Annotated in this window: 44 protein-coding genes, 7 tRNA genes, 2 pseudogenes and 1 riboswitch (1 of these 54 running past the window's edge); of the genes and pseudogenes, 15 read left to right on the top strand and 38 right to left on the bottom strand. The window is 67.3% G+C overall.

The window, feature by feature from the left end; all coding sequences use genetic code 11:
- Positions 1-460, bottom strand: partial view of a polysaccharide lyase family 8 super-sandwich domain-containing protein gene (locus tag LQ564_RS19020; protein WP_231059684.1) — the 5' end (the start) only. 2,477 nt of this gene lie to the left of the window's left edge; 460 of the gene's 2,937 nt are visible here — the first part of the coding sequence; its start codon is at positions 458-460; its stop codon lies beyond the left edge, outside the window.
- 138 nt (positions 461-598) lie between these two features.
- Between LQ564_RS19020 and LQ564_RS19015 the strand changes: the two genes are divergently transcribed.
- The 7 genes from LQ564_RS19015 to LQ564_RS18985 all read left to right on the top strand — a co-directional run bounded on the left by LQ564_RS19015 (position 599) and on the right by LQ564_RS18985 (position 7,995).
- Positions 599-1,183 carry a TetR/AcrR family transcriptional regulator gene (locus LQ564_RS19015; protein WP_231059683.1) on the top strand — a complete coding sequence of 195 codons (585 nt, stop codon included), beginning with the start codon at positions 599-601 and terminating at the stop codon, positions 1,181-1,183.
- 82 nt (positions 1,184-1,265) lie between these two features.
- Positions 1,266-1,829 carry a DUF308 domain-containing protein gene (locus LQ564_RS19010; protein WP_231059682.1) on the top strand — a complete coding sequence of 188 codons (564 nt, stop codon included), beginning with the start codon at positions 1,266-1,268 and terminating at the stop codon, positions 1,827-1,829.
- A 240-nt stretch (positions 1,830-2,069) separates the two neighbouring features.
- Positions 2,070-3,209: a TonB-dependent receptor gene (locus LQ564_RS19005; RefSeq protein ID WP_231059681.1), complete on the top strand. Its 1,140-nt coding sequence runs from the start codon at positions 2,070-2,072 to the stop codon at positions 3,207-3,209.
- A 4-nt stretch (positions 3,210-3,213) separates the two neighbouring features.
- A complete protein-coding gene (locus LQ564_RS19000; RefSeq protein WP_231059680.1) occupies positions 3,214-4,797 on the top strand; it encodes an ABC transporter substrate-binding protein in 1,584 nt (527 codons plus the stop codon).
- Positions 4,788-5,759 (top strand): ABC transporter permease, encoded by a 972-nt coding sequence (locus LQ564_RS18995; RefSeq protein ID WP_231059679.1) that lies wholly within the window; start codon positions 4,788-4,790, stop codon positions 5,757-5,759. The genes LQ564_RS19000 and LQ564_RS18995 overlap by 10 nt, the downstream gene beginning before the upstream one ends.
- Positions 5,756-6,595: an ABC transporter permease gene (locus LQ564_RS18990; protein WP_231059678.1), complete on the top strand. Its 840-nt coding sequence runs from the start codon at positions 5,756-5,758 to the stop codon at positions 6,593-6,595. Before LQ564_RS18995 ends, LQ564_RS18990 begins: the two co-directional genes overlap by 4 nt.
- Entirely contained in the window at positions 6,592-7,995 is a 1,404-nt protein-coding gene (locus LQ564_RS18985) for an ABC transporter ATP-binding protein (protein ID WP_231059677.1), read from the top strand. The genes LQ564_RS18990 and LQ564_RS18985 overlap by 4 nt, the downstream gene beginning before the upstream one ends.
- A gap of 1 nt (position 7,996) precedes the next feature.
- Here the strand turns inward: LQ564_RS18985 and LQ564_RS18980 are convergent, their stop codons facing one another.
- The 9 genes from LQ564_RS18980 to LQ564_RS18940 all read right to left on the bottom strand — a co-directional run bounded on the left by LQ564_RS18980 (position 7,997) and on the right by LQ564_RS18940 (position 22,615).
- A complete protein-coding gene (locus LQ564_RS18980) occupies positions 7,997-9,949 on the bottom strand; it encodes a ferritin-like domain-containing protein (protein ID WP_231059676.1) in 1,953 nt (650 codons plus the stop codon).
- A 118-nt stretch (positions 9,950-10,067) separates the two neighbouring features.
- Positions 10,068-10,679: a DUF2306 domain-containing protein gene (locus LQ564_RS18975; protein WP_231059675.1), complete on the bottom strand. Its 612-nt coding sequence runs from the start codon at positions 10,677-10,679 to the stop codon at positions 10,068-10,070.
- 131 nt (positions 10,680-10,810) lie between these two features.
- Entirely contained in the window at positions 10,811-11,077 is a 267-nt protein-coding gene (locus tag LQ564_RS18970; RefSeq protein WP_231059674.1) for a hypothetical protein, read from the bottom strand.
- A gap of 179 nt (positions 11,078-11,256) precedes the next feature.
- On the bottom strand, positions 11,257-12,723 hold the full coding sequence (locus tag LQ564_RS18965) for a hypothetical protein (RefSeq protein ID WP_231059673.1): 1,467 nt from the start codon (positions 12,721-12,723) through the stop codon (positions 11,257-11,259).
- A gap of 7 nt (positions 12,724-12,730) precedes the next feature.
- Entirely contained in the window at positions 12,731-14,869 is a 2,139-nt protein-coding gene (locus LQ564_RS18960; protein ID WP_231059672.1) for a TonB-dependent receptor, read from the bottom strand.
- A 142-nt stretch (positions 14,870-15,011) separates the two neighbouring features.
- Positions 15,012-15,229: riboswitch (cobalamin riboswitch) on the bottom strand.
- A 509-nt stretch (positions 15,230-15,738) separates the two neighbouring features.
- Positions 15,739-16,755, bottom strand: coding sequence for a LacI family DNA-binding transcriptional regulator (locus tag LQ564_RS18955; protein ID WP_231059671.1), 1,017 nt, complete (start codon positions 16,753-16,755; stop codon positions 15,739-15,741).
- A gap of 29 nt (positions 16,756-16,784) precedes the next feature.
- Positions 16,785-18,230 (bottom strand): glycoside hydrolase family 30 protein, encoded by a 1,446-nt coding sequence (locus tag LQ564_RS18950; RefSeq protein ID WP_231059670.1) that lies wholly within the window; start codon positions 18,228-18,230, stop codon positions 16,785-16,787.
- Between the two features lie 10 nt (positions 18,231-18,240).
- Entirely contained in the window at positions 18,241-20,967 is a 2,727-nt protein-coding gene (locus LQ564_RS18945; RefSeq protein ID WP_231059669.1) for a TonB-dependent receptor, read from the bottom strand.
- A gap of 214 nt (positions 20,968-21,181) precedes the next feature.
- Positions 21,182-22,615: a glycoside hydrolase family 30 protein gene (locus LQ564_RS18940; RefSeq protein WP_231059668.1), complete on the bottom strand. Its 1,434-nt coding sequence runs from the start codon at positions 22,613-22,615 to the stop codon at positions 21,182-21,184.
- Positions 22,616-22,731: 116 nt separating this feature from the next.
- Here LQ564_RS18940 and LQ564_RS18935 point away from each other — a divergent pair, with 116 nt between their 5' ends.
- The gene (locus tag LQ564_RS18935) at positions 22,732-23,370 is read left to right on the top strand and encodes a VTT domain-containing protein (RefSeq protein ID WP_231059667.1); all 639 of its coding nucleotides are present in this window, start codon (positions 22,732-22,734) and stop codon (positions 23,368-23,370) included.
- Between the two features lie 25 nt (positions 23,371-23,395).
- Here LQ564_RS18935 and LQ564_RS18930 read toward each other — a convergent pair whose 3' ends face one another.
- Positions 23,396-24,319 (bottom strand): SMP-30/gluconolactonase/LRE family protein, encoded by a 924-nt coding sequence (locus LQ564_RS18930; protein ID WP_231059666.1) that lies wholly within the window; start codon positions 24,317-24,319, stop codon positions 23,396-23,398.
- A gap of 72 nt (positions 24,320-24,391) precedes the next feature.
- On the opposite strand from LQ564_RS18930, the gene LQ564_RS18925 reads away from it, so the two are divergent.
- The 4 genes and pseudogenes from LQ564_RS18925 to LQ564_RS18910 all read left to right on the top strand — a co-directional run bounded on the left by LQ564_RS18925 (position 24,392) and on the right by LQ564_RS18910 (position 31,169).
- A complete protein-coding gene (locus LQ564_RS18925; RefSeq protein ID WP_231059665.1) occupies positions 24,392-28,855 on the top strand; it encodes a PDDEXK-like endonuclease domain-containing protein in 4,464 nt (1,487 codons plus the stop codon).
- A gap of 138 nt (positions 28,856-28,993) precedes the next feature.
- Positions 28,994-29,098 (top strand): annotated as a pseudogene (locus tag LQ564_RS26080) (helix-turn-helix domain-containing protein); the annotation flags it as partial.
- Between the two features lie 79 nt (positions 29,099-29,177).
- A complete protein-coding gene (locus tag LQ564_RS18915) occupies positions 29,178-29,864 on the top strand; it encodes a hypothetical protein (protein WP_231059664.1) in 687 nt (228 codons plus the stop codon).
- 186 nt (positions 29,865-30,050) lie between these two features.
- Positions 30,051-31,169 carry a metallophosphoesterase gene (locus tag LQ564_RS18910; protein ID WP_231059663.1) on the top strand — a complete coding sequence of 373 codons (1,119 nt, stop codon included), beginning with the start codon at positions 30,051-30,053 and terminating at the stop codon, positions 31,167-31,169.
- Positions 31,170-31,360: 191 nt separating this feature from the next.
- Here LQ564_RS18910 and LQ564_RS18905 read toward each other — a convergent pair whose 3' ends face one another.
- Entirely contained in the window at positions 31,361-32,245 is an 885-nt protein-coding gene (locus tag LQ564_RS18905; RefSeq protein WP_371873519.1) for a LysR family transcriptional regulator, read from the bottom strand.
- A 139-nt stretch (positions 32,246-32,384) separates the two neighbouring features.
- Between LQ564_RS18905 and LQ564_RS18895 the strand changes: the two are divergent.
- A pseudogene (locus tag LQ564_RS18895) lies at positions 32,385-33,134 on the top strand (SDR family NAD(P)-dependent oxidoreductase).
- 39 nt (positions 33,135-33,173) lie between these two features.
- Here the strand turns inward: LQ564_RS18895 and LQ564_RS18890 are convergent.
- Both LQ564_RS18890 and LQ564_RS18885 read right to left on the bottom strand, forming a co-directional pair.
- Positions 33,174-35,159 (bottom strand): BCCT family transporter, encoded by a 1,986-nt coding sequence (locus LQ564_RS18890; RefSeq protein ID WP_231059660.1) that lies wholly within the window; start codon positions 35,157-35,159, stop codon positions 33,174-33,176.
- Positions 35,160-35,198: 39 nt separating this feature from the next.
- Positions 35,199-36,440, bottom strand: a complete 1,242-nt coding sequence (locus tag LQ564_RS18885) for a hypothetical protein (protein ID WP_231059659.1) — start codon at positions 36,438-36,440, stop codon at positions 35,199-35,201.
- Positions 36,441-36,731: 291 nt separating this feature from the next.
- Between LQ564_RS18885 and LQ564_RS18880 the strand changes: the two genes are divergently transcribed.
- Complete coding sequence (locus tag LQ564_RS18880) at positions 36,732-38,015, top strand: DUF2254 domain-containing protein (protein WP_231059658.1); 1,284 nt, start codon at positions 36,732-36,734, stop codon at positions 38,013-38,015.
- The gene (locus LQ564_RS18875) at positions 38,008-39,246 is read left to right on the top strand and encodes a cation:proton antiporter (protein ID WP_231059657.1); all 1,239 of its coding nucleotides are present in this window, start codon (positions 38,008-38,010) and stop codon (positions 39,244-39,246) included. The genes LQ564_RS18880 and LQ564_RS18875 overlap by 8 nt, the downstream gene beginning before the upstream one ends.
- Before the next feature lie 3 nt (positions 39,247-39,249).
- Here the strand turns inward: LQ564_RS18875 and LQ564_RS18870 are convergent, their stop codons facing one another.
- From LQ564_RS18870 to LQ564_RS18755, 24 genes are all read right to left on the bottom strand, one after another.
- Positions 39,250-39,765, bottom strand: a complete 516-nt coding sequence (locus LQ564_RS18870) for a DUF421 domain-containing protein (protein WP_231059656.1) — start codon at positions 39,763-39,765, stop codon at positions 39,250-39,252.
- Between the two features lie 35 nt (positions 39,766-39,800).
- The gene (locus LQ564_RS18865) at positions 39,801-40,235 is read right to left on the bottom strand and encodes a DUF305 domain-containing protein (protein ID WP_231059655.1); all 435 of its coding nucleotides are present in this window, start codon (positions 40,233-40,235) and stop codon (positions 39,801-39,803) included.
- Positions 40,236-40,781: 546 nt separating this feature from the next.
- Positions 40,782-40,855: transfer RNA gene (locus LQ564_RS18860), tRNA-Cys, on the bottom strand.
- 158 nt (positions 40,856-41,013) lie between these two features.
- The gene (locus LQ564_RS18855) at positions 41,014-41,625 is read right to left on the bottom strand and encodes a TadE/TadG family type IV pilus assembly protein (protein WP_231059654.1); all 612 of its coding nucleotides are present in this window, start codon (positions 41,623-41,625) and stop codon (positions 41,014-41,016) included.
- Positions 41,612-42,091, bottom strand: coding sequence for a TadE/TadG family type IV pilus assembly protein (locus tag LQ564_RS18850; protein WP_231059653.1), 480 nt, complete (start codon positions 42,089-42,091; stop codon positions 41,612-41,614). Before LQ564_RS18850 ends, LQ564_RS18855 begins: the two co-directional genes overlap by 14 nt.
- Complete coding sequence (locus tag LQ564_RS18845; protein WP_231059652.1) at positions 42,088-43,560, bottom strand: TadE/TadG family type IV pilus assembly protein; 1,473 nt, start codon at positions 43,558-43,560, stop codon at positions 42,088-42,090. Before LQ564_RS18845 ends, LQ564_RS18850 begins: the two co-directional genes overlap by 4 nt.
- A gap of 855 nt (positions 43,561-44,415) precedes the next feature.
- Positions 44,416-44,489: transfer RNA gene (locus LQ564_RS18840), tRNA-Cys, on the bottom strand.
- A gap of 157 nt (positions 44,490-44,646) precedes the next feature.
- Positions 44,647-44,720, bottom strand: a tRNA-Cys gene (locus LQ564_RS18835).
- A gap of 73 nt (positions 44,721-44,793) precedes the next feature.
- Positions 44,794-44,869: transfer RNA gene (locus tag LQ564_RS18830), tRNA-Gly, on the bottom strand.
- Positions 44,870-44,898: 29 nt separating this feature from the next.
- Positions 44,899-44,974: transfer RNA gene (locus tag LQ564_RS18825), tRNA-Gly, on the bottom strand.
- A gap of 55 nt (positions 44,975-45,029) precedes the next feature.
- A tRNA-Gly gene (locus tag LQ564_RS18820) sits at positions 45,030-45,105 on the bottom strand.
- 83 nt (positions 45,106-45,188) lie between these two features.
- A tRNA-Gly gene (locus LQ564_RS18815) sits at positions 45,189-45,264 on the bottom strand.
- An 89-nt stretch (positions 45,265-45,353) separates the two neighbouring features.
- The gene (gene pgsA / locus LQ564_RS18810; RefSeq protein ID WP_231059651.1) at positions 45,354-45,932 is read right to left on the bottom strand and encodes a CDP-diacylglycerol--glycerol-3-phosphate 3-phosphatidyltransferase; all 579 of its coding nucleotides are present in this window, start codon (positions 45,930-45,932) and stop codon (positions 45,354-45,356) included.
- 306 nt (positions 45,933-46,238) lie between these two features.
- Positions 46,239-48,131 carry an excinuclease ABC subunit UvrC gene (gene uvrC / locus LQ564_RS18805; RefSeq protein ID WP_231059650.1) on the bottom strand — a complete coding sequence of 631 codons (1,893 nt, stop codon included), beginning with the start codon at positions 48,129-48,131 and terminating at the stop codon, positions 46,239-46,241.
- A gap of 163 nt (positions 48,132-48,294) precedes the next feature.
- The gene (acpS, locus tag LQ564_RS18800; protein ID WP_231059649.1) at positions 48,295-48,696 is read right to left on the bottom strand and encodes a holo-ACP synthase; all 402 of its coding nucleotides are present in this window, start codon (positions 48,694-48,696) and stop codon (positions 48,295-48,297) included.
- Positions 48,693-49,466, bottom strand: a complete 774-nt coding sequence (locus tag LQ564_RS18795; protein WP_231059648.1) for a pyridoxine 5'-phosphate synthase — start codon at positions 49,464-49,466, stop codon at positions 48,693-48,695. Before LQ564_RS18795 ends, acpS begins: the two co-directional genes overlap by 4 nt.
- A 10-nt stretch (positions 49,467-49,476) precedes the next feature.
- A complete protein-coding gene (gene recO, locus LQ564_RS18790; RefSeq protein WP_231059647.1) occupies positions 49,477-50,280 on the bottom strand; it encodes a DNA repair protein RecO in 804 nt (267 codons plus the stop codon).
- A gap of 25 nt (positions 50,281-50,305) precedes the next feature.
- On the bottom strand, positions 50,306-51,202 hold the full coding sequence (gene era, locus LQ564_RS18785; RefSeq protein ID WP_231059646.1) for a GTPase Era: 897 nt from the start codon (positions 51,200-51,202) through the stop codon (positions 50,306-50,308).
- A complete protein-coding gene (gene rnc, locus LQ564_RS18780; RefSeq protein ID WP_231059645.1) occupies positions 51,199-51,993 on the bottom strand; it encodes a ribonuclease III in 795 nt (264 codons plus the stop codon). The genes era and rnc overlap by 4 nt, the downstream gene beginning before the upstream one ends.
- Positions 51,994-52,057: 64 nt before the next feature.
- Positions 52,058-52,462, bottom strand: coding sequence for a DUF4845 domain-containing protein (locus LQ564_RS18775; protein WP_231059644.1), 405 nt, complete (start codon positions 52,460-52,462; stop codon positions 52,058-52,060).
- Positions 52,463-52,477: 15 nt separating this feature from the next.
- Positions 52,478-53,392 carry a signal peptidase I gene (gene lepB, locus LQ564_RS18770; RefSeq protein WP_231059643.1) on the bottom strand — a complete coding sequence of 305 codons (915 nt, stop codon included), beginning with the start codon at positions 53,390-53,392 and terminating at the stop codon, positions 52,478-52,480.
- A complete protein-coding gene (gene lepA, locus LQ564_RS18765; protein ID WP_231059642.1) occupies positions 53,392-55,185 on the bottom strand; it encodes a translation elongation factor 4 in 1,794 nt (597 codons plus the stop codon). The genes lepB and lepA overlap by 1 nt, the downstream gene beginning before the upstream one ends.
- A gap of 291 nt (positions 55,186-55,476) precedes the next feature.
- Complete coding sequence (locus LQ564_RS18760) at positions 55,477-55,746, bottom strand: glutaredoxin family protein (protein ID WP_231059641.1); 270 nt, start codon at positions 55,744-55,746, stop codon at positions 55,477-55,479.
- Positions 55,746-57,212: a DegQ family serine endoprotease gene (locus LQ564_RS18755; RefSeq protein WP_231059640.1), complete on the bottom strand. Its 1,467-nt coding sequence runs from the start codon at positions 57,210-57,212 to the stop codon at positions 55,746-55,748. Before LQ564_RS18755 ends, LQ564_RS18760 begins: the two co-directional genes overlap by 1 nt.
- Positions 57,213-57,671: the final 459 nt, after the last annotated feature.

The raw sequence follows: 57,671 nt of genomic DNA, 5'->3' as shown, positions 1-57,671 counted from the left end.
GGGGCACGCCGATCTGCCAATCCCACCAGTTGTCGAATTCGTTCGCCACGGCCGCGTTGTAGTGGTGCGCCAGCATCCAGTCGATGCCGGCCAGGACCTCGGCCAGCAGCTCGGGATTGCCCTGCATGCCGGCATTGCCGCTGTAGTAGGCGCCGGCCAGCGTCGCGAGGCGGGTGAAGCTGGTGGTCAGCGTGGCGGAGGCGGCGAAGCTGGATGCGTCCGGCCATAGCGCCGTGCGGCCAGGGTCGCGGTCCAGGGTGTTCCACAGGCGCTGCGCGCTCGCCTGGCTGGCGGCCACCAGCGCCGCCACGTCCGGATCGGCGGCATTCGCGGCGCCACCCCGCAGCGCCCATTTCGCGCGCATGTCGTCGTAGTCGTCGGCGCGCGCCGCGCCACCCACCCATGCCGCGTTCAACAGGCCGGCCGCCAGCAGGCCGCGCATGATCGTCTTGTAGTGCATGCTTTCTCCTCGAAGTGATGGTGGGCGCGAGGACCATCCGCGCAAGGACATGGTAACGTTAACTCTTGTAGCTTCATAGCGAAATGTACTGACTTGGCATGGCTTGACTACAAACCTACCAGTAGGTAGGATAGGCGCATGAAAAAGACCACATCGACCGCCGATGACATCCTGGCCTGTGCGCGCTCGCTCGTCATCGCTGGCGGCTACAACGGCTTCAGCTACGCCGACATCGCCGACACGGTCGGCATCCGCAAGCCCAGCATCCACCACCACTTCCCCAGCAAGGAACAGCTGGTGACGACCCTGGTGAGCCGCTATCGGGAAGAGGCCGAAGCTGGTATCGCCGGCATCGAACAGGCGCTGCCCGCGCCGCTCGAGCAGCTGCGCGCCTACATCGGCTACTGGAAAGCCTGCATCGGCGACGCCAGCGCGCCGTTCTGCGTGTGCGCCCTGCTGGCCAACGAGCTGCCGGTGTTGCCGGACGCGGTCGCGCAGGAGATCCGCGCCTACTTCCGCTTCCTCTCCGGCTGGCTGACTTCGGTGTTCGAACGCGGCGCGGCGCAGGGAAGCATCGTGCTGGCCTCAATGCCGCGCGTCGAGGCGGAGACTTTCATGGCGACCGTGCACGGCGCCATGCTGTCGGCGCGCGCCTATGGCGACACGGCCGTCTTCGCCACCATCATGGATCCGCAACTGGCGCGCCTCACGGCTGGCGCCTGATACCTCCGGGGCCGCCGCGCCCCTTTTTTTTTGAACCACACTACCTACCAACTGATAGGTAGCCACATCAAGGAGCAACAGCATGAACCCAGCAGCCGCCACCACCTCGCAGGAACACTGGCTCACGCAGTATTACTACGCCCGCGCGGCATTCTCGATCGCCTGGATCGGCGTGGCGCTCGGCCCGGGCGCAGGCTTGCCGCCGCTCGCCGCCGCCCTCCTCATCTTGTACCCGGCCTGGGACGCCCTCGCCAACCTGGTCGACGGCGTTCGCAGCGGCGGCATCCGCGCGAACAAGCCGCAGGCCTTCAACGTGCTGGCCAGCCTGGGCGTCGCCATCGCGATCGCCGCCGCCCTGCCCGACATGCGCCGCGTGCTGGCCGTGTTCGGCGCCTGGGCCATCCTCTCCGGCCTGCTGCAGCTGGCCGCTGCACTGCGGCGCTGGAAGACCAGCGGCGCGCAATGGGCGATGATCCTGAGCGGCGCGCAGTCGGCGCTGGCCGGCGCCGTGTTCATGGTGCAGGCGCGCGGGCAGGCCGAGCCGGGCCTGGCGACGGTCGTCGGTTACGCCGGCTTCGGCGCCTTTTACTTCCTGGTGTCGGCGCTATCGCTGAGCGTAAAGACCCGGCGTATGCGCAGTAATTAAGCTTCTTCGGCTCTAATGCTGTACAGTTAGCGTTTAAACGTCGTACGCGCCACTGGCGCCTACGACTTCCGGCGGCCGGAACCCAAGTTCACATGCGCTGTCGAGACGCTTAACTCAGGTCCCGGCCTGCGCCGGGGCGACGGCTTTACTGCTAACTGAACGGTTTCGCTTCTTCGGCGCTTCTTTTAACTTAGCTTCCGTGCAATAATGAGAGGCTGTTATCAACAAGCCGAGCCGACGATGTCCACCGCTGCTGCCGTTCCGTACCGCCTCACCGCCCGCCTGAGCGACTGGTATGGCATCGACCGCTCCGGACGCATCGAGGCGGTCGGCAAGGTCGCGAGCGGGCCGGTCACGCACAACCTGCTGTTCGGCCTTGATGCGTATGCCTTCGACGACGACCGCATCCAGCTGCGCCGCAACCCGTCGAACGAATTCCCGCACGCGATCGACATCTACGCGCCGGTGTATGGCGGCGTGGCCGCGCCCCTGAGCCTGAACGCCTCGACCCGCGAGACCCAGCGCTCGCACGCGGTCTACCTGCAGGACCAGCTCGACCTGACGCCGCAATGGAAAGCCCTGCTCGGCCCGCGCCGCGACAGCTACGACCAGACCGTGGTCAACCGCCGCCTTGGCCGCAGCAATGAACAATCCTTGAGCGCGACCAGCCCGCGCGTGGGCCTGGTCTACCAGCCGCTGTCCACCTTGTCGCTGTACGCCAGCGCCGCCAAGGGATTCCGCCCGAACAGCGGCATCAGCTACGACAACGAAGCCTTGCCGGCCGAGAGCAGCCGCTCCTGGGAGGTCGGCACCAAGGTCGACAGCCTGGAGGGCAAGCTGACGAGCACCGTGGCGCTGTACCGCATCACCAAGGACAATGTGCTGACCGTCGATCCGCGCAGCTCGGACTTTTCGGCGCCCGCGGGCCAGGTCGCCAGCAAGGGCGTCGAGGTCGACATGGCCGGCGACGTCATGAAGGATGTGCGCCTGTCGCTGGCCTACGCCTGGACCGACGCCGTGGTCACCAAGGGCGACAACGCCATCGTGAGCGGCAGCCGCTTCCCCAACGTGCCGAAGCACAGCGCCACCGTGCAGCTCACCCCGCGCTTCCGGCTGGGCGACGGCGTCGCCATGCCGGGCGGAGGGTTCAGCTACGTCGGCGAGCGCAAGGGCGACGTGGCGGCCTCCACCAGCTTCGTGCTGCCGTCCTACACGACGGCGCGCCTGGTCGCTTCCTGGGCCCCGAACCCGCGCCTGCGCATCGCCTTCAACGTCGAGAACCTGTTCGACAAGCAGTACTACGCCAGCTCCTACGGCAGCGTGTGGGTCACGCCCGGCATGCTGCGCACCGCGCGCCTGAACCTGCGCTACCGCTTCTGAGACCATGATGCGACCAATCCCACCATCGCGCCGACGCCGCAGCGTGCTCGCCGGCGCCGCAGCAGCGCTGCTGCCCTGGAGCGGCGCGCGCGCCGACGACCGCGGCCAGCCGCACGCGCACACCTTCACCGCCGCCGCGGCCGACGTGCTGACCGTGGTCGGCCCGTGGGAGCTGACCGGCCTCGATCCTTCCCGTGCCGGCTACATGTTCTCGCGCATGGAAGTGGTCGAGACCCTGCTCGACGTCGACGACCGCGGCCGCCTGCAGGCGCGCCTGGCCTCGCGCTGGCAGGTCTCCAGCGATGGCCTCGAATGGCGCTTCACCCTGCGCGGCAACCGCCGCTTCCACGACGGCAGCGAAGTCACCCCGGAGAACGTGCTGGCCTGCCTGCGCCGCGCCCACGGGCGTCCCGGCGTGCTGACCATGGCCGGCATCCGCGCGATCACGGCGGACGCCGGCGCCATCGTATTCACCCTGCGGCGGCCCTTCGCGCCCTTGCCCTACCTGCTGACCCACGCCACCTGCCAGATCCTGGCGCCCGCCTCCTTCGACGCGCAGGGCCGGGTGGTGAAGATCATCGGCAGTGGGCCGTTCAAGATTGCTTCGATCTCGATGCCGCAGCAGTTCGACGTCGAGCGCTTCGCCGGCTACGGCGGCCTGGCGATCCCCGGCCGCGTGCAGAAGGCGCGCTACATCAGCGTGGCGCGCTCGGAAACGCGCACCCTGCTGGTGGAGAGCGGCCAGGCCGACCTCGCCTTTTCGCTCGACCCGCCGAGCATCCGCAAGCTGCAGCGCAGTCCGAAGGCGGTCCTGAAGTCGCAGATGCTGCCGCGCACCACCTTCATCAAGCTCAATAGCGGCCATCCCCTGCTGGCCGACGTGCGCGTGCGCCGCGCGATCGCCCTGTGCGTGGAGCGCCAGGGCATCGCACGCGCCCTGCTGCGCGACCCCGACCTGGGCGCGAGCCAGCTGTTCCCACCCTCGATGAAGGGCTGGCACGACCCGGCGCTGCCGGCCTTGCGCACCGATCCGCAGGCGGCGCGCGCCCTGCTGGAGCAGGCCGGCTGGAAGCCTGGGGCGGACGGCATCCGCCAGCGCGGCGGCCAGCGCCTGGCGCTCACGCTCACCACCTTCGTCGACCGTCCCGAGCTGCCTCTGATCGCGACCGCGCTGCAGGAAGAGATGCGCCAGATCGGCATCGCCGTGCGCGTGACCATCGGGAATTCGAGCGACATCCCGGCCGGCCACCGCAGCGGCGGCCTCCAGATGGGCCTGGTGGCGCGCAACTTCGGCAACCTGCCGGACCCGGTGGCGACCCTGCTGCAGGACTTCGGCCCGGAGGGCGGCGACTGGGGCGCGATGGGCTGGCGTAACGCCGAAGTCCCCGCCCTGCTGTCGCGCCTGGCCTCCGGCGCGGCCGGTACGCAGGACGATCGCGCCAGGGTGGCGGCGATCCTGCAGTCCGAGCTGCCGCTGATCCCCGTGGTCTGGTACCGCCAGGTGTGCGCCGTGAGCCGCCGCATCGAGGGCGCCAGCATCGATCCTTTCGAACGCAGTTACAGGATTTCGCAGCTCCTATGGATATGAGAACGCTTCCCGCACCGGCCTGGCGCGGCATCGCGACCGCGCTTGCCCAGCGCCTGCTGCAGGCGCTGCTGGTCGCCCTGCTGGTCGGCACCCTGTGCTTCTTCATGACGCGCATGCTGCCGGGCGACATGGCCTACCGCATCGCGGCGGGCCGCTACGGCTACGACATGGTGACCACGGCCGCCGCCGAAGCGGTGCGCATCGAACTGGGCCTGGACCGCCACTGGCTGGCGGCCCTGGGCGACTGGTGGCAGCGCCTGTTGCAGCTGGACCTCGGTGTGTCGCAGGTGACGGCCGAACCGGTCATGCTCGAAATCCAGCGCCAGCTCGGACCGACCCTGAACCTGTCGCTGCTGGCGATGTTCTTCTCGCTGCTGGTCGGCCCCACGCTGGGCGTGCTGGCAGGGCTCAAGCCCGGCGGCCTGCTCGACCGCGCCACGCTCGCCGTCTCGACCGTGCTGCGCGCCATGCCTTCCTTCCTGCTCGGCCTCGTGCTGGTGCTGGTGTTCTCGGTGCAGCTGGGCGCGCTGCCGGCCGCCGGCCACCACGATCACGGCAGCATCGTGCTGCCCGCGCTGACGCTGGCGCTGGGCATGGCGGCCGTATCCTGCCGCGTGGCGCGCGACGCCATGGTGCAGGTACGCGCATCGAGCTACTTCGCCTTCGCGCTCACCAAGGGCCTCACCATGCGCCAGGCCCTGCTGCGCCACGGCCTGCGCAACGTCGCGGCGCCCGTGGTCGCCTATCTCGGCGTGCAGCTGGTCTACCTGGTCGAGGGCGTGGTGCTGGTCGAGACCATCTTCGCCTGGCCCGGCATCGGCCACGCGCTGGTGCATGCGATCTTCGGCCGCGACGTGCCGATGATCCAGGGCACCGCGCTGGTGCTCGGCCTGATGTTCGTCCTGTTCAACGCGCTGGTCGATACCGCCTGCGCCTTCATCGATCCCCGCCGCCGCGCATGACTACCACGCATACCGTCTCATCCGACCTCGTCGTCATCGAGGCGCCACGGCGCCTGAGCCTCGGCCAGCGCGCCGGCATCGTGCTGGTCGGCGCGATCTTTCTATTCGCCCTGTTCGGCCCCTGGCTGGTCGGCATCGACCCGGCGCGCCAGCAGCTCGACCGCTTCCTCGAATTGCCGAGCCTCGCACACCCGCTCGGCTTCGACCAGCTGGGCCGCGACATGCTGGCGCGCCTGGCACACGGCGCGCGCCTGTCGCTGTCGCTGGCCCTGGTGAGCGTGCTGTCGGCGGCGATTCCCGGCACCGTGCTCGGCCTGCTGGCGGCCTGGCGCGGCGGCTGGCCCGAGCGGATATTGGCGGCGTTCGCCGACGCGGTGCTGGCCCTGCCCGGCCTGCTGCTGGTGCTGCTGCTCTCCGCCTTCACGCCGGGCGGCTTCTGGCCGCTGTACGTCGGCATCTCGCTGGCGCTGTGGGTCGAATACTTCCGCGTGGTGCGCGCGGCCAGCCGCATCCTGCTGGCCAGCCCCCACGTGGAAGCGGCGCGCCTGCTCGGCTTCGGCCCGGTCCACATCGTGCGGCGCCACCTGCTGCCCGAGCTGCTGCCGCGCCTGTTCACCCTGATGCGCTTCGGCTTCGCCGGCGCGGTGCTGGCGATGTCGGCGCTCGGCTTCGTCGGCGTCGGCCTGATGCCGCCGACACCCGAACTGGGCGTCATGATGATCGAACTGCTGCCCTATTACGGCGAGGCGCCCTGGCTGATCGGCGCCCCGGTGCTGCTGCTGTTCCTCACCCTGCTCGGCCTGCTCTTGCTGGCGCCGGAACGGGAGGCCGCATGAATCACGCACTGACAGTCGACAAGCTCGCCGTCCTGCTCGGCGACAAAGCGCTGGTGCGCGACATCTCGTTCACGATTCCGGCCGGGGGCGTGCTGACCCTGCTGGGCGAGAGCGGATCCGGCAAGTCGCTGCTGGCGCAAGCCATCATGGGCAACCTGCCGGCGCCGCTGCGCTGCGAGGGCCAGGTCGCGATCGGCGGCAACCCCACGCCGGCCGTCGACCAGGCCCGCCGCCACGCGCTCTGGGGTCGGCGCCTGGCGCTGCTGCCGCAGGAACCGTGGCTGGCGCTCGACCCAACCATGCGGGTGCGTGAACAGATCGGCGAGACCTATTCGCTGGTCGCCAGGACGCCGAAGCACGACGCGCGCGGCCTGGCCGAACGCGCGTTGGCCTCGCTGGGCCTCGGCGATGCGGCGCGCAAGTATCCGTTCATGCTGTCCGGCGGCATGGCGCAGCGGGTCGCCTTCCTCGCCACCCATGCGGCCGGGGCGCCGGTGATGATCATCGACGAGCCGACCAAGGGGCTCGACGCCGACCGCCGCGGCGAAGTGCTCGAACTGCTGCGCGCAGCGCAGGCCGAAGGCATGAGCCTGTTGTGCATCACCCACGACATCTGGCTGGCGCGCCAGCTGGGCGGCCAACTGGCCGTGATGCTGGATGGGGCGATGATCGAACAGGGCGCCGCCAGCGAAGTGCTGGCCGCGCCGCGCCAGGACTATACCCGCCGCCTCCTTGCAGCGGACCCGGGCAGTTGGCCCGCCGCGCGGCAGGGCGTGGCCGCGGCCGGCGAAGTCGTGCGCGTCGACGGCGTCGGCAAGGCCTTCGGCCGCCAGGTCCTGTTCACGGGCGTGGACGCGCGCATCGCGCCGGGCGAGATCGTCGCGGTGAGCGGCCCGAGCGGATCGGGCAAGACCACCTTCGGCAACATCGTGCTGGGCCTGGCGCAGCCGGACAGCGGCCGGGTCCAGCGCGCCCCTGGCCTGGCGCCCACGGCCTTCCAGAAGATCCAGCAGGATCCCGGCGCCGCCTTCGCCCCGCGCATCCGCCTGCGCCAGTCGCTGCGCGACCTGGTCGAGCTGCATCGCCTCGACTGGAGCCGGCTCGAGGCCCTGCTGGAACGCATGCGCCTGGCGCCCGGCCTGCTCGAGCGCCTGCCGCACCAGGTCTCGGGCGGCGAGCTGCAGCGCATCGCGCTGGCGCGCGTGCTGTTGATGCAGCCGGCCCTGATCTTCGCGGACGAACCGACCTCGCGCCTGGATCCGGTCACCCAGCAGGACGTGTTCGCGCTGCTGCTCGAGCACGTGCACGCGTCCAACGGCGCGATGCTGCTGGTGACGCACGACGTCGACATCGTGCGCAGCGTGGCGGACCGGCGGATCGACCTGGCGCGCGTCCGGTGATTCAGACGCCCTGCCCGGCCGCCGTGAAGCCCACTTCCCGGTGGCTGCCGTCGCAGAACGGCTTGTCGCGCGACTGGCCGCAGCGGCACAGGCGCACTCCCATCGTGCGGTCGACCGTGCGGCCGGTGCCGGTAATCACCTCGGCGGCGCCGCGCAGATCGAGCGGACCGTTGCGCAGCGGCGTGACCTCGAGCGGTCCGTTGCGCTGTTCCAGCTGCGGCGACAGCCGCGTCACCGCTTCGCCGGACGCCTCGAAGCCGGCGGCGATGTGCGACTGGTCGCAGAAGGGCTTGTTCTTCGACTGGCCGCAGCGGCACAGGGTGGCGCGCAGTTCCTCGCCGGCCGAGCCGTCGGGCGCATTGATGCGGATCGCCGCGTTCAGCGCCAGCGGGCCGTTCTCGCGCACCCGCACCAGGTTGACCGGCGGCGCGCTCTCCGCATCCAGCCCGTCGTGGCGCGCGTAGCGGATCGCGCCGGACACGCAGCGGCGCGCCACCCGTCCCAGGCGTTCGGGCGTGGCCATGTCGGGGAATATCCAGTCGCCTTCCTGGTTGGCCCTGAACACCTCGGGCTCTTCCAGCACGCAGTGGCGCGAATGGACGCAGCGGGCCGCATTGAACCAGATGGTCCCGGTGGTCCCGCGCACGACCTCGGGCTGGTAGGGCGCGAAGCCCGGCGCCTCCCCGCTTGCCGCCTCGGGCGCCGCAGGCACCCCGCCCTTCGCATCGTGCGCGCTGCGCCACGCCGCGGCGCCCTCGCGCAGCGTGCGCGCGACCTGCGCCAGGGCCGGCAGCGCCGGCGCCGCGCTGTCCGCGTGCGCCGCCAGCAGCTCCATGCGTTCGGCGATCAGCCTGGCCGCGGAGTCCGGCGACTCGTAGCCGAGCGCGGTGCGCGACAGGGTGAAGGTGAGGCCGGCGTTCACGCCCGGATGCTCGGGGTTGGCCGGCAGCGTCGTCAGCTTGCTGCCGATGTCGGCCAGCGCGTGCATCAGCGCCAGCGCCTGCCCCATCACGACAGGGCGCGGCAGCAGGCAGTTGACGGTATCGCTCATCAGCGCAAGAATGCGCAGCATCAGGAAATAGCCGGCATTGCCGACGTCGAGCAGGGTGATGGCGGGTTCGCTGACCACCTGCACGCGCACCCCGGTGCTCACCGGCGAGCGCATCACCGGATGGCGGGCGCAATCCCGGTAGGGCTTGAAGTCGCCGCGCTGGCCCGCCAGCGCCTGCCACTGTTCGCGGATGGCGCGAAAGCGCGCGTAGTGGGACGTCTCGAAGCAGACCTCCGAACCCTCGCCCTGTTCGACGATCAGCCCCACCGCGCGCAGGGCGTCGGCTTCGTTCGCGATGCTGCACAGGCCCGGCAGGAACACGTCCCGCTCGGTCAGCTGGGCCTCGCGCTTGCCGACGAACAGGCCCGCTTCCCCGAGTTGCGCCGCAAGATAGGAGACGCCGGCGGCGATCGCCCCGTACAACTCGCCCACGGTCTCGTAGTCGCAGGGGATGTCGGTGAGCAGGTCGGTCCGCGTCAGGTCGCGTGAATAGGCGGGCTTCTCGATGGTCCCGCCGTCGCGCTCGTCCGTCCGGCCTGGGCGCTCGACGTAGATGAAGTGGTCGAGCGTGGCGCCGTCGAACGGCAGCAGGGCCACCGCCACGTCGGCCGGGAACTGGCCGGCGGTGGCGGGAAAGTTGTAGTGCCGGTAGTGCGGCCGCGAACCGACCGCGATCAGCAGGTTGTTGACCAGCGCCAGGTGCAGCATTTCCTCGGTCGCGATGGCGATGATCTCGGCGCGCCAGCGCTTCACGGCCGCCAGTTCATGCGGCTGCAGCCCCTCGTCCAGCTCCTGCTTGAGAGAGAACGCGGCGTACAGGTAGCTGCACATCAGGCAGTGTTCGATTTCGGCAGCTTCCGCCAGCATGCTGATGAGTTGATCGCGATGGGTTGCGGGTGTCATTGGGGTCCAGGTCGATGCATCGGGATGGCGGCCCTACTGTAGTCCAGCCACCTCGCGCACATAAGGGCGCGCGCACGAATTCACCGTTCGGACGACGCGAACAATGAAGGCCTCAAGGCTACGAGCGGCGCAGCCAGGCTTCGGCCAGCACGAGGTTCGGGACCCAGCACAAGAAGGCGATCGCCCCATAGCTGGCGGCGAACGGAAACGGCAGCACGAAGGCGAGCGGCAGATACAGGCGCAGCGTGACGGCCGACAGGGTCAGGGCAAAGGAACGCACCATCCAGGACCGATGTTCTGCCAGCCGTCCCTGCAGCACGCGGCGCCAGGCCAGGCCCGTCGTGCCGATCCATGCCAGCGCGAGCAGCCCGAAGCCGGCCGTGCTCACGCTGCCGGTCGAGGCGCCGATGGCGAGCACCAGGCCGGCCACGCCGCCCACCATGCAGCCCGCGACATAGGCCCGGCCCAGCCAGCGGTGCGCCGCCAGGCGGCGCGCGCGCAGGCGGGTCGAGAACTGGAAGGCGCCGATCAAGAGCGCGCTCGCGGCCCCCGCCGCATGGATGAAGAGCCAGGGCGCGCGGTAGGCGTTCGCCTGGATCATCGGCGGCGCCTGCATGCCCGGCGCCAGGTAGCGGTAGGAGAACAGCGCGACCGCGACCGCGAACAGGGCCGTGGTGTACAGCAGCCACCTGGGCATGACGGCGGCGGGCGGACGTGCGATGGTGCTCACCGAGACTCCTGGACAGGTGGGGATGAAGCGACTATACCGCGCAGCTGTCGCGGCGATGTCGTCCGGCCGGCATTTAAGTCCTCCTGCATGGAATTCCTTGTCCATACACGCTATCGTCGGGTCACCATCACCTACAAGGAGTCCTCATGCACATGCCCTTGCGCGCCCTGGGCGCGGGCCTGATCCTGCTGGCCGCCCTGCCCGCCCACGCCGCCATCCGCGACTTTGCCGCCTGCACCGGGCCGGCCGATCCCGCGCCCTGCATCCTCGAAGGCGCGGCGCCGGACCGCTCCCAGCTGCGGGGAAGCGGACCGGCGGCCCGGGTCAGCGGCAAGCACCTGGTCCGGCGCCTGCCTGGCAAGCGAAATCGTGGCGCGCGGCGGCGTCGCCAGTTTCACGTCCTATCCTTCCGGCCACGATGTCCTGATGTGGACGCGCAGCCTGGCCGACCACGCACGCGACTGGCTCGGGCCGCAGGAGCGTGCGGCGCTGCTGGCGGCCCTGCCCGACCCCGGGTGCGCGGGCCGGCCGCAGTGGACGTGAACGCCTTCGCCGCCCCTGAGCGGCGCGGAGCTGTCTACACCGCGTCCCTGGCCTTGCGGCGCCGCGCCGGCACCAGCACGCGCCAGGCCAGCACGCAAGCCGTCATGCACAGGACCAGTCCCAGCAGCGACAAGCCCACCACCAGCACACCGCGCAGCACGGGCCGCGCCATCAGCGGCGCGAAGTCGAAGCTGTGCAGGCCGTTGTACAGCACCCGCTGCCAGGGCGTGCCGGGATCGGTGCGCAGCAGCAGGCGCGCCGTGGCGGGATCGGCGTACAGCGCCACGCCGTCCGGCCAGTGCGCGCGCCACACGGGCAGCGGCCTGCTCGACGTGCCTGCCGCGCCGGCCGGCTCGCGCGAATAATACAAGCCGTCGTAGCGCGTCACCCGCTCCAGCGCGGGCGCCCCGGCGCCGGAACGCAATCCGCGCAAGGCGTCGCCGATCGCGGCGTCCGGCAAGGCGCGCAGCGCCGGGCCCGCGACCGCGCCGGCGGGAACCAAGGCCTGACTACCAGCCCCGCGCAGGCGGTACCACACCTGCCCCTGCAGGCGCACCAGGTCGATCTCGCGCGCCGCCAGCGGCGCCAGGGCCAGCGCGCGCGCCGGATCGAGCACGGCCACCGCTTCCTCCCCAATCCAGGCGGCGCGCTCGCGCGGCGTGGCGCCACGCGGCGAGAACACGTCGAAGGGATTCATCGACAGCAGGCCGGACAGGATCCAGGTCACGCAGGTCACGCCGCCCGCCAGGCCGAGGATGTGGTGCCAGCGCCACCAGAACTTGCGGTAGGGGATCCAGCGATTCCGGTTCAGCCAGAGCTGCCAGACGCCCAGCAGGACGCCGCTCGCGGCCAGCACCACGCCGGGCAGCGACAGCCACACCACCACCTGGCGCCACAGTTCCGGCCAGCGCCGCAGCTGGGTGAAGTAGAGCCAGTGCGGCACCGCCCCCACCCAGTTCCAGGCCCGCTCGGCGCGGCGGGTGTCGAGCACCACCTCGCTGGCGCCCGGCGACACGTACAGGGTCAGCCCATCGTCGCCATCCAGCGCCACGCGCACCAGCGGCCGGTGCGGGTTGTAGCCCTGGGAGACGGTCCACTGGTCGCGTTCCAGGCGCTCCGCCCGCACGGCGCGGCGGCCGCTGAAGCGCTCGGCCACGTCCGCGGCCTGCGCGTCCGTGAGCGGCGCCAGCATGCCGGCGCCGGCCGCGTCGACCGTGATCCAGCGCTTGTCCGCGCCCTGCATGCGCCATACCGGCCGCTCGCCGTGCATGCCGAGGCGCGCATCGGTGAACGCGATGCCGGCGCGCGCCGCGGCGTCGGCGGCGCTGAGGCAGCAGGCGCCCTCCAGGCGCAGCGGCGGCATGCCGGCCAGGCGCTCGTCCTGGGTGAGCGACGGGAACGGCACGTAAAACATCACGATGCCGGATGCGAACCACATCAGGAACTGCAGCGCCAGGCCGACCCCGAGCCATTTGTGAACGAAGATGAGCGCCTTCTTCATGGCCGCCTCAGAAACTGGTGCGCGCGCTCAGCTGCACCGTGCGCGGCGCGCCCAGCAGCCAGCGCACGCCGCCGCTGCCCGACAGCGCGTAATCGCGGTCCGCCAGGTTCTTCAAGGCCAGGGTCCAGTTCAAGGATGGGGACTGGCGCCAGGCCAGCGAAGCGTCCAGCACCGTGTAGGCCGGCAGGTTCGCCGTGTTGGCCGCGTTCGACTGGCGCAGGCCGACGTAGCGCGTGCCCAGGCCGGCATCCCACGTCGGCAGGAAGCGCCAGCGGGTCCAGACGCTGGCGGTGCGCTCGGGCACGCCGGCCGGCGTATTGCCGTCGCGCGCCACCGGCCGGCCGCCCACGATTTCCTGGAAGTCGTCGTAGCGGGCGCGCAGCACGGCCGCGTTGGCGTCGATGGTCCAGCCGGGCAGCGGCTCGGCCGCGAATGCGATCTCGAGGCCGGTCGAGGATTGCTGGCCGATCTGCTGCGCCACGCCCGGGTTGTCCGGGTCGCGCGAGAGCAGCTTGCGCTTCTCGATGCGGTAGGCGGCCACGGTCCACTCGCCCTTCACGGCCGGGACGCCGCCCTTGGCGCCGAATTCGAGCTGGCGCCCGCGCGTGAGGTCGAAGCTCACCGAGCCGTTCGGCAGCGCCAGCGCGCCGCTCAGCGGATCGGTGGCGGTGCCGAACTGGCCGTACAGCGAGAACTGCGTGGACGGCTGCCAGACGGCGCCGAGGCGCCCCGTGACCGGGTGGTAGTCCTTGCCAAGCGAAACGCCGGTGCGCAGGTCGTGGTTGTCGAAGTCCATGACGTCGCGGCGCAGGCCGGCCACCAGCTTCCACTCGGCCGCGACATCCAGCACGTTCTCGAGAAAGACGGCGCGGGTGTCCATCTCGGCCCGGCGGCCAGGGATGGTCGGCACCGGGCTGCTGAAGACGCCCGGCGCGAAATCGTAGGGATCGACCACGCTGGCGCCGCCGTAGGGCGCATTATTACTGTGCACCAGCCGCGTGCGGTACCACTCGAAGCCCACCACCAGGCGGTTGGCGCGGCCGGCGACGCGGCCATCGACCATGGCGTCGAAGCGGTTGCCCGCCTGCTGCTGGTCGTGCAGGATCTCGAGGTAGTCGCCGCGGTTGACGCGGGTGCCGGCCGCGTCGAAGGTATAGGTTTCAGCGTTGCGCCAGTGGCGCTTGCTGGTGAGGTAGTAGGTCTCGTTGCGCAGGCGCAGGCCGGCGGCGGCCTGGTAGTCCAGGCGCAGGCGCGCGACGCGGTCGTTGTAGCGTACCAGCGCGTCGTCGACGTTGAAGCTGGTGCGGCGGATGCTGTCGTCGAGCCGGCCGTTGCGCAGCGGGGTGCCGAAGTAGCGCGCGTCGTCGTTGTGGCCGGCGTCCAGCGACAGGGTGGCCGTCAGGTCCTGGCTGGCGCGCCATGCGAGGGCGCTGGAAACGTTCTGGCGTTCGTAACCGTTGTCGCGCCGGTAGCCGTGGCTCCGGTCGGCGTCCGCGTAGGCCGAGTAGGCGACGGTCTCGCCCAGCGGGCCGCTGACGCCGACACCGCCCTGCAGCGTGTCGTAGGAACCGGCGCCGAAGAAGGCTTCGCCGCGGGTGCGGTCGAAGCGCGGCTTGCGGGCCACGTAGTTGACGGCCGCGCCGATGGCGCCGTCGCCGTACAGCACCGAGGCCGGGCCGCGCAGCACCTCCACCGATGCCAAGGGCCAGGTCGAGAATGGATAGCTGATGGTGCCGGCGGCGACCACCAGGCGGGCGCCGTCCACCAGCTGGGCCACCGAGTTGTGGCCGCCGAAGCCGCGCGCCGACAGGCTGCTGCCGCCGTTGCCGGGGGCCGGCGCCTCGCTCATGCCGGGCATGCGAACGGCCACGTCCTGGGCGCGCATCAGGCTGCGCTCGGCGATGTCGGCGCTGGTGAGCCGGCTCACGCTGGCCGGCGTGTCGCGCGCGCTCAGGCCGAGGCGCGAACCGGTCTCGTTGCGTTCATCGAGGGAGAGGGTCGGATTGCCGGCCAGGCGCGTCTCGGTGACCTCCACCGTGGCCGGCGCCTGTTCCTGGGCGGCGACCCCGGCGCCGAGGGTGAGCGCGAGGGAACCCGCGGCCCATGCCGCCTTGTGCCAATGCGCGGTGCGCATGCTGTCGTTCATTATCGTCTTTCGAAGTGAAGGCCGGCGCCACCCGCTTCCCTCCTGCGACTAACGCGCGTGCGCGCACGCTCCGGGCATGCCCGGCGATCAGGAACAGGAAAAAACAGGTGCACCAATGGTGCGAGACCACACCCCGGGTCTTGCGCTATCAAGGTGACCGGCCGGTCTTCTGGCTCGCCCTCGTCCTCCCCGGTCCCTTGCCTTCCCGCGCATGGCGCAGTGGCGTCGGACCGGTTCGTCAGGCTTACAGCAGCGGGGGCTGCGCCGGAATGGCGGGGGATGGCAATCCCGCGCTTCACCGGCTTCCCGTTTCACCCCGCCATCGGTCGATGGCGGGACACCGTTCACTCAAGGGCGGGATTCTACAGGCAGCCGTGCCGGCTTGTCATCGCAAAGATGCGACATCGCCCTCCCGGCCCAAAGTTCCCCGGGATCGCGTGGTACAAAGTGGTGGACTGCGAGGGGCGACGGGCGATGCTTGACCGGTACTCCGGGACGCTGCGATGCGGAGCGACTAATCTGCTCCCGCAATCAACTACGGGAGCGGACAAATGAACAACCGGACGCTGTCTGGCATCAGCGTGTGCGTCACGTAAGCGCTGGTGAGTGGTCTTTGCGTTTTCATCGCGCTGTCGGGACTGGTCCCCCACCCCGGCGTCCAGCGCTTGCTGCTGAACCTGCCCATCAGGCTGCAGATCGTGGTCGCGGACGCCATCGGACTCGGGCCATTCCTGAACTGGCTGTTCGAAGAGGTCCACCGGAGCGCCCCCTATGCGGCGCTGCTGGTCCCCACCTTCTGCGTCCTGTACCGGATCGGCTGGTGGATCGAGCGCCTCGACGAAGAAATCCGGGAGCCGGCGGCGCCCCGCTCAACGGCGCTTGCGGGGCCTGCCGACCGAGCCCCGCAGCGCCACCCCGACCTCGAAGCTGCGCACGACCTCGCGCCGCCCGCCGTCGCACAGGTTGAGCAGCTCGGCGACGGCGCTGGCCGTCATCTCGCGCCAGGGAATGCGCACCGATGTCAACGGCGGCGCCGAGTACGCCGCGCTGGGGGCGTCGTCGTAGCCGATCACCGAGACGTCGCGCGGCACATGGATGCCGGCTTCGTAGAAGCAGGAGATGGCGCCGAGGGCCATCTCGTCGTTGGCGCAGAACAGCGCGGTGAAGCGGGTCCCTGAAGCCAGCAGTTCCTGGGCGCCGGACCAGCCCGCGCTCGAGGAAAAATCGTGCTCGCTGACCCACATGGCGCCGGTATCGATGCCGGCGCCTTCGAGTTCGCACATGAAGCCCTCGATGCGCTCGACATTGTCCTGCACCGCCCACGGCCCGCCCAGCACCGCGATCTCGCGGTGGCCCTGCTCCAGCAGGGCGCGCGCCGCCAGCCGGCCGCCGAGCACGTGGTCGACCGTGAAGCATTGTTCGGGGATGCTGGCAAGCAGGTGGTTCAGCGCGACCAGGCGCTGGCTGTGCGCGCCGAACAGCGCCAGGTCGTCTTCCTGCAGGGGGCTGGTGAGCACGATCACGCCGTCGCAGCCGCGCGCCAGCAGCAGGCCGACGCCGTCGACCGCCTCCTGCCTGGCCGCGCCCTTGCCGGTGCCGAAGCCGATCATCATGTGCAGGCCGGCGCCGCGCAGTTCGGCGTCGATGATCTGCAGGATGGTGGTATAGAAGGTCCCCGACAGCATCGGGATGTAGACCCCGATCATGCGCGAGCGCCCGTACAGCAGCGAGCGCGCGGTGTGCGAGGGGCGGTATCCCAGCGCCTCGATGGCCTGCCGCACCCGCTCCAGCTTGTCGGGCGAGACCGAGCCCTGGCCGCGCACCACGCGCGACGCGGTCCCGGTGCCCACCCCGGCCATCCGGGCCACGTCCTTGATTGTCGCCACTGTGCTCCCTGTGCTCGTCTCCAGGGGAGTTAACGTAGCACAGTCTGGATGGCACGGGCCGGAATGTCGACCGCGGTCTCGAGGCCGTCGATCATCAGGCGGTAGCGCTGCGGCCCGTCGGCACGGTTCATCACCACCACCGCCAGCCTGCCGTCCGGGTTGCGGAAGGCGACCGTGTCGAGCGTGCTGCGGCTGGTGGTGGCGCCGACCCGGCGCGCGCCCGGCTTGATGTAGCGGGTGAAGTGGCCCATGTAGGCATAGCTCGGCGTGTAGACCAGCTGGCCGTCGTCGCTCGCGTGCAGCAGCGCGAAGCAGTAGTTGCCCACGTGGTTCGGGCCGCCGCGCATGTCGAGCAGCATGTTCCAGTCGACCCAGCCGGCCGCGCCGGCGTTCAGGTCGGCCATGATCTCGCTGCCGTAACGCTCGCCGTTGGCCCAGTCCTGCAGGCGCGCCGCGTCGTACTTCTCGATCGACGATTCGGTCATCAGGAGCGGCACATCCGGGTAGGCTGCGCGCACGGCGGCGACGTTGCGGTGCATCGGCTGGCCCTTGGCCCAGGTCTCGTACCAGTGGTAGCCGACGCCCCAGACATAGGGACGCGCCTTGGGGTCGGACAGGATGTGGCCGGCGCGCTGCGGCAGCAGGTCGCGGTTGTGGTCCCAGACGACGATCTTCTTGTCGCCCAGGCCCGCATTCTTCAAGGCCGGGCCCAGGTGGTCTCCCAGGAAACGGGTCTCGTCCTCGGCCGTGTAGATCATCGATTCCCAGCGCTGCTTCGCCATCGGCTCGTTCTGGATCGACAGGCCCCACACCGGAATGCCGGCCTTTTCATACGCCTGGACGAACTTCACGATGTAGCCGGCCCACAGGTCGCGGTGTTGCGGCAGCAGGGTGCCGCCCTGCAGCATGGTGTTGTTCGACTTCATCCAGCCGGGGGCGCTCCAGGGGCTGGCGAACACGCGCATGTTGGTGCCATATCCCTTGGCCGCGGCCAGCGACTGGCGCAGCAGCGGTATGCGGTGGCGCATGTCGTGCCCGATGCTGAACGAGCCCAGGGTGCGGTCGCCCTCCTTCAGGTAGGTGTAGCTGGCGCTGCTGAAGTCCGAGCTGTGGATGGTCGTGCGCAGCACGCTGTAGCCGAGGCCCTCGCGCGGATCGAAGTAGGCCTTGATGAAGGCCTGCTGCGCGCTTGGGGTCAGCCTGGCGTACACCTCGGCCGTCGCATCGGTGACGGCGCCGCCGAAGCCGAACACCTCCTGGTAACGCTGGCGGGTGTCGACGAACACCGCGGTCTCGGTTTCCATCGGCTGGCTCGCCGGGCGCGGCGCGCCCAGCGTCTGCGCGGCGAAGCGCTGGCTGCCGCCCTGCGCCGTCGTCACCACCTGCCAGCCGGCTTCCTGGGCTCCGGCCGCCGTTCCCGCCATGCTCAAGGCTGCTGCACACACCACGCGCATCGCTTGTCGTCTCGTCGTCATTCGGTCTCCTTTACAGTTTATAGTTCACGCCGAACAGCACCTGGCGCCCGTAGGTCGTGTAGCGCTCGGGCGCATAGGCGCCGCTGGCGAAGGGGCTCCCCTGCCTGGTTTGATACGGTTCGTTGCCGAGATTGTTCACCTGCAGCAGGAAGCCCAGGTTCTTCCACGGTCCGCTCTGGAATTCGTAGCCGAGCTGGATGTCGACCTGGTCCTCGGCCAGGATCTCGCTGAAGGCGCGCTGGGCAAAGAGGCCCGTGACTTCGCCGCGGAAGGCCGAGCGGTAGCGCTGGGCCACGCGCGCCGAGAAGCCGCTCTTCTCGTAGAACAGGGTGATGTTGCGCACCACGCCGGACAGGCCCGGCAGCTTCTCGGTGGCGCCCGGGCCGTTCGGGCTGATCGAGCTTTCGGTGCCCGACAGGCTGGCCTGCACGCCGAAGCCGTCGAGCGGCTGCCACAGGGACCCGAACTGCAGGGAACCCGCGAGTTCGACGCCGCGCACGAAGCCGCCCTGGCCGTTGGCCGGCTGGTTGATGGTGCCGATGTTCGAGATCGGGATGACGGCGCTCGAATTCGGGAAGGCGCTGAAGTCGAAGGGGCGCTGCTGGTTGTAGATATAGCTCTTCAGGTCCTTGAAGAACCAGGCCGCCGAAACGTAGCTGCCCTTGCCCATGTAGTGCTCGAGCGAGAGGTCGAAGGAGTTGGCGCGCCACGGTTCCAGCTTCGGATTGCCGCCGCCGCCGTTCCACATGCGGGTGGTCGCATCCACGCCCGCGCCCACGCCGGCGCGCATGTCCGACATGCGCGGCCGCGCCACGGTCTTGGCCGCGCCGAAGCGCAGGTAGGTGTCGTGCAGGTAATTCCCGAAGTCGAAGTTCAGGTTCAGGCTGGGCAGCACGTCGTGGTAGGAGTGCTCGTCGCGCAGCGGCGTGACCAGGTTGCCGCTGACCGCCTTGCCCTGCCCTTCCTGGTTCACGTGCACGTACTGCACGCCGAGGTTGCCGCGCAGGCCGACGTCGCCGAGGTCGGTGTCGATGCCGAGGCGCAGGTAGCCGAGCGCCTGCTTCTCGCTCACCGCCCAGTCCTGCTGCGCGACGTCGGTGTCCACCGGACGCTTGTCGTAGAAACGGTCGAGCGCCGCGCGCGGGTCGAACGACAGCACGCCGGGGATGCCGGCCCAGGCCAGCGAGGTGGTGGGCCCGATGATGTCGGCCGGGACGGTCGTCAGGGCGCGGTTGTTCTTCAGCCAGTAGGTCTGCGAGACGTCTTCGTGCGACTTGTCGCGCTTGGAGTAGCTCAGGCCCGCCTGCACGTTGCTGAACCAGCCATCGAGCTCGCCGCGTACATTCAGCTTGGCCGCGCCCAGGCGGTCTTCCACGCGCGGATGGTGCATGGTGGCGTCGTGGCCCCAGCCGCCGACGTCGGTCAGGCGGATGATGCCGGGGTTGGTGAAATCTTTACTGGGTGTGAACTGCGGCAGGCCGGCGCCGACCGGAATCTGGAACTGGAAGTTGTCGTCGGTGGCGCCGCTGCCGGCCGGGCCCAGGCCGGCATAGGTCTCGGACGTGGTCTCGCGCCGCTTGGCGGTGGAGTACGAGAGGTCGCCGTCGACCGCCCAGCGATCGTTCAGGCGCAGCCGGGTGTTCCAGCCCAGCGCGCCCATTTCGTCGCGCCGCTCGTTATAGTCGTTGCGCGCGATCGGCTCCATGCCGACCAGGGTGCCGCCCGTGAGCAGGCGGGTGCCGCCGATGGTCTCGATCCGCGGGTTGCGGTAGGTGACGGTGTCGGCCGAGTTCCACATCATGCCGCGCATGATTTCTTCCTGGTCGAACTGCGAGTAGTACAGGTCGAGGGTGGAGCGCAGGTCGCGGCTCGGCTTCCAGTCGAGCACCGCCATCAGGCCGTCGCGCACCTGCTTGCGCGAGGTCGAGGTGACTTCGGCGCCCTTCAGCGCGATCACGTCCTCGTTCCCGGCGGGGAGCTTGTTGTTGTTGCCCCACCACCAGGACTTGTATTCCTTCTGCTGGCCCGGAGTGTCGAGGTGGGCGTAGCCGATCGCCAGGCCGAAGGTATTGTTCAGGTACTGGTCGATGTAGGACACCGACATGCGCTTGCCCTTGTTCGACCAGCCGCTGTTGAGTTCTCCGTTGCTGTTGTGCTCACCGCGCACGTTGAACGCGACCGTGCGGCCCTTGCGGTCCAGCGGGCGCACGGTGCGCAGGTCGATGGTGCCGGACAGGCCGGCCGCGGTCATGTTGGCGTCCGGGGTCTTGTAGACCACCACGCCGCTCAGCAGCTCGGACGGGTACTGGTCGAATTCGGCGCTGCGGTCGTTGCTGGTGCTGGTCTGTTCGCGGCCGTTGAGCAGGGTGACGCCGAAGTCCGGCGCCAGGCCGCGCAGCGAGATCACCTGGGCGCGGCCGGCCACGCGCTGGGCGGAAAGGCCCGGCAGGCGCGCGATCGATTCCGCGATCGACTGGTCGGGCAGCTTGCCGATGTCTTCGGCGGTGATCGACTCGACGATCGAGTCGGACTCCTTCTTGATCGCGATCGAGCTTTCGATACTGCCGCGGATGCCGGTCACCACCACCTGGGCGGGTGCGGCGTCGGTCGGCTGCGTCTGCGCCTGGGCCTGGGCCGCGGCGCCCCACAGCAGCAGCGCGCAGGCGGCCGCGATCGGGGTCGGGTTGATGGCGCGGGTCGTCGAACCCGCGCGGTGGGCGTTGCCAAATCGAGCCATCCTTGTCTCCAATCTTGTTATAGTTTGGGTTATTGGAAACGTTGCCAAATCTGGGGACGACGTGGCGGCGTTTCCGTGCCTTCGTGGGCGGAGGATTTGGAAACGTTGCCAAATTGTGTCGAAACAGTTTGGAAACGTTGCCAAATCCTCGGGATCATTATTGCGCTGCGCCCAATTTGTTGTCAACACAATGATGAAACGGCCGTGCGCGGTGTTACTTTCCGGCCCAGGCGAAGGTGGCGACACTTTGCGCCGGCAAGGTATAGCGGAAGCTCTGCCCGCCAAGGCGCACCGAGAACGTCTGCGCCGCCTGCGCCCCATTGGCCACCACCAGCGCCAGCGAGCCGTCGCGGTTGCGGAAGGCGACGTTCGACAGCTCCCCCGCCGCTTCGCTCGACCCGATCCGCTGCGCCCCCGGCAGCACGAAGCGGCTGGCATGGGCCAGCGCGTAGTACTCGACGTTGCGGGCCACCTCGCCAGTGCGCGAATCGATCGTCACCACGCCGCGGCAATCCTTGCAGCCGCCCAGGTGCGGGCCGTCGTTCTCGTCCAGCGCCAGGTTCCACAACAGCACGCCGCGCGCCCAGCCGCGCGTGGTGTCGATGACCAGGGTGCGGGTGAAGAACATCAGGTTCTTCGCCCAGTCCGTGGCCCACTTCCCGCCCGAGCATTCGGTGAACCAGGTGTCCTTGCCCGGGAACTGCGCGTGCAGCTGCGCCTGGACCGCCACGTTGCCGGCGTAGCAGTGCCAGGCCACGCCGCTGACGTATTTGGCCGCTTGCGGGTCGCTCAAGACCTTCGCCGGCGAATCGGGTTCATCCCAGTTGTGGTCCCAGTCGAACACCGTGGTGCCGGGGTGCTCGCGCGCCAGCAGCGGGCCGAGGTGCTTGCCGATGAAGGCGGCGCGGCTCGCCGGGTCGACGCGCATGCCGGGATAATCGGGCGGTTCGAAGTGCGGCTCGTTCTGCAGGGTCAATGCGAAGATCGGCACGCCATCCTTCTTCATGTCGCCCACGTAGCGGCCCAGGTAGCGTGCGAAGGCCTCATGGGCCTGCGGCTTGAGCGCGCCCTTGACCAGGCTGTCGCTCGTCTTCATCCACCCGGGCGCGCTCCAGGGCGAGGCCATCACCTTCAGCTGCGGATTGATCGCCAGCGCCGCCTTCACGGTCGGCAGCACGGTGGCGCGATGCGGTTCGATCGAAAAGCGCGTCAAGCCCGGATCGGATTCGCCGGGCGGCATGTCGTCGAAGCTGTAGTGGCGCTGCGAGAAGTCCGAGGCGCCGATGGTCAGGCGCGTGAAGGACATGCCGAGGCCCGATTCCCGTCCAAACAGCTCGCGCAGCAGGCTGTCGCGCTGGGCCGGGTTCATGCGCTGCTGGATCAGCCAGGCCGAGGCATCGGTGATCGAGGCGCCGAAGCCCTGCATCTCCTGGTAGCGTTTGGCGGGATCGATGTCGATGACGAGCGCGGCCGGCTCGCCCCGCTCGAAACGGGCGTCGGCGCCGCGCGCCATCAGCCTGGCCTGGTCGCCGCTGGTAATCCAGGCCTGGACGGCGCCGGGCCGGTCCTGCGCCAGGGCCTGGGCGCCGAATGCGCCCAGCACGGCCATCAGTACTGCGCTGCGCATCAACAGGGTTGTCTTGTGCATTGTCGTGGTCTCCTCTCATTGCTCCGCTGCCGAAATTGGAAACGTTGCCAAATTAATATAGCACGCTCCGCGGTACAATGCGCCCGCCGCCGCAACTCAATGAAAAGACAAACGCCATGCTCACTACCCTGCTCGACTGGTTCCTCCACCTCGACCGCTATCTCGCCGTCATCGCGACCGAATACCAGCTGCTGGTCTACGTGCTGCTGTTCGCGGTGATTTTCGTGGAGACGGGCGTGGTCGTGATGCCCTTCCTGCCCGGGGACTCGCTGCTGTTCGTCTGCGGCGCGCTGGCCGCGAAAGGCCTGCTGTCGCTGCCGGTGCTGATCCCGCTGCTGATCGTCGCAGCGGTGGTCGGCGACATCGTCAACTTCGCGATCGGGACCTTCTTCCGCGGTCGCATCCAGCATGGCTACCGGCTCCGATTCATCAAGCCGGAACACATCGCCCATACCGAGCGCTTCTTCGAACGCCATGGCCCGAAGACCATCGTGCTGGCGCGCTACGTGCCGATCGTGCGCACCCTGGCGCCCTTCGTCGCCGCGCTGGGCAGCATGCGCTACCGGACCTTCCTGTCGTATAACGTGGCCGGCGGCACGCTGTGGGTGGTGTCGCTGACCGTGGCCGGCTATGCCTTCGGCAACATCAAGTGGGTCAACGACAATCTCACCGCCGTCATCCTCGGCATCATCGTGCTGTCGCTGGTGCCGGGCATCGCGGCCTGGCTGCAGGAGCGTTATCGCAGCCGCGCTTGATCGGCCAGCGCTGCCGGGATAGTTCTTAGAAAGGCATGCCGCTCACGTCCAGCGGCAGCTGCCACAGCGCGCCCGCGCCGGTGATGTACAGGGTCTTGCCGTCCTTGCCGCCGAAGGCCGCATTGGTGACGTTGGCGTCGACCCGGATCGTGGCCAGCTCCCTGCCCTGCGGCGAAAACACGCGCAGCCGCTTCGCGCCATGCTCGGTGACGTACAGATTGCCGTGGCAATCGACCGTCATGCCATCCGGCCCGTCCAGCCCGCGCACCAGCGTCCGTCCGGCCTGCGGCACGCCGCCGGCGATGGGATAGGCGACAAGCAGTCCATCGCTGGCGTTGACGTACAGGACCTCGCCGCCCGGCGACAGCGCGATCCCGTTCGGATTGGGCCGCGCGCCGTCCACCAGCGTGACCACGCCATCCACGCCGACGCGGTAGATGCCGGTCACCGGCTGCCCGCCGGGGGCGGCGGCCTTTTGCCAGTCCGGATCGGTGAAGTAGATCGTCCCGTCGCGCGCGATGGCGATGTCGTTGGGCGAGTTGAAGACCTGGCCCTTGAAACTGGCGGCAAGGACGACACGCTTGCCGTCCCGTTCCTGGCGCAGGATCGCCTTGTCCTTGTGGCTGGCGATGACCAGGCGGCCTGCGGCGTCCACGGCGAGGCCGTTGCTGCCGCTGTCCTCGATGGACGTGCCTACCTTGCCGCTTGCCGCCAGCGTGCGCACGCGCGAAGGAAAGCCCTGGGCGAAGCTGAAGTCGGAGAAGTGGAGTGCATCCTCGATCCACACCGGGCCTTCGTACAAGCCAGCATCAAGGCGCGAGGCCGTGACGGCGGCGACACGTTCCGCCTTCCGTTCACCAGAGGGCGGCGCGCCGCAGTTGGCCGCGAGTGCGTTGGTCGACAGGCAGAGCAGTCCGGCGAGCCAGACGTTCGGGAGTTGGGTAGGCATCCGGAGATGATACGGAACCGCAGACGAATTGATAAGCGTTTAATATGGTGGTCCGCTTACCCACGAAACACTATGCATTCCCCTGCCCAGCTCATGAGCGGGCTGCTCGACTATCTGGTCGAGCAAGCCAAAGACATCGATCCCGCCGCTTTTCATCTCTCGAAGATCACCGATTTCAAGAAGACCTGGTCCGACCTGGAGGCCCTGCCCTGGATCGACTTCAACGTCGAAACGGATGGCGAGCCGACCTGGCTGCGCGTGCATCGCCTCGAGGCGACCCGCCCTCCGGCGCTGCCTGAACCGGAGCTTGCTCCCTGGCTGGCCGTCAGCGACGATCCATTCGGGAAGCCGCCGGCGCTGACCGGCGCAGGAATTGAAGACGCGCGCTTGGCGCACCTGCTCGATGTCTACTCGCGGCACTGGAACGACTGGGCCATGCGCGAACGGCCGCGCCGCCAGGTGATGACCTTGTACGCGGACCTGTTCGCGCTGAAGACCCGCCTCGAAGCCGAAGAGGCGGTGCGTCCGACCGAGCTGGTATGGGGCATGGGCGTGTCGTCCTGGCGCATCCCGGGCGAACCCGCCGCCGACTTCCACTACCCCTTGATCACGCAGGCGGTGGAGCTCGAGATCGACACAGTCAGCCACGCGATCGGCGTGCGTCCGCGCCAGAGCGAGCCGCGCCTGGAACTCGACGCCTTCGCCGCCTGCGCCGTGCCCGGCATCGGCGACGTCGAGCGCGCCGCCCGCGCCCTGCTGCTCGAACGTCCGGAAACCGCGGTCTCTCCCTTCGACCCGACAGTCGTCGAACCGGTCCTGAGCCTGGTCGCCGGCAAGCTCGCCGCGTCGGCGCGCTACGAGCGCGAGGCTGTCCAGGCGCCGCCTGCCGGCGAGGAGCTGGTGGTGACCAACGGGTGGGTGGTGTTCACCCGCCCGCGCCCCAGTCACTTCCTGATCGACGACATCGCGCGCCTGAAGGAGCGCCTGGGCGCCGGCGATCCGATCCCCGAGGGGCCGCTCAGCATCGTCACGGCTCCCGGCGAGGCCGTGATCGAGCACGAGACGATCGCCTTCCGCGGCTTGTCCGGCCGCGCCAGCAGCCGCGGCGAAGCGCGCGAACTCTACTTCCCGCTGCCCTACAACCGCGAGCAGGAGACCATCGTGCAGCAGCTGGCGCGCGCGCCGGGCGTCGCGGTCCAGGGGCCGCCAGGCACCGGCAAGACGCACACGATCGCCAACATCATCAGCCACTACCTGGCCCTCGGCAAGCGGATCCTCGTCACTTCCAAGGGCGAACCGGCGCTGAAGGTATTGCAGGAGAAGATCCCGGCCTCGATCCGCCCGCTGAGCGTGGCGCTACTGTCGGGCGACAAGGAGGGCATGCGCCAGTTCCAGGCCTCGATCGAGGCGATCATCCACACCCTCACCCATCTCAATCCGCAGATCGAGGAGGAAGCGATCTCCAATTGCCGCGCCGCGCTCGACCGCGCGCACGAGGAGATGGCGCGGATCGACACCCGCATCGACGACATCGCCCGCGCCCACCTGGGCGAAATCGAGGTCGACGGCGTGCCGATGCGCGCACAGAAGATGGCCGAACTGGTGATCGAGGGCCGAGCGCAGTTCGGCTGGTTCGACGACGTGCTGTCGCTGGCGCCGGAACATGCGCCGCCCTTCGGCGACGACACCGCGATGGCGCTGCGCGACGCGCGGCGCCGGCTCGGCGCGGACCTGGTCTACTGCCGCGCCAGGGTCCCGGCATCGAACGGGCTGCCGGCGCCGGTCGAGATCGGACACCTGCACGAGGTGCTGCAGACCGTGCGCGACATCGAGCGCGACGAAGCGAGCGGCGCCCTGCTTCCGCTGCGCGCGGCGACGCCGGAGGTGCTCGACCATGCGCGTACGCTGCTGGCGGCGCTGGACACGGCCAGCACCCTGGTGCGCGAACTCGAGGAGTCCGGACACGCATGGGTCTTCGCGCTGCGCGAAAAATGCCGGCGCGCGGACTTCGCCACCGAACGCGCCTCGTTCGAGGCGCTGTTCCCGGAGTTGGACGCGCTGCTGCAGGCCAGGGCCAAGTTCATGCAACGACCGGTCACGGCGCCGCGCGAAGCACTCGAACACCCCAAGGCACTGGAAGCCATCGCGCGCGGCGCCGAATCCGGCAAGCCCTTCGGCTTCCTCTCCTTTGGCGGCGGCGACGTCAAGCCCCACGTCAACGCCATCCGCGTCGCCGGCCTCGCGCCCGCATCAAACGAAGACTGGGCGCACGTCCAGCGCTTCGCCGCCCTGCACACGCGGCTGCTCTCCTTCGTGGTGCGCTGGAACACGTTCGCCGAACTGCTTTCGCTGCCCCAGCTGCAGCCGGACATCGCACAGCTGCGCGCCATCGAACAGATCGCGCTGGCCGCGCGCCGCGCACACACGCTGGCGACGACCCACGACCGTACGCTGCCGGCCCAGGCCGAACAGGTCTTCGCGCGGGCGCCCCAGGGCGAGCTGCTGGGACGCCATGCGGATCTGGAGCGCGTGCGCGAACAGCTGCGCCGCCACCTCATGCGCGCCGAACTATCACAGGCGTCGGCGGGCCTGGCAACGCTGCGCGAAACGCTGGCCCGCGCCACCGGCCCCGTGTCGAAACAACTGGCAAACCTGGTCGAGCATGCGCTGGGCGCCGCCGAACTGCCGGCCGAGACGATGGTGGCCGACTATGCGGGCATCGTCGCCGAGATCCGCCGCATCGAAGCGCTCGCACCCGTGCTCGATACCGTGCGCCGCCTGGCCGCCGACATCGCGCGCCATGGCGCCGCAAAACTGGCGGCGCGCGTCATCTCCCAGCCGGTGGACGCGGCCGGCGACGATGCGGTGTTCCCGGTGCGCTGGCGTGATGCCTGGACCTGGGCGCGCCTGCTCACGCACCTCGACACGATCGACGATCGCGACGAGATGCGCGCACTGGCGGCGCGCCGGCGCGACCTGGAAAGCGGACTCGCCCGCTTGTATGAACAGCTGGTGTCGAAGTCGGCGTGGCTCGCGACCCGGCGCCAGGCCGGCCAGAACGTCCTGAGCGCGCTCGAGAACTACCGCATCGCGATGCGCAAGATCGGCAAGGGCACCGGCGTGAACGCCGCCCGCTACCGGCGCGACGCGCAAGCCGCGATGGTGGGCGCGCAGGCGGCCGTGCCGTGCTGGATCATGAGCCATGCGCGGGTGTCGGAGTCGCTGCCGGCCACGCTCGGCGCCTTCGACCTGGTCATCGTCGACGAGGCGAGCCAGTCGGACCTGTGGGCCTTGCCGGCGGTCCTGCGCGGCAAGCAGATCCTGGTGGTCGGCGACGACAAGCAGGTCTCGCCCGAGGCCGGATTCGTCTCGAGCGCCAAGATCGTCGACCTGCGCCGGCGCTTCCTGGCCGGCCAGCCCTTCGAGGCGGTGCTCACCGCCGACATGTCGCTGTACGACATCGCCTCGTCCGTGTTCGCGGCGTCGCGCGTGATGCTGCGCGAGCACTTCCGCTGCGTGCAGCCGATCATCGCCTACAGCAACCGCGTTTTCTACAAGGACTTCATCCAGCCGCTGCGCATTCCCAAGGCGTCCGAAAGGCTCGACCCGCCGCTGATCGACGTGTTCGTCGCCAATGGATACCGCACCTCCAAGTCGCAGAATCCGCCGGAGGCCGAATTCATCGCGCTCGAAATCGAGGCGATCCTGCGCGACCCGAAGCTGCGCGAGCGCACGCTCGGCGTGGTGTCCCTGCTCGGCCCCGAGCAGGCCCTGTGGATCGACAAGCTGGTGCGCTCGCGCTGCGACGCCGCGGAGCTCGCGCGCCGCAATTTCGCCTGCGGCGACGCGCGCATCTTCCAGGGCAGCGAGCGCGATATCGTTTTCCTGAGCATGGTGGCCGACAGCCGCAACCATCATGCGCTCTCCGGCCTGCAGTACGACCAGCGCTTCAACGTGGCGGCATCGCGTGCGCGCGACCGGATGGTTCTGGTGCGCTCGGTGCGCCTGGAAGAGCTGTCGACGCTGGACCTGCGGCGCACCCTGGTCGAGCACTTCGCCAGGCCGGTGGAGAGCAACGACGACAGCGCCAGCCTGGTCAAGCTGTGCGAATCCGGTTTCGAACGCGACGTCTACACCGAGTTGTTCCGGCGCGGCTACCGCGTCATTCCCCAGGTGCCGGCGGCCGGCTACCGGATCGACATGGTGGTCGAGGGCGCGGACGACCGGCGCCTGGCGATCGAGCTCGATGGCGACGAATTCCACGGGCCGGACCGCTGGGCCGCCGACATGGAGCGCCAGCGCGTGCTGGAGCGGGCGGGCTGGATCTTCTGGCGCTGCTTCGCCTCGACCTGGTCGCTGCAGCGCGAGACGGTGCTGGCCGAACTGCTGGCGCAGCTGGCGAGCATGGGGATCGAACCGCTCGGCGCGCTCGAACGCATTCCGTCGCTGGTCGAATATCGGGAATGGGGACGGGAATCCGCTGCTACCGACGGCACGCTGGAAGCGGCGCTGGTCGGCGGCGCCGACATGGCATAGCGCAGTACAGGTGGTGGCATACCGCATGCGCGCAATGCGCATCGAGCTGCGCCACGGCTGCCCATCGACCGGAACCCGATGCGCCGCCGCGTTCATGGCCACCACCATCTGGGCGGCGTCGGCAAGGATGCCGATCGAGCCGTCGATCTCGGCTATTCCACGCCGAGCACCTTCATCAGCCTGTTCCGGCGGACGTTCGGCGAGACGCCGGCCATGTACCGGCGCCGGTTCGAATCGGCGTGAACACGGACCATGCTGCTGTGTTGCCGTTCGTGCAATACCTACGCTACTATTGGTTTTTATTCGACAAGCGGAGTCGGCAATGCGATCGATCCTGACGGCGCTTCTCGTGCTGGCCATCGGGCTGGGCCCGTCCACCGCGGCGGAACCGCCGGAGTCCGGGCTGCCCGGCCACTACTACCTGTCCGGCATGACCGAAGTCGGCTCGGAACTGCTGCTCAAGGAATCCGGACGATTCGAATGGGCGCTCATGTATGGCGCCCAGGACATGGTCGCCCGCGGCCAGTGGCGGCGCCAGGGCGATGCCGTGGTCCTGAGCACCGCCGCCCCGGCGATAGGCGAGTTCCGCCTATTCACCGAGGACGAGCTGAACCTCAAGAAGGAGCCGAAGGCGGGCAATTGGGTCGCCATCGTCGGGGTGCCGCGCACCGGTCCGATGGAAGGCATCGAGGTGCAGTTCGTGGCCGCCTCTGGCAAGAAGGCAAGCGCGGTCAGCGCGGCCAACGGCGACGCGATCGTCGCCATGCCGGCCAGCGAGCGCTGGGTCCGCGCCGGCTTGCGGCGCGCGAAGTCGAACGACGCGTGGGTGTGGTTCGAGGTGCCGCCCGCCAGGGCCTCCGCGCGCATCGCGGCCTTCGCGGTGACCAACTGGCAGGCGCTGATACCGGCGCCGTTTGCGAGCTTGCGCCTGCGCGTCGAGGACGGCAAGCTCGTGGTCGAGGAGAATGCCATGGGATTGCGGGGGGCGTATTCCAAAGGAGGGGGCTGAGGCGCCAGTGCTGGAAGCATGTCGCGCGGCGCGACAGAGGTCAATCTACGCTATGCTTGCCTGTTCGACAGTTTGGACAAAAGGCACGATGCGTATTTACCTCATGATTTCTATTGGCGCCATTGAATGCCCGAACGGCAGTTCTGCAGGCCTGGGCCGCAAGCACGAACACATGGAGCGCACCCCATGTTCCACCTGATGTTCAGCCTGCCCTGCCTGGTCGTCCTCGTACGCTGGCTCCGGCCCCTGCCCTTGCCCCTGCGCGCGAAGCTGGCCAGCGCCACCGTGCTGGTGCTGGCCTCGCAATACCACCTGTGGTCGCGTCTTTCGTCCGGCAGCGTGTTCGCGCCGGAATTCCCGAAGCCCCTGGTCATCCTGTTCAACTGGGCTTTCGGCGCCATCCTGCTGCTGGCCGTGTTCCAGCTGCTGGCCGACATCGTCACCCTGGCCGTCGCACTGCTGCGGCGCCGGCGTGCAGTGATCCCTGTGCGCCTGCGGGCGGCAGTCGGCATCGCCGCCATGCTGCTGGCCGCACTCGGCGTCATGCAGGCGATCAAGTCGCCGCCGCTGAAGGACGTGCAGATCGAAGTCAGGAACCTGCCGCGGGAATTCGACGGCTACCGGGTGATTCAGCTGACCGACCTGCACATCAGCCGCCTGTTCGACGCGCCGTGGACGCGCAAGGTGGTCGACGACGCCAATGCCCTTGGCGCCGACCTGATCGTCATCACCGGCGACCTCATCGACGGCAATATCCCGCAGCGCGAAGCGGACGTGGCCGCACTGCGCGACTTGCGCGCGCCGGACGGCGTCTGGGTCATCCCCGGCAATCACGAATATTTTTTCGGGCACCGCGAATGGATGGCGTATTTCGCGGGGCTCAACATGACGCCGCTGAACAACAGCCATGCCATCCTCAGGCGCGGCGCCGGGCAACTGGTGCTGGCCGGCGTGAACGACGTCACCGCCCCGAATACCGGCGCCCCGGGGCCCGACCTCGATGCCGCGCTGCGTGGTGCACCGATAGGCGTGCCGGTCGTGCTGCTCGATCACCAGCCCAGGAATGCCCGTTTTTCGGCCAGCCGTGGCGTCGCGCTGCAATTGTCCGGCCACACCCATGGCGGCATGATCGTCGGGCTTGATCGCGTGGTGGCGCGGGCCAACAATGGCTTCGTTTCCGGACGCTACGATGTCGGCGGCATGACCTTGTACCTGAACAATGGCACGGCACTGTGGCCGGGCTTCGCACTGCGGCTCGGGGTGCCCGCCGAACTGACCCGCATCACGCTGCGCCGGGCGCCCTGAACGCGCCAGGTGCAAGGAATCAGCATGCTGAAAAAGCAGGCGAGTACCTGTACAAGTTCTCGCTGCGCCGCATGGTCAGCACGGAGGACGTGGCGGCGCTGGCGCTGTGTACTCTTGCCGCACGCAATCCGTCGGCTCGGTGATCAGCGTGCGCGACAACCTCGAATATCTCTGAAGCGGCCGGCGCGCCCTCAGTCATTCGCGCCGGAGCCCGCCAGGCGGTCCGCGTGTTTCTCGACGGCGCCGCGGACGGCGTCGCACAGCAGCCGCACGCGCCTGGTGCGGCGGGTGTCGCTGTGGGTCAGCAGCCAGATGTCGCCGATACGCCTGACCGGGCTGCCGGCGACGCGCACCAGCGCCGGATCGCCGTCGCCGAGGAAACAGGGCAGTAGCGAAATGCCCATGCCGGCGCGGGCCGCTTCGAATTGCGAGCGCATCTCGGTGAACCGGACCGGCGTGGCCGCCATCCTGATCGTCCCGTCCGTTGTCCAGTCCGAGGGCACGGCGTCGTCCGGCCCCAGCAGCCAGGCCGCGGACGGCGACGTGGCCTGCGCCAGCGCCCGGCTGACGTAGTAGCCCACGCCGAAACCGCACAGCCGGACGCCGTAGAGCTGGCCGGGCGGCGTCGCATTGCCGACGACGACGCGCAGCGCGACGTCCGCCTCCCGGTTGCCGAGGTTGACGATCGAGGTGGAACTCAGGATCTCCAGGGCGATATCGGGATAGCGCGCCCTGAACTCGGCAAGGGTCGGCATCAGCAGGTCGGTGGCGAACGAAACCGGCAGGGTGAACTTCAGGGAGCCCGACACCTTCTGGTCGCGTCCGAACACGCGCGCTTCGATCCGGGACGACGTCGCCGCCATCTGCGCCGCCAGCTCGACGATGTCGCTGCCCGCTTCCGTCAGCCGGTACCCGGTGGCGAGCTTGTCGAACAGCCTGGCGGCGAGCTTGCGCTCGAGCCGGCCGATCGCGCGCAGGATGGTGGCGTGGTTGACGTCCAGCGCGGTCGCGGCGGCGCGGACCGTGCCGCCCTGGGCGACTGCGAGGAACATACGAATTTCATCCCAATGATCCATGGTGCGTTTTTTCACATGTCTTGTGCTGGTTCATGGAGTTTACCGCAGTCACGCCGCCTCGTATGATCGCTTCGCTCATCGAGCACGGTGCGGTATCGCATACCCTTTCTCAATCCACAACATCAAGGTCATCATCGACATGGGCAAACTCGACTCGAAAGTCGCTGTCGTCACCGGCGGTTCCAGCGGCATCGGCTTCGCCATCGCCGCGCGCTTCATCTAGGAAGGCGCGAAGGTCTACATCACGGGACGCCGGCCGGCGGAACTCGAAGCCGCCGCGCGCACGCTGGGCGACCGGGCCAGGGCGTTCCAGGGCGACGTCGCGGACATGGACAGCCTCGGCAGCTTGTTCGCCGCGGTCGGCGAAGAAGAGGGAAGGCTCGACATCCTGGTGGCGAATGCGGGCGTGATCGCATCCAGTCCGATCCGCGAAGCCAGCGAGGAACACTTCGACAGGATGTTCGACGTCAACGTGAAGGGCACGTACTTCACGGTGCAGAAGGCGCTCCCCCTCATGCGGGTCGGCGGTTCGATCATCCTGGTGTCGTCCTGCCTGGCGACGAAGGGGTATCCCGGGCACAGCGTCTACAACGCCAGCAAGGCCGCAATCCGCTCGCTGGTCCGCACTGCCGCCGCCGAGCTCGTGTCTTCCGGCATCCGCGTGAACACGCTGAGCCCGGGCCCGGTCGACACCCCCATCATCGAGGGACAGGTCGGATCGCCCGAGGCGGCCGAAGCCTTCCGCCGGCAGGCCGCCGGCCACGTGCCGCTCGGCCGTATCGGACGACCGGATGAACTCGCCGCCGCAGCCCTGTTCCTGGCGTCGGACGACAGCAGCTTCTCGACCGGGATGGACCTCGTCATCGACGGCGGCATGACGCAGCTGTGACCGGCATGCGCCGGCCGGCCACGCAAGGCCGCGCAGCGATCAGGGCAGGCGCCGCGCATGCCGGAACATGGCGTAGCGCTTCAGCAAATCGTTGATCAGTTGTTCCTGCGTGTAGCCGGTCACATCATGCTGCTGCTCGCCTTCGGAGCCGGAGGCGATCGCGCGGTAATGACGGCTGTCCGCGTCCTTCCCGTCGGCCTCGGTCCAGGCGAAACTGGGCGCACGGAAACTGCGCGCGCGGATGGTGTAGCGGAACATGTCGCGCTCCCCGTGCGGCACGTTCAGCGCGATCCGGTCCGCGCCCTCGATCACGTCCGGCGCCAGCCCGCTCTCCCTGAACTGGGCCGCGACCGCGTCCAGCGCCGGCCGCGCCGTCGCGCCGAGGAAGGCGGCGATCTCCTGCAGGTCGTAGAAACTGGTGATGCTAGCCAGGCGCTGCTGCCAGCTCAGTTCGACCTCCGGGGTGGCATTCGAGCGGCTGGACAGGTCGATCGGCACGCCTTCGGATTCCGTCTGCAGGGCCCGCAGCAAGCCATAGCAGATGAAGAGCATGATCGCCGCAAACGGCAGCGCGCTGGCGAGCGCCGCGGTCTGCAACGCCTGCAGGCCGCCGGCCAGCAGGAGTACCGCCGCTACCAGGCCGGCGCAGGACGCCCAGAACACGCGCTGCCAGACCGGCGGATTGGGCGCCGCACCCGAGGTGATCATGTCGATGACGAGCGCACCCGAATCGGCCGAGGTCACGAAGAAGGTAATCACCAGCAAGGTGGCGATCCCCGAGGTGATCAGCGAGAACGGCAGCCGCTCGAGCACCTCGAACAAGGCCACCGGCAGGTTGTCGGCGACCGTCTGCACGATGGGCGCGGCGCCGCCCAGGTCGAGCGCGATCGAGGTGTTGCCGAACACGGTCATCCACAGGAAGGTGAACAGCACCGGCACCAGCAGCACGCCGCCGACGAATTCGCGGATGGTGCGGCCGCGCGAGATGCGCGCGATGAACATGCCCACGAAGGGCGACCAGGAAATCCACCAGCCCCAGTAGAACAGGGTCCAGTTGCCGAGCCAGGCATTCGGTTCGTAGGCGTACATGCGGAATGTGCGCTGCACCACGGCGCCGAGGTAGGCGCCGATGTTCTGGACGTAGGCCTCGAGCAGGAACACCGTCGAGCCGGCCGCCAGCACGAACAGCAGCAGGGCGATCGCCAGGATGATGTTGAGCTCGGACAGGCGTTTGACGCCCTTGTTCAGGCCGGTGCCGGCGGACAGCGTCGCCAGGCCGGTGATGGCCGCGATCAGCCCGATCTGGACCTGCGGCGTGACCGGCAGGCCGAACAGGTGGGCAAAGCCGGCATTGACCTGCAGCACGCCGAAGCCGAGCGAGGTCGCGACCCCGAACATGGTGCCGAGCACCGCGAAGATATCGATGCCATGGCCGATCGGGCCGTGGATGCGGTTGCCGATCAGGGGGAACAGGCTCGAGCGCAGGGTCAGCGGCAGGCCGCGCCGGAAGGCGAAATAGGCCAGCGCCAGCCCGACCACGATGTAGATCGCCCAGGCGTGCAGGCCCCAGTGGAAGAAGGTCAGCACCATGGCCTGGCGCGCCGACTCGACCGTGCGCCCCTCGCCCACCGGCGGCTGCGCATAGTGCTGGATCGGCTCGGCCACGCCGAAGAACAGCAGGCCGATGCCCATGCCGGCGCTGAACAGCATGGCGAACCAGGACAGGTAGCTGTATTCCGGTTCGCTGTCGTCGGGTCCGAGCTTGACGTCGCCGTAGCGGCTCATCATCAGGAAGATCACGAACATCAGGAAGAAGGCGACCGCGACGATGTAGAACCAGCCGAAGTCGCGCACGATGCCGGCCTGGAGCGCATCGAAGGCGCTGCCGACGCGCCGCGGGAACAGCGCGGCGGCGGCCGCGAACGCCAGGATCAGCACGGCCGAGACGGCGAACACCGGGGGATTCACCTGGATCCAGGAACGGCGGCCGGCGCGGCCAGTCTGGTCGGGGGTTGGGGAAGACATCGTTCGCACCTTTCTTGTAAATATTTGGGGGCAATGCGCTCAGAAGTAGTAGCCGGCCTGCAGGTTGATCCTGCGCGTGAAGCCCCCGTGCTCCGCCGCGGTCGCGGCCAGGCCGCCGGCATCGGGCGACAGGTAGGGGTGGTGCTTGCCGAACATCAGGTCGGCATAGAAGGTCCACTTCCCGGCGGAGAAACTCAGTCCGGTGACATTCTGCACCGAATCCCGGTAGGGGCCGCTTCGCTTGCGCAGGTCGGAATAGTCGTTGTAGACCTTGAAGCCGTGGAAGGGGCCGAGCCTGCCGGGAATGTCGTGGCTGATGTTGGCGATCCGGATGTCGCCCGCCGACGCCACCGGGAAGGGATAGCCGAAGCCGCCCAGCATGACGAAGCTGTCCGGGTCGAGCCCGCCGTAGGTCCGGCCGGCGCCGTGCGCGGTGCGGTAGCGGTAGCGCACGCCCTGCAGCATGATCTCGGTGCGGCCGAACTTGCCGCGGTAGTGCAGCCCCACGGCGCGGCGCCGCGTGTCGGTGCCGCGCCCGTTGTCGATCTGCCCGCCGAGTCCCGACACGCCGAACTCGTGGCGCCCGCCGGGGCCGGCCTGCCAGGTCATGCGCCCCACCACGGTGTTGCGCTCGCGATCGGTCTGGCCGGTGCCGAAGCCCTGCTCGGCGTCGTCCGGCACGATATTGTAGGAATAGCGGTTGGACTTGCCCGCCGTGTTGGAGCCGCCGCCGTAGGAGCCGCCGTCGCGCGGGAAGAAGGCCAGCTGCCATGCGAAGGGACCGGGGCGGCTGGCATAGCTCAGGCCCAGGTCGTACTTGTCTTCCAGGCCGGCGTAGAACGCGATCGATTCGTAGAAATTGTTCGAGGCCAGGGGTTGGAGGCCGAAGGGATTGCGGTCCAGGCCGATGTGCAGCTCGCCGCCGTCGTCGAAGCGCACCCCGCCCCAGCCATGGTGGAGGAAATGCTGCCAGTAGCCGCCCTGCCCCTTCGGGAAATTGTTGTAGCGGTACTGGGCCGATCCGATCAGGCGCCCGTCGTCGTAGTTGACGTCGATGCGCGCCGTGTCCAGGCCGAAGAAGCCGCTGCGGTAGTCATCCTGCCAGCTCTTGTGGACGTAGTTGAAGCGGACCGCGCCGCCGACCGTGAGCGGCGCCGCCGGCGGCTCGGCGGCCGCGGCCGGCAGGAGAGCCGCGCAGCCCGCAATGGCGATGGCGATGGCGATGGCGGCATGGCGCGGGCAACACAGGCCCGGGAATGTACTGTCGTGATGTGAGTTCATGTGGAATTTTCTAGCGGTCGTGACGGGAAGCGGCCGCGAGCAGTGCGGCGGGAGCGCATGGGCGGCGGTATCGTTCGACCCGAATGGGCGTGCAAGAATCCCGGGGCCGCGCATCGCGCACGACATGCGGCCCGAGCCCGTCATCGCCGGCATCATTCTAGCAAGACAATAGCATTTGCACAAATTTTGATGTTTTTATGATACTGAAGCTTTCAGTGTTTCCCAGCTAACCGACGGCTCGCGGCAAATCCGGCAAGCTGCTTCCCTGCACTGACTGCCGGCGACCGAACCATGCGAAACCGTTTCGAATTCTTCTTCAACCGCCTGCGCGAACGCCTCTGGGTCAAGCCGCTGATCGCCTGCATCCTGTCGGTCTGCGGCGTGCTGCTGGCGCACCTGGCGGACAGCATCCCGATCGACTGGAAAGTTCCGGAAATCGCCCAGGGCTCCGTGGTGGACCTGCTGAAGATCATCGCGGCCAGCATGCTGGGAGTCGCCACCTTCGCCGTCGCATCGATGGTATCGGCCTATGCCTCGACCGGGCAATCGGCCACCGCGCGCGCCTTTCCCCTGATCGTCGCCGACGACGTGTCGCAGAACGCCCTGTCGGTCTTCGTCGGCGCCTTCATCTACGCGATCGTGGCCCTCAGCGCCACCACCAACGATTATTTCGGCAAGGCCGGCCGCTTCACCCTGTTCGCCTTCACGCTGCTGTCGATGGTGGCGGTGATCCTGGTGTTCGTGCGCTGGGTCGACAGCATCGCGCGCCTGGGCCGCCTGGGCGCCGTCATCGCCAAGGCCGAGCAGGCCGCCGCGCGCGCGATCGAACGGCGCCGGCGTGCGCCCTGGCTGGGCGGCGTCGCGGCCGGCGGCGCGCCGGCCGGACTGGCCGTCCACGACGAGCGCATCGGCTACCTGCAGCGCGTCGACATGGAACTGCTGCAGCGCATCGCCGCCGGCCGCGGGCTGCGCATCACCCTGGCCGTTCTGCCCGGCGCCATGGTCTCGCCCGCGCGTCCGCTGGCCTGGGTGCTGCCCGATTCCGGCGCCAGCGGCCCGCTGGAACCTGGCGAGATCCGCAAGGCCTTCACTATCGGCCCATTGCGCCAGTTCGACGAGGATCCCCGCTTCGGGCTGGTGGTGCTTGCCGAAATCGGCTGCCGCGCGCTGTCGCAGGCCATCAACGACCCCGGCACCGCAATCGCCGTGCTGGGCTCCCTGCACCGCCTGTACGCGGCCTGGACCGTCCCCTGCGAGCCGAAGGCGCCGGCGTGCGAGCGCGTGGCCGCGCCAGCGCTGCTGGCGGACGACCTGCTCGACGACGGCTTCACCGCGATCGCGCGCGACGGCGCCCACCTGATCGAGGTGGCCATGCGCGTGCAGCGGGTGCTGGGCGAGATCGGCGCCTCGGGCGAGCCCGGCATGCGCGCCGCCGCGCGCCGCCATGCCGACCTGGCGCTGGCGCGCGCCGAACGCGCGCTCGTCTTCGGCCCGGACCGCGAACAGGTGCGCGCGCGCCACGCCGCTTACTGGGGCGCAGCGGCCCGCGTAGGCGATGGAGGGAGCGATGCCTGAATTCGTCCCCGTCTTCCTGGTCGTCACCGCGGTCATCGCCTGGTTCAACGCGCGCTACCTGCGCCTGCCGGCCACCATCGGCGTGATGGCGGCCGCCCTGATGCTGTCCGCGGCGACGCTGCTGCTCGACCATGCCGGCCTGGGCCGTCCGCGCCAGTACGCCGCCGAGCTGTTCGGTGTCATCGATTTCTCCGACGTGCTGATGGAGGGGATGCTCAGCCTGCTCCTGTTCGCCGGCGCACTGCAGGTCGACCTGCGCCAGCTCGCGCGCTACCGCTGGCAGGTGGGCCTGCTGGCGGTGCTGGGCACGCTCGCCGCCGCCTTGCTGGTCGGGTTCGGCCTGCATTGCCTGCTGCCCTTGGCCGGCCTGCCGCTCCCCCTGCCCTTCTGCCTGGTGTTCGGCGCGCTGATCGCGCCCACCGATCCGATTTCGGTGACCGGGCTGCTGCGCAAGGTGGGCGCGCCGGCCACGCTGGAAACCGTGGTGTCGGGCGAGTCGCTGTTCAACGACGGCGTCGGCATCGTGGTCTTCACGGTGATGGCAGCGATCGCCGTCGAGCACCAGGTACCGGGCGTTGCCGACACTTCGCTGCTGCTGCTGCGCGAGGCCGGCGGCGGCATCCTCTACGGTGCGATCCTCGGCGCCCTGACTTATTTCATGCTCAAGAGTATCGACAGCTACCAGGAAGAAGTGCTGATCACGGTAGCGGCGGTGCTCGGCGGATACAGCCTGGCCCACGTGCTCGGCGTCTCCGGGCCGCTGGCGATGGTCGCCGCCGGCATCCTGATCGGCAACCGCGGCCGGCGCGAGGCGATGTCGGACCACACCCGCGAACAGCTCGACGGGTTCTGGGAACTGCTCGACGCGATGCTCAATGCGGTGCTGTTCGTGCTGATCGGCTTCGAAGCGCTGGTGCTGCCGTTCTCGGGCACCCTGTTCGCGGCCGGCCTGCTGGCGGCCGCGGTGACCCTGCTGGCCCGCCTGCTGAGCGCCGGCCTGCCGGTCGCGGTGCTGGGCAGGCGTTCCGGCCTGCCCCAGGGCGCCTGGCAGGTGCTGACCTGGGGCGGCCTGCGCGGCGGCATCTCGGTCGCGCTGGCCCTGTCGTTGCCGGCCGGGACCGAGCGGGACGCGCTGGTGACGATGACCTATGTGGTCGTGGTGCTGTCGGTGCTGGTACAGGGGCTCAGCGTGGAAAGGCTGGTGCGGCGGGTCGTTCCCTGCACCAGCTGAGGGCTAGGGCGCGCCGTCCCGCAACTTGCCGTAGGCGGACCGGTCGCCGGCCTGGCTGGCGGGGATCACCGACAGGCTGCCGTCGGTTTCGAGAACGACCAGGTCGATGTCGCGCAGCGATCCATGGCCGTGCCGGCGCACCGCCCCCTCGACTTCGTCGCTGGTGATGCGCACGCGCTTGAGCGCCTCGTGGCATAGCCGGCCTTCGCGCAGCAGTACCGTGGGCCGGGTCTTGACGAGACGGCTGACGGCGGAGGAGCGCACCGACAGCCAGGTGAGCGCCAACTGCAGCGCGACCAGCAAGGCCAGCGCGGCCAGCCCGGTCGCGAGCGTCACGTCGCGGCTGAGCAGGATGCTGGAGAGGGTCGAACCGAAGGCGACCGTCACCACCAGGTCGAAGGCGTTCATCTTCGACAGGCTGCGGTTGCCGCTAAGGCGCAGCAGCACGATCAGCCCGGCATAGGCCACGATACCGACCACGATGACGCGATAGATGTTGTGCCAGCTCTCGAACCACATCGTCTTTTTCCTTCCGCGAAAACCTGCCGCCGCGCTCAGCGCCGTGGCCCGTTTGCCTCGATGTCGGCGATGAGCGCCTCCATCTCGGCGATTTCCCTGCGCTGCGTGGCGATGATGCCGTCGGCCAGCCTGCGCACGCGCGGATCGGCGATGCGCGCGCGTTCGCTGGTCATGATGGCGATCGAATGGTGCGGGATCATCGCGCGCATGTAGGCGGCGTCGTCCACGGTCGCCTGGCTGCGCACCAGCCACAGCGCCAGCGCGAACAGCGCGGCGGCGCCGGCGAAAATCGCCGCGTTCACCCCCTTGCGCGGGTACATGCCGCGCATGAAGCCGAGCATCACGATCGCCATCGCGGCGCCCATGAGCAGGGCCATCCAGGCGCGCGTCTGGCTGAACCGCACGTGTTCCAGCGCATGGGTATTCAGGTACATCAGCCCATACATCAGCAGCGTTGAACACGCGATCATGAGGGCAAACCGTCCGTATTTTCCCACTGTGCCTCCCATCCTGCAAAAAGGCCGGATCTGGCGTTCCGGCAAGAAGGACAGGCATCGTCCGTTTGGAAGAGCAAGTCCATTCGCACGAACATGGTAGCAAGCGCCGCGAACACGGGGCACGCGCCTGGTCCCGTCTTCATCGACTCGCTCGAGGAATGTCCGCAGTGCGCGATGCCGACGTACACACGATTGTCAAACGCGCAGCCATTAAGTTCTCTGGCGCAATATATAAAGCCGTCAATGCATCTCCCCGCGCACGTGTACGGCGCTGGCCGCGTTATCGTATTCGGCGGGCGTCGGGGACCTGCGCGGCGCCGGCTCCTCGGCGAACGCTTAGCAGCCAGGAATCGTCTCCCACTCGACATCAGGCCGGGGGAAGTCGTGAACGCCGATCGCCGGAGGGTATCGCGCCAAGCCGCGGAATTTTTCGGGCAAAGCTTCCGAAAACGTATATCGCCACGCGTTCTGCCGGCAAAAGACGAACGGGCCCCAACAGGAGCCCGTACGATGATTGTCTGGAGGCGAGGACAGGAATCGAACCTGTCTCGGCGGCTTTGCAGGCCGCTGCATGACCTCTTTGCTACCTCGCCAGGACCAAGTTTGCGCTTAGCGCTGCGCTTGGGTGTGCGCAGTCTCAAGGGAGCTCACCGTGAACCAGCTCGAGACCCCGTCAAGCGTTCTGGATGCTTCGTCCATGGTGTCCGGCCCAATACGGCATTGCCGCATGAATACGTTGCGGAGACAAGCGCTAGCACTCGCACGTAGGAACGCCGGCGGGCATGCCCAGGGTCTCGGCGGTCACGATCGTCACGGATGGCGGCAGGCCGAACGAGAACGGAACCAGCGAGACCAGTGCCTGGTAGCCGACCGGCTCGCAAAGATCGCCGTCGGCTGTCTCGCACACGCGCACGCGCACCAGACGTATGCAGCTCTCGCTGTACGGATTCGCCAGGCAGTTCGCGAAGTTGGCCGCAGGGTTCGCAGGCATGGCGTTTGCCGGAATCGGGAGCATCGTCAGCGTTCCACCAATGCGTTGAATCCACAGGTAGTCGATCACGATATGGGTGTCGGCGACCGGCTGTGCGAAAACGAGAAATCCCGGCGAATTGCGGAAGATGGCATGTTCCTTCACTCCCTGCATGATCGCTGCGTTGCTGAAGTCGGCATTGGTGGCGAACGCTGCAGCGCGACGGGTTACTTCCTGCAGCGTATTGATGATGTACATCGCGCGAGCCATTTCGACGATCCCGAAGAACAGCGCGAAGAACACGAAGGCGACGAGTGCAAACTCGACAGCAGCGACGCCGTTCTGTTTCGTCCGGCTCGGAGCGATCCTGAAAAATCGTTCAATGGCCCGCATAGCGCACCGTGACGTCGGCCGTCAGCAGCAGGCCGTCCTCGCCGAAGAAGGGATCGGTGACGAATCCGAAAATGTCATCGCGCACACGTATCTGGACTGCCACGCGAACCATCGACGGAACGCTCAAGCCGCCGCACATCAGCCCGTCGCACAGGACCGAGGGGGTCGCCCCGACCAGCCCGGGCCTGATTTCGGCGAGTTCGGCATTCACGATTGCTTTCGCCAGTGCCGCGACACCGGGTTCCGCGCCGCCGCTCGACGCCTGGATCTCGACCCGGCTCACCTGCGAGAGGAAGCGCGCACCGTCGTGTGCCGCTTTTTCGGCAACGCTGTAGTACCAGAAAATACGCGCCAGAAAAAGCGGAACTGCCAGGAACAGGATAATCACCGGCAGCAGGATTGCTGCCTCGATGGCGACACCTCCCCGCTGCTTGCGCCGATGGCGCCGTAGGAAAAATGTGTTCATGGGTAGAGCCTCACACGGGTGCGTAACATCTGTTCTTCCGCCAGTCCTGCGAACTCGGCGTACAAGTGGGTGCCGTCGGCCTTCACGGTCATGAAGAACCTGCCGATTCCCTTCACCGTCGCCCTGTTTTCAGCCACCGGGCAGGCGAGCAGGGGAACGTTCAGCACGCGCCTGTCGCGCACGCCGGTGCGGCTGGGCGACTCCCCGTAGGTCGCGCCGGCGGTCGTGTACGGGGTTCCGGATGGATAGGTGGATTTGGCGCCGGGTTCTCCCGGCGTGTACAGGTCCTTCCAGTTCGACGTCAGGTAGGCGACATAGCCCCCTGTCGGCGCCGGGTCGGCGTATTTGACGGCCTTGGCGTAGGACCACAGCGGGCCGTATTGCGCGGCGGTGGTGCCGGGCGGCGACGGGTACGGTCCCGCAACGGTCCAGCGCTTGTGGTTGACCGTATCCTCATGCAAGTCCGATGCTTGCCCTTTCGCGGTCGCCGCCATCCACGGCACGCTGCCGTCGTTGAACTTGTATTGTTTGATGTTCCGGTCCGGCGGCGCGGTATCGGCCGTGCACGGCGCGGTGTACGAATCGAATCGCGAATTGAATTGCTCGTGGTAGTCGTTCAGGGGGAATGGTGACGAGACCGGGACCCTGCCGCCCATCACCCGCGCGATGCCCATGACGCCGGTGCAGATGGACGGTGCGACGGTATTGAAATCCACTGGCGATGTCGATGCGGCGCCGGGGCCGCCATAGGGATGAATCAGGAATGTCTGCCCTTCTCCCGATGCCTCGGGATTGAGCTGCATCAGGTCGTAGCTCACGCCGCGGCGGAACCCGAACTCTTCCAGCTCGCCATTGCGGCTGTGCTTTTCATCGCCGTGCATCGCACAGACGGCGAACGGCATGACACTGACCGCCGAGGCGCCGGCCACGGCGCTGGCGGACGTCGACAGGATCGGCTCGCCATCGGAAATCACCGGCAGGAACAAGGTGCGCACCTCACCATACGATGGATCGAGCCCCGCGGTATCGATCTTCACGAACAGGAGACCGTTGGGGACGGTTTTCGAAGCGGCATCGGTGCTCGACAGCCAGGGGCCATTCGGCGTGGCGGCGAACTTGATCGCGTCGCTCGACCACTCCATCGCTTCCTGGGAATAGCCGTAGCTGGGACCGCCGTACACGACGGGTATCGCGAACAATGACGCAGCCTTCTGTGCCGCCCGTGTGAGTCCGGCCTTCGTGCCGTCGAGCTCGATTGCGGCGCTCACCGCGGCCGCATCCACGACGCTCTGCAACTCGATCTTCCGGTTGTAGACGCGGGAAAGATCGAGCGCCAGGCTGCAGAATCCGCACAGGATGACGATCGCGCCCACGGCCATCACTGCCACGGCGCCGTCTTGACGATCCGGGCGCCTGAACGTCATGTGGGTGCGACGACGCGTGCGGGGCCTGCCCATGTCCATGCCCATGCTGCCTCCTCTCGAATCCCGACGCGTGATGACCTGCCAAGTCTAGTTGTCGTCTGCTTCGGTCAATTGACCTTACGCAATCCGAGTCAGGAATAAGGACAGGCGCCGGTCCAGACGCCCTGGCGGATTCGACAGGCGAATGGGCTGCGAATGATTTAGAACAAGGATCGATACCGGAATGCCGTCAAGCTTGTTCGACGGCGATGCGATAGACCATGGAGGGACGGCGCATGCGAGACGACGACAATCGACATCCGCGCACATTCGGCGCCGGTTTCAGCGGGCTCTTGTGCATTTCATCCGGCCTGGTCCTGCTGATGGACTGCCTGGTTGTCGCAGGCGCCAAGCCCGCTGCATTCCTGTTCAGCGGAGTGGTCGGGGCGGCGGCCATCGTGCTGATGGTCCGCAGGGCCGGGAGCTACAGGCACGAGGCATGCGAACTCACAAGCGGCGGCTCGGGAAATCTGCCCTTGTTGGCCGTATCGATATGCATGGCGGGCGCTGGGTACGTGGGAGCCAGGCTTGCCGGGATCGGGTGGGCGACCCCGTGCATACCTTACGTCATGTTCCTGTGTTTCTTTCCGTGGTCTCGCGTCGGGAGTTGCCGCAGGAGCCCGGCCACTTGCGTATCGATGCTCTGCGCGGGAATGGTTGCGGGGCTGGTCACGACCGACCGGATGCCACATCCGGTATCGACTGCAATGATTGTATGGATGCTCTGGACCGGGGCCGTATTCGCGTGGCTGAGACTCGTTCTCATGGATCGGCAACAGCTGCGTTCCAGCAGCGCAGCTGGGCCGGGTCCGACTGAGCACCCCGATGGCAGGCAATGGAGCGGGCCAAGTCCTTGATGTCTGGAGGCGAGGACAGGAATCGAACCTGTCTTGGCGGCTTTGCAGGCCGCTGCATAACCTCTTTGCTACCTCGCCAGAACCAATTTTAGGCTGGCGGCTCCGTCGAACTGTGTGCCACCTCAAGCAAAATCATTTTTCCGGTTTGCTTAGTCGATATCTGTTCACGGCCTGGATGGGCAATGGACGAGCCGAAAAACAAAAGGGCCCCGTGTGGGGCCCATGCAAGAGATTCTGGAGGCGAGGACGGGAGTCGAACCCGTCTAGACGGCTTTGCAGGCCGCTGCATAACCGCTTTGCTACCTCGCCAGAGGTAATCTTGGGAAAGCTGACCGGGCGGTTATGTGCCGTATCAACCGAGAAGGAAGTCTTCTCTGAATTCTGGAGCGGGAGAAGAGTCTCGAACTCTCGACCTCAACCTTGGCAAGGTTGCGCTCTACCAACTGAGCTACTCCCGCATATGGAGTACAACTTATCGTAAAACCTGTGGAGCGGGAGAAGAGTCTCGAACTCTCGACCTCAACCTTGGCAAGGTTGCGCTCTACCAACTGAGCTACTCCCGCATTGGAGTCTTACTATCTACTACGCCTGTCGCAGCCAATCTGCTTTTCAGCAAACTGGAGCGGGAGAAGAGTCTCGAACTCTCGACCTCAACCTTGGCAAGGTTGCGCTCTACCAACTGAGCTACTCCCGCGTTTCAGAGCAATCATTATTACAGAACTTTGACATTTTTTCAAGATTGCCAATCGTGCAGAGCACTGATCATTCTTGAAACTTTGGAGCGGGAGAAGAGTCTCGAACTCTCGACCTCAACCTTGGCAAGGTTGCGCTCTACCAACTGAGCTACTCCCGCTTCGTCTTTCATTCTGCAACGATGTCGTTGCAACAGGCAGGCATTATAGAGATTCTATTCCGTACGTCAAGGATGACACGGAACATTTCTTACAAGGTTTCCGCTTTCTCTTTAATTAACGGCCAGGCTTTACGCAAATAGTAGAACATCGACCATACCGTCAGCACGCCGGCCAGCCACAGGAAGTATTCGCCCCAGTAGTGGGTGTCGATGCCGATGATCACGTCGTGGAACAGCAGCATCGGGATCGCGGTCATCTGGGCCGCGGTCTTGATCTTGCCGAGCGAGCTCACGGCCACCGACTTGGTGGCGCCGATCTGGGCCATCCATTCGCGCAGCGCGGAGATGGTGATCTCGCGGCCGATGATGATGAAGGCGATGATGGCATTCACACGGTCCAGCTGCACCAGCACCAGCAGCGCGCCGGCGACCATCAGCTTGTCGGCCACCGGGTCGAGGAAGGCGCCGAAGGCCGATGTCTGGTTCCAGCGGCGCGCCAGGAAGCCGTCGAACCAGTCGGTGACGGCGGCCACGATGAAGACCAGGGTGGCGGCCAGGTTGCGGTCGGCCAGCGGCAACCAGTGGGTGGGAAGGTAGAAGACGCCTACAACCAGGGGAATCAGCGCTACGCGTAGCCAGGTCAGGAGAATCGGGATGTTGAAGGGCATGAGAAAAGCACTGATTACGGAATGAAAGTTTCGACGGTAGTCTACATGGGTATTGCAAATTGGACTAGGTGACGTGTCTGCATGTGTTCAGGAGTGCATGGGGACGGTAGCGGCTGCGGCACGAACTTGGGTTCCGGCCTGCGCCGGAAATCGTAGGCGCCAGTGGCGCGTACGACGTGCTACTGGCGCGGGTCGATGAGTGATCGAAGTAGTTAGCAGATAGACCGTCGCTCCGGCGAAGGCCGGAGCCTGATTTGACTTTAGCCTCTTCCAAAAACAAAACCGGGGCACACGCCCCGGTTTCACTTAATGCAGCTGCCTGTAAATCTCCTCCGCCAGCGTACTCGAAATCCCCTCCACCGACATCAAGTCCTCGACACTCGCATCGATCACCCCGCGCAGCCCGCCGAAGCGCGCCAGCAAACGCTGGCGGCGCTTGGCGCCGATGCCTTCGATCTCCTCCAGACGCGATGCCTGGCGCACCTTGGCGCGCTTGGCGCGCATGCCGGTGATGGCGAAGCGGTGCGCCTCGTCGCGGATCATCGCGACCAGCATCAGCGCCGCCGACTCCTTGCCCAGCTCCTGCGGCGCGCGGCCGTCGGCGAAGATCAGGGTTTCGAGGCCCACGCGGCGGCCCTCCCCTTTCGCGACGCCGACGATCATCGAGATCGGCAACCCCAGCTCCTCGAACACCTGGCGCGCCATCTCGACCTGCCCCTTGCCGCCGTCGACCAGCACGATGTCCGGCATCACGCCTTCGCCATTGGCCACCTTCTCGTAGCGGCGCTGCAGCACCTGGCGCATCGCGGCGTAGTCGTCGCCCGGCGTGATGCCGTTGATGTTGAAGCGGCGGTATTCGCCGTTCTGCATCTGGTGGTGGTGGAACACCACGCAGGACGCCTGGGTCGCCTCGCCCGCAGTGTGGCTGATGTCGAAGCATTCGATGCGCAGTTCGTCGAGCGTTTCCTGGTCCAGCTGCAGGACGTCGGCCAGCGCGCGCGTGCGCGCCTGCTGCGAGCCCTGCTCCGACAGCAGCCGCGCCAGCGCGATCTCGCCGCCCTTGCAGGCCATCTCCAGCCACTGGCGGCGCTGGCCCTGGGGCTGGAAGATCAGGTTGATGCGGTGGCCGCACTGCTCGGACAGCGCCACGATCAGCTCCGGCTGGTCGAATTCGATGTTCATGATGAGCGTGCCCGGGATGAACTGGCCGGCATAGTGCTGGGCCATGAAGGCGCACAGCACCTCGACCTCGATCGGGCACTCGCCCAACGACTCACCCACATGGGTCGGGAAGTAGGCGCGGTCGCCCAGGTGGCGGCCGCCGCGCACCATGGCCAGGTTCACGCAGGCGCGTCCGCCCTGCACCACCACGGCGATCACGTCGACGTCGGCGTCGCCCACCGTCTCCATGCTCTGCGCGTGCAGCACCTTCGACAGCGCCTGGATCTGGTTGCGGATGCTGGCCGCCTGCTCGAACTTCAGCTCCATCGCGTAGGCCTGCATCTTCTCTTCGAGGTCGGCCAGCACTTCGCTCTGGCGCCCGCGCAGGAAGCGCGCCGCGTTGTCGACGTCGCGCGCGTAATCCTCCGGCGTGATCAGGTCGACGCAAGGCGCGCTGCAGCGGCCGATCTGGTGCAGCAAACAAGGACGGGTGCGGTTGCTGTACACGCTGTCCTCGCAGGTGCGCAGCAGGAACACGCGCTGCAGCAGCTGGATCGATTCCTTGGCCGCCCAAGCGCTTGGGAAAGGCCCGAAATACTGGTTCTTCTTGTCCAGCGCGCCGCGGTAGTAGCCCAGGCGCGGCGCCTCGCCGCCCGTGATGCGGATGTAGGGGTACGATTTATCGTCGCGGAACAGGATGTTGTAGCGCGGCTTGAGGGTCTTGATCAGGTTGTTTTCCAGGATCAGCGCCTCGGCCTCGCTGCTCGTCACCGTGGTTTCCAGGTGTGCGATCTGCGAGACCATCATCGCGATGCGCGGGCTCGAGAGGTTCTTCTGGAAGTAGCTCGACACCCGGTTCTTGAGGTTGCGCGCCTTGCCCACGTAGAGCACCTGCTGGTTGGCGTCGAAGTAGCGGTAGACGCCCGGCAGGCCGGGGAGTTTCGCCACGGTTGCCAGCACCTGCTCGCGCGCCGATTCGCTCGGCTGCACCGGTTGTGCCGCGTCGCCCTGCAATGTCGCTTTCAATTCTTCTTTCATGGCCTGCCAACTGTCCGGCCGCACGCGCGGCGTGACGGACTCGATTTTCCTGATCCTGGGTTTGGCCGCGCCGATCCGCGCCGCACGCGCTACGCCCCTGTGGTCCTGCGCAAGGTCCTGCTGCGCCGGGAACTGCTCTTCCTTGCCCACTTCTCCGAACCTTCTAGACGGCGACGTCCTTCGTCACGATCACGAACGCGACCGCGTAATCCGCTTCGTCGCTGATCGACACCTGCGCGCTCAGCCTGTTCTCGCGCATGAATTCTTCCAAGGCCCCGCTGCACACGATGACCGGCTTGCCGCCGGGCGCGTTGAGCATCTGGGCCGAGCGCCAGGTCATGGGCATGCGCATGCCCAGCCCGATCGCCTTCGAGAACGCCTCCTTGGCCGAGAAACGCGTGGCCAGGAAGCGCAGTCCGCGCACCGGGTGCTTGGCGCTCCTCGCATGGTACTTCGCCAGCTCCTCGGGTCCGAGGATCTTCTCGGCGAAGCGCGGTCCGCTGCGTTGCAAGGCCGCCTCGACCCGCGAGATCTGCACGATGTCGGTGCCGATCCCGTAGATCACGCGCGCGTCCCGTAACGAACACCCAGGCGCGCCGCGACCATGATCGCCTTCATCTCGCGCACCGCGTTCTCCCAGCCCGCGAACAGCGCGTGGGCGACGATCGCATGGCCGATGTTCAGCTCGTGGATGTCGGCGATCGCCGCGATCGGCTGCACATTGGTGTAGTGCAGGCCGTGACCGGCATTCACGCGCAGGCCGCGCGCGGCGCCCGCATGCACGCCGGCCTTGATGCGCTCGATCTCGCGCAGGGCCTCGTCGCCCTCGGCCTCGGCATAGCGCCCGGTATGCAGCTCGATCACGGTCGCGCCGACGTCGGCAGCGGCGGCGATCTGCGCCTCGTCCGCATCGATGAACAGCGAGACGCGGATGCCCTCATCCTTCAGCTGCTTGACGGCGCTTTCCACTTCCTTGTAGTAGCGGATCACGTCCAGCCCGCCCTCGGTGGTGACTTCTTCGCGGCGCTCCGGCACCAGGCACACGTCCTGCGGTTTCACCTGGCAGGCGAAGTCGATCATCTCACGCGTGACCGCCGCTTCCAGGTTCATGCGCGTGGCCAGTTGCGGACGCAGGGCCAGCACGTCGGCGTCCTTGATGTGGCGGCGGTCTTCGCGCAGGTGCAGGGTGATCAGGTCGGCGCCGGCCTGTTCGGCCAGCAGCGCGGCGCGGATCGGGTCCGGATAGCTGGTGCCGCGGGCATTGCGCACGGTGGCGATGTGGTCGATGTTGACGCCCAGGTCGATGACGGGGCCGGCGGGTTGCAGGAAGCTCATGGGTACCTTGTTATAACTGGCTGAGGTCAATCAAAATCTGGCGCGTGTTCAGCGGCGCGCCGTTCAGGTGGTGGGCCAGCAGGAAGCGCATCAGCTGCTTGCTCTGGGCCTGGGTGGCCGGGTCGCTGTAGTCCTCGCCTTCCATGTCGAGCAGGGTCTTGCCCGCCACCACCGGCCACACGTCGTTCGAAACGGCCAGACGCGCGCCCTTCTCCGGATCGACCACGTAGTCGCCGCCCGGCTCCACGGGCGCGCGGGTGGTGGTGCAGCGGCGCAGGTCGGCGGCCACGCCAGTCTCCTTAAGTAGGGCCCGTTCGAACTTTCGCAAGACGATCGGCGCAGGTTCCCCATGCGCCAGCTGGTTCAAGGTCGAGACATAGTGATCGAACAAGGCCGGATGCTTGTCGTCGCGCGCCAGCAGTTTCACCAGGAGCTCGTTCAGGTAGAAGCCGCATAGCAGCGCGGTCCGCTCCAGCGGCAGCATGCCGCCGACCCACTCGGCGTCGACCAGGGTGCGCAGCTCCGACTTGCCGCTGAAGGACAGCGACAGCGGCTGGAAGGTCTGCAGCACGCCGCGCAGCTTCGACAGCGGCCGCTTCGCCCCTTTCGCGACCACGCCGATGCGGCCGAAGTCGCGCGTGAACAGGTCCACGATCAAGCTGGTCTCTTTATAGGGATAGCTGTGCAGCACGAAGCCGGGCTGGCCCGTCACGCGGGTGTCGCGGACGGGTGCACGGCTGCGCTTGGCAGGCGCCGGAGCAGTCGCCGAAGCGGCTTGTTCCGACGTGTCGATGAGGTCGTCTGTACTGGGCATGCGCTCTAGAACGGCCTCCAGTGATTTATTCGTAACCGTAGGCGCGCAGGCCGGCTTCGTTGTCGGCCCAGCCTGATTTTACCTTGACCCAGATTTCCAGGTACACCGGACCATCGAAAAGCTTTTCCATGTCCAGGCGCGACTGGGTCGAGATCTCTTTCAGGCGCGCACCCTTGTTCCCGATGATCATCGACTTATGGGTATCGCGCTCGACCAGGATGGCGCAGAAGATGCGGCGCAAATTGCCCTCCTGCTGGAACTGTTCGACCAGCACGGTGCTGGTGTAGGGCAGCTCGTCGCCCAGCAGGCGGAACACTTTTTCGCGCACGATCTCGGCGGCGAGGAATTTCTCGCTGCGGTCCGTGATGTCGTCCGGCCCGAAGATCGGCGGATTTTCCGGCAGGTGGCGCTTGATCTCGTTTTCCAGGGAATCGACCTGGAAGCGCATCTTGGCCGACACCGGAACGATCGCAGTGAAGTCGCGCAGCGCAGCCACTTTTTGGGCGAACGGCATCAGCACCGCCTTGTCCTTCATGCGGTCCGATTTATTGATGACCAGCACCACCGGCACATTCTTCGGCAGCAGGTCCAGAACTTGCTGGTCGGCCGGCCCGAAGGTGCCCGCTTCCACCAGGAACAGGATCACGTCCGACGAGGTCAGGGTGTTCGAGACCGTCTTGTTCAAAGTCTTGTTCAGCGCGTTCGCATGACGGGTCTGGAAGCCCGGGGTGTCGACGTAGATGTACTGGGCGTCGTCACGGGTCTGGATGCCGGTGATGCGGTGGCGCGTGGTCTGCGCCTTGCGGGAGGTGATCGACACCTTGGCGCCGATCAGCACGTTCATCAGGGTCGACTTGCCGACGTTGGGACGGCCGACGATGGCGATATAGCCGCAGCGGAAATGTTCTGGGGTGGTGCTCATGCTGGTGTGTTTCCTGGTTGTTCCTGTTGCGCCACGGGCGTTTCGCCCTGGATGGTGCCGATGCCCAGTTTCATCTGGGCGGCGCGTGGTTTGGCTTTACGGCTGGATGGCGCCTTGGCCAGCGCGGCCTGGGCAGCTTCCAGCGCCAGCCGGGCGGCGGCCTGTTCGCCGGCGCGGCGGCTGCCGCCGCGTCCGAAGACCTGCACGTTCAGCTTGGGCACCAGGCACTCGACCTCGAATTCCTGGCTGTGGGCGGCGCCATGGGTCGCCACCACGTTGTAGGTCGGCAGCGAAATCTTTTTGCTCTGCAGGAATTCCTGCAGCAGGGTCTTGGCATCCTTGCCCAGGGTCGCCGGGTCGACCGACTCCAGCAGCGGGATGATGAAGGCGCGGATGGTGTCGCGCGCGGCATCGAAACCGCTGTCGAGGAAGATCGCGCCCAGCAGGGCCTCCAGGGTGTCGGCCAGGATCGAGGGGCGGCGGAAGCCGCCCGACTTCAGCTCACCCTCGCCCAGGCGCAGGAACTGCGACAGCTCGAGTTTCTGGGCGATCTCGAACAGCGACTGCTGCTTGACCAGGTTGGCGCGCAGGCGCGACAGGTCGCCCTCGTCGAGGTGGCTGAAACGGTCGTACAGGATCGAGGCGACCACGCAGTTCAGGATCGAGTCGCCGAGGAATTCCAGGCGTTCGTTATGCACCGCGCTATGGCTACGGTGGGTCAGGGCTTGCTGGAGCAGGCCCGTGTCCCGGAACGTGTAAGCCAGGCGCGTTTGCAATAACTGTAGATTCATGTTTTCTGTGCTCGCGCCCGTGGTTCCGGGCGCCAAATATGGCCCGGCGGCACCGGGCGCGGGTTTACTGTCCGCCGGCAGCGTCTTCCTTGGCCGCCACCACGCCGCTCGGATCGGTGGTGCCGGCATAGTCGATGACCAGGCTGACATTGCCCATCAACGGCACGCGTTTCTCGTACGCAAAGCTGAGTTCCGGCGTGCCATTCTCGCGCGTGATCACCAGGTCGGCGCCGCCGATCGCGGTCACGCCGTTGACGTCGGCGTTCTTGTTGAAGGCTACCTGCATTTCGCGGTTCGTGCCGCCGCTTTCCTTGGCGCGCTCCATCGCCCCCTTGATCGCCCGGTATTCCAGGAAGGTCGGCACCAGCTTCATCGCGAACACGGCGGCGATGCCGAGCACGGCCAGGACGAAGATCAGGCCGGTCAGCGAGATGCCGGCCTGGCGCGCGAGAGGATGATGTCGATGCATGGTGTGTTCTCCGTTTTACTGGATGCCACCGACCCGTTTCGGATCGCTGAAGTTCATCCAGACGACGATCGCCTTGCCAACAATGTTCTTGTCCGGCACGAAGCCCCAGTAGCGGCTATCGGCACTGTTGTCGCGGTTATCGCCCATCATGAAATAATTTCCCTCCGGTACGATACAGGTAAACGAATCGTAGGTGTACTCGCAGGCTTCACGGTGTGGGAAATTCTCGACGGCGCCGATGTCCAGGGTGCGCTTGTTGTCGCTGTTCAGGATGCGGTGGGCGACGCCGGTCAGGTCCTCGGTGAACTCATCGTGGTAGATGGGGTGCTGGTCGTCCAGGTACTTGCCGACCGGCGTGTACTGGACCGGCTGGCCGTTCACGGTCAGGCGCTTGTTGGCGTAGGTGATCTTGTCGCCCGGCACACCAATGACGCGCTTGATGTAATCCTGGCTCATGTCCTTCGGATACTTGAACACCATCACGTCGCCGCGCTTGGGGTCGCTGATCTCGATGATCTTCTTGTTAATGATCGGCAGGCGGATGCCGTAGGCATACTTGTTCACCAGGATGAAGTCGCCCACCAGCAAGGTCGGCACCATCGACGAGGACGGGATCTTGAACGGCTCCCACAGGAAGGAGCGCAGCACGAAGACCAGCGCGATCACCGGGAAGAAACTGCCCGAGTACTCGATCCAGACCGGCTGGCGCACGATGCCCTGCTCGATCTCGGCGCGCTTGCTGACGTCGGGCTTGATGCCCTCGGCCTGCAGCTTGGCATTCCTCGCGTCGTATTCGCGCAGCGCGGCGTCGGCGTTGCGGCGGCGCTGCTTGGCCAGAACGAACACATCCAGGCACCAGATGACGCCGGTGACCACCATCAGGACGAACAGGATCAGGGCGAAGTTGCCCAGAATGGGTTGCAAGTTCATTATTTTTCTTCCACCTGGAGGATGGCGAGGAAGGCTTCCTGCGGAATCTCCACCGAGCCGACCTGCTTCATGCGCTTCTTGCCGGCCTTCTGCTTCTCCAGCAGCTTCTTCTTACGCGAAATGTCGCCGCCATAGCACTTGGCCAGCACGTTCTTGCGCAGCGCTTTCACGTTTTCGCGCGAGATGATGGTCGCGCCGATCGCGGCCTGGATCGCCACGTCGAACATCTGGCGCGGGATCAGTTCGCGCATCTTGGCCGCCACCTGGCGTCCGCGGTACGGTGCGTTGGCGCGGTGCACGATGATCGCCAGCGCATCGACCTTTTCGCTGTTGATCAGCATGTCGACCTTCACGACGTCGGCAGCGCGGTTTTCCTTGAACTCGTAGTCCATCGAGGCGTAGCCGCGCGAGGTCGATTTCAGGCGGTCGAAGAAGTCCAGCACGATTTCCGCCATCGGGATTTCGTAGTGCAGCTTGACCTGGCGGCCGTGGTAGGCCATGTCCATCTGGATGCCGCGCTTGCCGTTACACAGGGTCATCACCGCGCCGACATATTCCTGCGGCATGTACAGATTGACGTCGACGATCGGCTCGCGCACTTCGTTGATCTTCGACGGTTCCGGCATTTTCGATGGGTTGTCGACGCGGATGATCGACCCGTCGCGCATCTCGACCTCGTAGACCACGGTCGGGGCGGTGGTGATCAGGTCCATGTCGAACTCGCGCTCGAGGCGTTCCTGCACGATTTCCATGTGCAGCAGGCCCAGGAAGCCGCAGCGGAAGCCGAAGCCCAGCGCCTGCGAGACTTCCGGCTCGTACATCAGGGCGGCGTCGTTCAGCTTGAGCTTTTCCAGCGAATCGCGCAGGGCGTCGTACTGGTTCGCTTCCACCGGGAACAGGCCGGCGAAGACCTGCGGCTGGACTTCCTTGAAGCCCGGCAGCGGCGCGGGGGCCGGCTTGTTGGCCAGCGTGACGGTGTCGCCCACTTTCGCGGCGGTCAGTTCCTTGATGCCGGCGATGATGAAGCCCACCTGCCCAGCGGAGAGTTCCGGCAGCGAGACCGAGCGCGGGGTGAACACGCCGATGTTTTCCACCAGGTTCACGGAACCGGTCGCCATCAAGAGGATCTTGTCCTTCGGACGCAGGGTACCGTTGACCACGCGCACCAGCATCACGACGCCCACATACGGGTCGTACCAGGAGTCGACGATCAGGGCCTGCAGCGGCGCGTCCTTGTCGCCCGTGGGCGGCGGGACCTTCGCGATCAGGGTTTCCAGCACGTCTTCCACGCCCAGGCCGGTCTTGGCCGAGCAGACGGTGGCGTCGGACGCGTCGATGCCGATCACGTCCTCGATTTCCTTCTTGGCGTTGTCCGGGTCGGCGTGCGGCAAGTCGATCTTGTTCAGGATCGGCACCACTTCCACGCCCAGGTCGAGCGCGGTGTAGCAGTTGGCCACGGTTTGCGCTTCCACGCCCTGGGAGGCGTCGACCACCAGCAGCGCGCCTTCGCAGGCCGACAGCGAGCGCGAGACTTCATAGGAGAAGTCGACGTGGCCCGGGGTGTCGATCAGGTTCAGGTTGTAGGTCTGGCCGTCGCGCGCCTTGTACTGCAGCGCCGCGGTCTGGGCCTTGATGGTGATGCCGCGCTCGCGCTCCAGGTCCATCGAGTCGAGCACCTGCGCATCCATTTCGCGTTCCGACAGCCCGCCGCACAGCTGGATGATGCGGTCGGCCAGGGTCGATTTGCCGTGGTCGATGTGGGCGATGATGGAAAAGTTACGTATGTTGTTCATTAACAAAGCTCAAAACCTAAAAGGCCGCGGACGGTGCGGCGACGGTACAGACGACGAAGTAAATCCGGACATGCAAAAAAGCGCTCCGTGGGGGCATGCCGGCCCCGGCCGAAGCGCCTCGATCTTGCTGGGAACAGCCCGTGTTTGATACACAGGGCTTTTCCGACCCGGCATTTTACCGGATTCCGGGCGGGAAAGCCCGATTTTGACCTTGGGAAGAGCCAGAAACCCGCCGACTGGCGCATCGACGGGCGTAAATGCGGGCGTAAATGCGGGCGCCCGGGGCGCGATTCAAGCCGTGACGGCGCTGCAGGCGTCGGCCCAGCCGCGCGCGGCGGCCGGGTCGAGGAAGTAGTGGCACAGCTCCGGGCCGGCCGGGTCGCCGAACAGGACCGGCACCAGCTCGTCGAAGCGAGCGACCAGTTGCGGGTCGGCGTCGACGTCGATCACCCGCACTTCGAAGCGCTCGCCCGGCCGCTGCAGGGCGAGCAGGGCCAGCCGCATGTCCTCGCACAGGTGGCAATAGCTGCGCGAGTACAGGGTAAATGGCACCACCGACATTACTGGCGCGGCTTGATGACGACGTACTGCGACACGCCTTCGCGGCGCACCAGCAGGGCCACCGGCTTTTTCGGATCGAGCTTGGCGATCAGGCCATTAAACTGGGCAACGGCCGTCACCGCCGTATTGCCGACCTGCGAGATCACGTCGCCCGGACGGATGCCGGCGGTCGCCGCGGCCGCTTCGGCGTTCTCGACCAGCACGCCGCCTTCGACGCCGAGCTCGCCGCGCTGGGCCGCGCTGATGTCGGTGACGACCAGGCCGAGCGCGTTCGGCGCGGCGCCCGGGGCCGGCTTCTTCGGCGTCGGGCGCGCGGTCGGGCTACGCTCTTCCTGCAGCTCGACGATGGTCACCGGCACTTCGAGCTGGGCGCCGCGGCGCCAGACGGTGACGGTGGCGCGGCTGCCGACCTTGGTGGCGCCCACCAGGCGCGGCAGATCGCGGGTGGTCTCGATCGGCTGCTTGTTGAATTGCAGGATGATGTCCCCGACCTTGATGCCGCCCTTCTCCGCCGGCCCGCCCGCTTCCACCATCGAGACTTCGGCGCCGCGCGCCTTGCCCAGGCCGAGCGACTCGGCGACGTCCTTGGTGACTTCGCCGATCTGCACGCCGAGGCGGCCGCGGGTGACCTTGCCGGTCGCCTTGAGCTGGTCGGCGACGCGGATCACCTCGTCGATCGGCACCGCGAAGGAGATGCCGTTGTAGGCGCCCGAGAGGGTGGCGATCTGCGAATTGATGCCGATGACTTCCCCGCGCATATTGATCAGCGGGCCGCCCGAGTTGCCCGGGTTGACGGCGACGTCGGACTGGATCAGCGGCAGGTACTCGCCGGTGTCGCGCGACTTGGCCGAGATGATGCCGGCGGTGACGGTGTTATCGAGGTTGAACGGCGAACCGATCGCCACCACCCACTCGCCGACCCGGATCTTGCTCGAGTCGCCGGTGCGCAGGTAGGGCAGGTTCTTCGCATCGAGCTTGAGCAGGGCGACGTCGGAGCGGCGGTCGGCGCCCAGCACCTTGGCCTTGAATTCGCGGCGGTCGGTGAGCGTGACGGTGACCTCGTCGGCGCCCTCGACCACGTGGGCATTGGTCAGTACATAGCCGTCCTGCGAGATCACGAAGCCGGAACCGACCCCGCGCGCCACCTGCTCTTCGCCGCCGCCCTGGGCCGGCCCGCCGCGGCGTCCGCGCGGCGACGGCATCTGGCCGCCGAAGAAGCGGCGCAGGAATTCCTGCATCTCCTCCTCGCCCGGCTGCCCCTGCCCGCGCGTGACGCGCTCGGTGGTGCGGATATTGACGACGGCCGGACCGACCTTGTCGATCAGGTTCGAGAAATCGGGCAGGCCGGTGACGAGCGGCGGCGTGGCGGGAACGGGCTGGGCGGCGTCTTCGAGGGCGTGGGCGGTAAACGGCAGGCCGGACAGCAGCACGGCCGACAGGAACAGGCGGGCGAAAGGTCGGGACATGGGTTGGCAATCAGTAAAGGCTGAGATTGACTTTATGGTAAGCCAAAATGCCCGCTTTGTCGCGCGGGGCGCCCGTGTGCCGTGCCGCCATGGCGGGCTCGGCTCACCAACCCGATTTGCTGCGATGTCGCAGGGTGTTCGGCTCCGCCGAACGCGCGTTCAACTCCAGGCTGAACCGATGCTACGTCATTACTGCCACGGGTTTTCGTAGGGTGGGCAGCTCCACCTCTACGATATGATCTGCCGCGCCAAATGCGCTGCCCACGCGGTCAGCCCGCGTTCGAATAGCCGCACCGTCTGCTCGTTAGCAAGTTGAACGCGTGGGCGGAGGACCTGTATGGCACAGGGACATAGGTGACAGTTGTACAGGGACATAGGTAACACTTTTCTTATGATCGGCACACCACCAACAGTTGGAGTGTGCGATGCCTTGGAAGGAGTGTTCCCAGATGACTTCCC

Source organism: Massilia phyllostachyos, assembly GCF_021044825.1.
Classification (GTDB): domain Bacteria; phylum Pseudomonadota; class Gammaproteobacteria; order Burkholderiales; family Burkholderiaceae_D; genus Telluria; species Telluria phyllostachyos.
The sequence above is the reverse complement of the archived record's forward strand: the minus strand, read 5'-3'. Positions and strand labels throughout refer to the sequence as shown.

Coding starts and splice junctions, on each gene's coding strand:
- LQ564_RS18760 (WP_231059641.1), bottom strand. CDS start 55,746: ATGTCGGTGGTGCCATTTACCCTGTACTCGCGCAGCTATTGCCACCTG.
- LQ564_RS18890 (WP_231059660.1), bottom strand. CDS start 35,159: ATGTCTTCCCCAACCCCCGACCAGACTGGCCGCGCCGGCCGCCGTTCC.
- LQ564_RS18775 (WP_231059644.1), bottom strand. CDS start 52,462: ATGCATCGACATCATCCTCTCGCGCGCCAGGCCGGCATCTCGCTGACC.
- LQ564_RS18925 (WP_231059665.1), top strand. CDS start 24,392: ATGCATTCCCCTGCCCAGCTCATGAGCGGGCTGCTCGACTATCTGGTC.
- LQ564_RS18910 (WP_231059663.1), top strand. CDS start 30,051: ATGTTCCACCTGATGTTCAGCCTGCCCTGCCTGGTCGTCCTCGTACGC.
- LQ564_RS18950 (WP_231059670.1), bottom strand. CDS start 18,230: ATGACGACGAGACGACAAGCGATGCGCGTGGTGTGTGCAGCAGCCTTG.
- LQ564_RS18965 (WP_231059673.1), bottom strand. CDS start 12,723: ATGAAGAAGGCGCTCATCTTCGTTCACAAATGGCTCGGGGTCGGCCTG.
- LQ564_RS18935 (WP_231059667.1), top strand. CDS start 22,732: ATGCTCACTACCCTGCTCGACTGGTTCCTCCACCTCGACCGCTATCTC.
- LQ564_RS18755 (WP_231059640.1), bottom strand. CDS start 57,212: ATGTCCCGACCTTTCGCCCGCCTGTTCCTGTCGGCCGTGCTGCTGTCC.
- LQ564_RS18855 (WP_231059654.1), bottom strand. CDS start 41,625: ATGCGGGCCATTGAACGATTTTTCAGGATCGCTCCGAGCCGGACGAAA.
- pgsA (WP_231059651.1), bottom strand. CDS start 45,932: ATGCCCTTCAACATCCCGATTCTCCTGACCTGGCTACGCGTAGCGCTG.
- LQ564_RS18850 (WP_231059653.1), bottom strand. CDS start 42,091: ATGAACACATTTTTCCTACGGCGCCATCGGCGCAAGCAGCGGGGAGGT.
- LQ564_RS19005 (WP_231059681.1), top strand. CDS start 2,070: ATGTCCACCGCTGCTGCCGTTCCGTACCGCCTCACCGCCCGCCTGAGC.
- rnc (WP_231059645.1), bottom strand. CDS start 51,993: ATGAATCTACAGTTATTGCAAACGCGCCTGGCTTACACGTTCCGGGAC.
- LQ564_RS18845 (WP_231059652.1), bottom strand. CDS start 43,560: ATGGGCATGGACATGGGCAGGCCCCGCACGCGTCGTCGCACCCACATG.
- LQ564_RS18995 (WP_231059679.1), top strand. CDS start 4,788: ATGGATATGAGAACGCTTCCCGCACCGGCCTGGCGCGGCATCGCGACC.
- LQ564_RS18960 (WP_231059672.1), bottom strand. CDS start 14,869: ATGAACGACAGCATGCGCACCGCGCATTGGCACAAGGCGGCATGGGCC.
- recO (WP_231059647.1), bottom strand. CDS start 50,280: ATGCCCAGTACAGACGACCTCATCGACACGTCGGAACAAGCCGCTTCG.
- LQ564_RS18870 (WP_231059656.1), bottom strand. CDS start 39,765: ATGTGGTTCGAGAGCTGGCACAACATCTATCGCGTCATCGTGGTCGGT.
- LQ564_RS18865 (WP_231059655.1), bottom strand. CDS start 40,235: ATGATCGCGTGTTCAACGCTGCTGATGTATGGGCTGATGTACCTGAAT.
- era (WP_231059646.1), bottom strand. CDS start 51,202: ATGAGCACCACCCCAGAACATTTCCGCTGCGGCTATATCGCCATCGTC.
- LQ564_RS19000 (WP_231059680.1), top strand. CDS start 3,214: ATGATGCGACCAATCCCACCATCGCGCCGACGCCGCAGCGTGCTCGCC.
- LQ564_RS19010 (WP_231059682.1), top strand. CDS start 1,266: ATGAACCCAGCAGCCGCCACCACCTCGCAGGAACACTGGCTCACGCAG.
- LQ564_RS18940 (WP_231059668.1), bottom strand. CDS start 22,615: ATGCACAAGACAACCCTGTTGATGCGCAGCGCAGTACTGATGGCCGTG.
- LQ564_RS18905 (WP_371873519.1), bottom strand. CDS start 32,245: ATGGATCATTGGGATGAAATTCGTATGTTCCTCGCAGTCGCCCAGGGC.
- lepA (WP_231059642.1), bottom strand. CDS start 55,185: ATGAACAACATACGTAACTTTTCCATCATCGCCCACATCGACCACGGC.
- LQ564_RS18980 (WP_231059676.1), bottom strand. CDS start 9,949: ATGACACCCGCAACCCATCGCGATCAACTCATCAGCATGCTGGCGGAA.
- LQ564_RS18985 (WP_231059677.1), top strand. CDS start 6,592: ATGAATCACGCACTGACAGTCGACAAGCTCGCCGTCCTGCTCGGCGAC.
- LQ564_RS19015 (WP_231059683.1), top strand. CDS start 599: ATGAAAAAGACCACATCGACCGCCGATGACATCCTGGCCTGTGCGCGC.
- LQ564_RS18795 (WP_231059648.1), bottom strand. CDS start 49,466: ATGAGCTTCCTGCAACCCGCCGGCCCCGTCATCGACCTGGGCGTCAAC.
- LQ564_RS18880 (WP_231059658.1), top strand. CDS start 36,732: ATGCGAAACCGTTTCGAATTCTTCTTCAACCGCCTGCGCGAACGCCTC.
- lepB (WP_231059643.1), bottom strand. CDS start 53,392: ATGAACTTGCAACCCATTCTGGGCAACTTCGCCCTGATCCTGTTCGTC.
- LQ564_RS18885 (WP_231059659.1), bottom strand. CDS start 36,440: ATGAACTCACATCACGACAGTACATTCCCGGGCCTGTGTTGCCCGCGC.
- LQ564_RS18990 (WP_231059678.1), top strand. CDS start 5,756: ATGACTACCACGCATACCGTCTCATCCGACCTCGTCGTCATCGAGGCG.
- uvrC (WP_231059650.1), bottom strand. CDS start 48,131: ATGAAAGAAGAATTGAAAGCGACATTGCAGGGCGACGCGGCACAACCG.
- LQ564_RS18930 (WP_231059666.1), bottom strand. CDS start 24,319: ATGCCTACCCAACTCCCGAACGTCTGGCTCGCCGGACTGCTCTGCCTG.
- LQ564_RS18875 (WP_231059657.1), top strand. CDS start 38,008: ATGCCTGAATTCGTCCCCGTCTTCCTGGTCGTCACCGCGGTCATCGCC.
- LQ564_RS18915 (WP_231059664.1), top strand. CDS start 29,178: ATGCGATCGATCCTGACGGCGCTTCTCGTGCTGGCCATCGGGCTGGGC.
- LQ564_RS18945 (WP_231059669.1), bottom strand. CDS start 20,967: ATGGCTCGATTTGGCAACGCCCACCGCGCGGGTTCGACGACCCGCGCC.